Source organism: Streptomyces sp. bgisy159 (assembly GCF_057707805.1).
In genome coordinates, this window is the sequence record NZ_JBYIQX010000038.1 from 1 (window position 1) to 57,671 (window position 57,671).

At 73.7% G+C, this 57,671-nt stretch carries 32 protein-coding genes and 1 pseudogene (1 of these 33 running past the window's edge); 20 read left to right on the forward strand and 13 right to left on the reverse strand.

Going from position 1 to position 57,671, the window contains the following annotated elements; genetic code table 11:
* From AC3ET3_RS27990 to AC3ET3_RS28000, 3 genes are all read left to right on the forward strand, one after another.
* On the forward strand, positions 1-2,413 hold a 2,413-nt coding region (locus AC3ET3_RS27990; protein WP_435613089.1), incomplete at its 5' end, for an alpha/beta fold hydrolase.
* 92 nt (positions 2,414-2,505) lie between these two features.
* On the forward strand, positions 2,506-3,192 hold the full coding sequence (locus AC3ET3_RS27995; RefSeq protein ID WP_432137822.1) for a thioesterase II family protein: 687 nt from the start codon (positions 2,506-2,508) through the stop codon (positions 3,190-3,192).
* A gap of 681 nt (positions 3,193-3,873) precedes the next feature.
* Positions 3,874-4,800 carry a phytanoyl-CoA dioxygenase family protein gene (locus AC3ET3_RS28000; protein ID WP_435613090.1) on the forward strand — a complete coding sequence of 309 codons (927 nt, stop codon included), beginning with the start codon at positions 3,874-3,876 and terminating at the stop codon, positions 4,798-4,800.
* 78 nt (positions 4,801-4,878) lie between these two features.
* Here the strand turns inward: AC3ET3_RS28000 and AC3ET3_RS28005 are convergent, their stop codons facing one another.
* Complete coding sequence (locus AC3ET3_RS28005; RefSeq protein WP_435613091.1) at positions 4,879-5,715, reverse strand: putative nonproteinogenic amino acid hydroxylase; 837 nt, start codon at positions 5,713-5,715, stop codon at positions 4,879-4,881.
* A gap of 447 nt (positions 5,716-6,162) precedes the next feature.
* On the opposite strand from AC3ET3_RS28005, the gene AC3ET3_RS28010 reads away from it, so the two are divergent.
* From AC3ET3_RS28010 to AC3ET3_RS28055, 10 genes and pseudogenes are all read left to right on the forward strand, one after another.
* Positions 6,163-6,474: an acyl carrier protein gene (locus AC3ET3_RS28010; protein WP_432158432.1), complete on the forward strand. Its 312-nt coding sequence runs from the start codon at positions 6,163-6,165 to the stop codon at positions 6,472-6,474.
* Positions 6,471-7,721 (forward strand): cytochrome P450, encoded by a 1,251-nt coding sequence (locus tag AC3ET3_RS28015; protein WP_435613092.1) that lies wholly within the window; start codon positions 6,471-6,473, stop codon positions 7,719-7,721. The genes AC3ET3_RS28010 and AC3ET3_RS28015 overlap by 4 nt, the downstream gene beginning before the upstream one ends.
* Complete coding sequence (locus tag AC3ET3_RS28020; protein ID WP_435613093.1) at positions 7,718-8,452, forward strand: thioesterase II family protein; 735 nt, start codon at positions 7,718-7,720, stop codon at positions 8,450-8,452. Before AC3ET3_RS28015 ends, AC3ET3_RS28020 begins: the two co-directional genes overlap by 4 nt.
* 48 nt (positions 8,453-8,500) lie before the next feature.
* Positions 8,501-11,572: a type I polyketide synthase gene (locus AC3ET3_RS28025; protein WP_435613094.1), complete on the forward strand. Its 3,072-nt coding sequence runs from the start codon at positions 8,501-8,503 to the stop codon at positions 11,570-11,572.
* Between the two features lie 51 nt (positions 11,573-11,623).
* Positions 11,624-17,233 (forward strand): annotated as a pseudogene (locus AC3ET3_RS28030) (type I polyketide synthase); the annotation flags it as partial.
* A 107-nt stretch (positions 17,234-17,340) separates the two neighbouring features.
* Positions 17,341-23,898: a type I polyketide synthase gene (locus AC3ET3_RS28035; protein WP_435613107.1), complete on the forward strand. Its 6,558-nt coding sequence runs from the start codon at positions 17,341-17,343 to the stop codon at positions 23,896-23,898.
* A gap of 70 nt (positions 23,899-23,968) precedes the next feature.
* Positions 23,969-27,052 carry a type I polyketide synthase gene (locus tag AC3ET3_RS28040; protein ID WP_435613108.1) on the forward strand — a complete coding sequence of 1,028 codons (3,084 nt, stop codon included), beginning with the start codon at positions 23,969-23,971 and terminating at the stop codon, positions 27,050-27,052.
* 103 nt (positions 27,053-27,155) lie between these two features.
* On the forward strand, positions 27,156-30,362 hold the full coding sequence (locus AC3ET3_RS28045) for an AMP-binding protein (protein ID WP_435613095.1): 3,207 nt from the start codon (positions 27,156-27,158) through the stop codon (positions 30,360-30,362).
* A gap of 310 nt (positions 30,363-30,672) precedes the next feature.
* Complete coding sequence (locus tag AC3ET3_RS28050; RefSeq protein ID WP_435613096.1) at positions 30,673-32,022, forward strand: lysine N(6)-hydroxylase/L-ornithine N(5)-oxygenase family protein; 1,350 nt, start codon at positions 30,673-30,675, stop codon at positions 32,020-32,022.
* A 25-nt stretch (positions 32,023-32,047) separates the two neighbouring features.
* Positions 32,048-32,815, forward strand: coding sequence for a thioesterase II family protein (locus AC3ET3_RS28055; RefSeq protein ID WP_432137806.1), 768 nt, complete (start codon positions 32,048-32,050; stop codon positions 32,813-32,815).
* A 446-nt stretch (positions 32,816-33,261) separates the two neighbouring features.
* Here AC3ET3_RS28055 and AC3ET3_RS28060 read toward each other — a convergent pair whose 3' ends face one another.
* Positions 33,262-34,473 carry an IS701 family transposase gene (locus AC3ET3_RS28060; protein ID WP_432137805.1) on the reverse strand — a complete coding sequence of 404 codons (1,212 nt, stop codon included), beginning with the start codon at positions 34,471-34,473 and terminating at the stop codon, positions 33,262-33,264.
* A 770-nt stretch (positions 34,474-35,243) separates the two neighbouring features.
* On the opposite strand from AC3ET3_RS28060, the gene AC3ET3_RS28065 reads away from it, so the two are divergent.
* Together AC3ET3_RS28065 and ddaH are read left to right on the forward strand one after the other, a co-directional pair.
* Positions 35,244-35,798, forward strand: a complete 555-nt coding sequence (locus tag AC3ET3_RS28065; RefSeq protein WP_432137804.1) for an LmbU family transcriptional regulator — start codon at positions 35,244-35,246, stop codon at positions 35,796-35,798.
* Positions 35,799-36,088: 290 nt separating this feature from the next.
* Positions 36,089-36,934, forward strand: a complete 846-nt coding sequence (ddaH, locus tag AC3ET3_RS28070; RefSeq protein WP_432137803.1) for a dimethylargininase — start codon at positions 36,089-36,091, stop codon at positions 36,932-36,934.
* A gap of 105 nt (positions 36,935-37,039) precedes the next feature.
* Here ddaH and AC3ET3_RS28075 read toward each other — a convergent pair whose 3' ends face one another.
* Both AC3ET3_RS28075 and AC3ET3_RS28080 read right to left on the reverse strand, forming a co-directional pair.
* A complete protein-coding gene (locus tag AC3ET3_RS28075; RefSeq protein WP_432137802.1) occupies positions 37,040-37,696 on the reverse strand; it encodes an FMN-binding negative transcriptional regulator in 657 nt (218 codons plus the stop codon).
* A 190-nt stretch (positions 37,697-37,886) separates the two neighbouring features.
* Positions 37,887-39,050, reverse strand: coding sequence for a serine hydrolase domain-containing protein (locus AC3ET3_RS28080; protein WP_432137801.1), 1,164 nt, complete (start codon positions 39,048-39,050; stop codon positions 37,887-37,889).
* Between the two features lie 612 nt (positions 39,051-39,662).
* Between AC3ET3_RS28080 and AC3ET3_RS28085 the strand changes: the two genes are divergently transcribed.
* Positions 39,663-41,231 (forward strand): FAD-dependent monooxygenase, encoded by a 1,569-nt coding sequence (locus AC3ET3_RS28085; protein WP_432137821.1) that lies wholly within the window; start codon positions 39,663-39,665, stop codon positions 41,229-41,231.
* A 132-nt stretch (positions 41,232-41,363) separates the two neighbouring features.
* Here AC3ET3_RS28085 and AC3ET3_RS28090 read toward each other — a convergent pair whose 3' ends face one another.
* Positions 41,364-42,800: an endo-1,4-beta-xylanase gene (locus AC3ET3_RS28090; RefSeq protein ID WP_432137800.1), complete on the reverse strand. Its 1,437-nt coding sequence runs from the start codon at positions 42,798-42,800 to the stop codon at positions 41,364-41,366.
* 702 nt (positions 42,801-43,502) lie between these two features.
* Between AC3ET3_RS28090 and AC3ET3_RS28095 the strand changes: the two genes are divergently transcribed.
* The gene (locus AC3ET3_RS28095; protein ID WP_432137799.1) at positions 43,503-44,933 is read left to right on the forward strand and encodes a non-reducing end alpha-L-arabinofuranosidase family hydrolase; all 1,431 of its coding nucleotides are present in this window, start codon (positions 43,503-43,505) and stop codon (positions 44,931-44,933) included.
* A 157-nt stretch (positions 44,934-45,090) separates the two neighbouring features.
* Here the strand turns inward: AC3ET3_RS28095 and AC3ET3_RS28100 are convergent, their stop codons facing one another.
* From AC3ET3_RS28100 to AC3ET3_RS28130, 7 genes are all read right to left on the reverse strand, one after another.
* On the reverse strand, positions 45,091-46,467 hold the full coding sequence (locus tag AC3ET3_RS28100) for an MDR family MFS transporter (RefSeq protein ID WP_435613097.1): 1,377 nt from the start codon (positions 46,465-46,467) through the stop codon (positions 45,091-45,093).
* Positions 46,464-48,251 (reverse strand): ABC transporter permease subunit, encoded by a 1,788-nt coding sequence (locus tag AC3ET3_RS28105; protein ID WP_432137797.1) that lies wholly within the window; start codon positions 48,249-48,251, stop codon positions 46,464-46,466. The genes AC3ET3_RS28100 and AC3ET3_RS28105 overlap by 4 nt, the downstream gene beginning before the upstream one ends.
* A gap of 104 nt (positions 48,252-48,355) precedes the next feature.
* Entirely contained in the window at positions 48,356-49,864 is a 1,509-nt protein-coding gene (locus tag AC3ET3_RS28110) for an ABC transporter substrate-binding protein (protein ID WP_435613098.1), read from the reverse strand.
* Positions 49,865-49,940: 76 nt separating this feature from the next.
* Positions 49,941-50,480 (reverse strand): GNAT family N-acetyltransferase, encoded by a 540-nt coding sequence (locus tag AC3ET3_RS28115; protein ID WP_435613099.1) that lies wholly within the window; start codon positions 50,478-50,480, stop codon positions 49,941-49,943.
* An 80-nt stretch (positions 50,481-50,560) separates the two neighbouring features.
* Entirely contained in the window at positions 50,561-51,370 is an 810-nt protein-coding gene (locus AC3ET3_RS28120; protein WP_435613100.1) for a TlpA family protein disulfide reductase, read from the reverse strand.
* A gap of 220 nt (positions 51,371-51,590) precedes the next feature.
* Positions 51,591-52,187 carry a TetR/AcrR family transcriptional regulator gene (locus AC3ET3_RS28125; protein WP_435613101.1) on the reverse strand — a complete coding sequence of 199 codons (597 nt, stop codon included), beginning with the start codon at positions 52,185-52,187 and terminating at the stop codon, positions 51,591-51,593.
* A gap of 311 nt (positions 52,188-52,498) precedes the next feature.
* Positions 52,499-53,971 (reverse strand): SulP family inorganic anion transporter, encoded by a 1,473-nt coding sequence (locus AC3ET3_RS28130; RefSeq protein WP_432158668.1) that lies wholly within the window; start codon positions 53,969-53,971, stop codon positions 52,499-52,501.
* Positions 53,972-54,425: 454 nt separating this feature from the next.
* On the opposite strand from AC3ET3_RS28130, the gene AC3ET3_RS28135 reads away from it, so the two are divergent.
* Together AC3ET3_RS28135 and AC3ET3_RS28140 are read left to right on the forward strand one after the other, a co-directional pair.
* Entirely contained in the window at positions 54,426-54,854 is a 429-nt protein-coding gene (locus AC3ET3_RS28135) for a MerR family transcriptional regulator (RefSeq protein ID WP_435613102.1), read from the forward strand.
* A 359-nt stretch (positions 54,855-55,213) separates the two neighbouring features.
* Complete coding sequence (locus AC3ET3_RS28140; protein ID WP_432137789.1) at positions 55,214-56,050, forward strand: alpha/beta fold hydrolase; 837 nt, start codon at positions 55,214-55,216, stop codon at positions 56,048-56,050.
* Between the two features lie 89 nt (positions 56,051-56,139).
* On the opposite strand, the gene AC3ET3_RS28145 is transcribed toward AC3ET3_RS28140, so the two are convergent.
* Positions 56,140-56,379, reverse strand: coding sequence for a hypothetical protein (locus AC3ET3_RS28145; protein WP_432158666.1), 240 nt, complete (start codon positions 56,377-56,379; stop codon positions 56,140-56,142).
* Between the two features lie 265 nt (positions 56,380-56,644).
* On the opposite strand from AC3ET3_RS28145, the gene AC3ET3_RS28150 reads away from it, so the two are divergent.
* A protein-coding gene (locus tag AC3ET3_RS28150) for a cryptochrome/photolyase family protein (RefSeq protein ID WP_435613103.1) crosses the window boundary here: on the forward strand, positions 56,645-57,671 show its 5' portion. 350 nt of this gene lie beyond the right edge of the window; 1,027 of the gene's 1,377 nt are visible here — the first part of the coding sequence; it begins with the start codon at positions 56,645-56,647; the stop codon falls past the right edge of the window.

Genomic DNA, 57,671 nt, shown 5'->3' on the forward strand with positions numbered 1-57,671 from the left:
ACACGCGCTGACCGCGCACCCCGCGGTCGCCCAGGCGGCCGTCGTCGTGCGCGAGGACCAGAAGGGCGAACAGCGCCTGGTCGCCTACGTGGCACCCGATCCGGACGCCGCGGTGGCCGACGCCGACACCCTCGTGGACGAGTGGCGCCAGGTCTACGACGAGAGCTACGCCGACGCCGCCGAGAAGGCCTGGGGCGAGGACTTCCACGGCTGGAAGTCGGTCTACGACGGGGAGCCGATCCCCATCGAGCAGATGCACGAATGGCGTGAGGCGGCGGTGGCGCAGGTCCTGCGCTTCGCTCCCCGCCGGGTGCTGGAGGTCGGTGTCGGCTCCGGTCTGCTCCTGGCCGAGATCGTCGGCGAGGTCGACGAGTACTGGGGGACCGACATCTCGGCCACGGTCGTGGACCGGCTCCGGGCACAGGCCGAGCGGGCCGGCCACGCGGACCGGGTCCGGCTCGCCGCGCAGCCCGCCCACGACGTCTCCGGCCTGCCCCGCGGCGCGTTCGACACCGTCGTCCTCAACTCGGTGGTGCAGTACTTCCCGAGCGCCGCGTACCTGGACCGGGTGCTGGGCGAGCTGATGGAACTCCTCGCGCCGGGAGGCCGGCTGATCGTCGGTGACGTCCGCAACGCGGCCACGCTGCGGCTGCTGGCCACCGCGGAGAAGCGGGCCGCGCAGCCGCACGCCTCGCACGACGAGGTGCGGGCGCTGGTCGAGCAGGCGCTGCTGGCCGAGCGGGAACTGGTGGTGGCCCCGGAGTGGTTCACCGAATGGGCCGCGGACCGCTCGGCCGCGGTCGACATCCGGCTCAAGGAGGGGCGCGCCCACAACGAGCTGACCCGGCACCGCTACGAGGTCGTCCTGCACAAGCGGCCGGCCGCCGTCCTCGACCTGGCCGATGTGCCCGCCCTCGCCTGGGGCCGGGACGTGTCCGACCCGGCGGAGCTGGCCGGACGGGTGGGCGGCGGCCCGCTCCGGGTGACCGGGATACCCAACGCGCGGCTGGTCGAGGAGGCCGCCGCCGCCTCGGCGTCCGGTGTTCTGACCTCGAACGCCGCGCGGGGCGTCCCGGTGGATCCGCAGGCCCTCGTCGAGGGTGCTCGCCGGCAGGGCGGGGAGGCCGTCCTCACCTGGTCCGCCGAGGCCGCCCACTGCTTCGACGCGGTGCTGCTGCCGGAACCGAGGGCCGTCGGCGGAGGGTTCGTCCCGGGCCCTGCCACCGGGCGGACGCGGATCAACGCCCCCGCCCTGGCCAAGTCGATCGGTCCGCTCCTGGCCGAGCTGCCCGAGTACCTGCGTGGGCGCCTTCCCGGCTACATGGTCCCGGCCGCCGTGGTGCCGCTCGCGGAGATCCCGCTGAACCCCGCCGGCAAGCTCGACCGGCGCGCGCTGCCCGCGGAGCACACCACCGCCGGGGGCGGCGGCGCGCCGCGCAACTCCCACGAGGAGAAGCTGTGCGCCATGTTCGGCGAGCTGCTGGGCCTGGAGAGGGTCGGCATCGACGACGACTTCTTCGTGCTCGGCGGGCACTCGCTGCTGGCCACCCGGCTCAGCGCCCGCATCCGCAAGCAGTTCGGCCTCGACGTGCCGCTGCGGACGATCATCCAGTACCCGACCGTGGCCGAGCTGGCGGCGCTGATGCTCATCGGCGGCATCCCCGACGACCACACCGGCTCGTTCGACGTCGTGCTGCCACTCAACAGGGACCCCGGCACGGGCAAGCCGCCGGTGTGGTTCCTGCACGGCGGAGGCGGCCTCGGCTGGGCGTACTTCACCTTCGGCCCCCACATTCCGGACCGTCCGGCCTACGCGCTGCAGTCCCGTGGCTCCAACGGCACCGACCCGCTCGCCGGTTCCGTCCAGGAGATGATCGACGACTACCTCGCCGAGATGCTCCGCGTCCAGCCGGAGGGCCCCTTCCACCTCGTCGGCTGGTCCTACGGCGGCCCGCTCGCGCACGCCCTCGCGGTGGAACTGGACCGGCTCGGGCACCGGGTCGGCCTCGTCGCCGTTCTGGACTCCCAGCCCGCCACCACCCGTCCGGAGAGCGGGTTCAAGCAGGTCTCCGGCCGGACTCCGGACCTGTACCGGGCGGACGTCGAGGAGATCTTCGGCCAGTTCATGAACACCCGCGGCATGGACAGCTTCCTGGACACCATGTCGAAGGTGGGTGCCAACAACCTCAACAAGATGGGTGACTTCGAATCGCCGGTCTACCGCGGCGACCTGCTGTACTTCAACGCCAAGCTGGACAAGACCGAGGAGGTCTCCTCCTGGGGGCCGGACTGGCGGCCGCACGTCCTCGGCACCATCGAGGAGCACCCGGTGGACGCCACCCACCACGACCTGCACATGCCCGGCCCAGCGGGCCAGATCATGCGGGTCATCGCCGAGAAGCTGGCGCGGTGACCGGCCCGGCGAACCGCCCCGGGGGGCGAGGGGAGAAGACCGTGAGCACAGGACACGGGACGACCGCGGCCGAACGGGACCGGACCGTCCTGATGTGCGCACCGTTCGCCGGAGCGGGGCCGTCGTTCTTCCATCCGTGGCGGGCGCTGTCCGCCGGCCGGTGGCGCGTGGTCCCGGTCGAACTGCCCGGTCGTGAACGGCTGATCCTGCACACGCCGTACCGCAACGTCGTGGAGGCGGCCCGCAACGTGGTCGACGCCCTCGTCGCGGAGGCGGGCGAGGGCGCGCGGGTCGTGCTGTTCGGGCACAGCCTGGGCGCGGTGCTCGCCTACGAGCTGACGCATCTGCTGACCGCGCGCGGAGTCGCCGTCGAGCGGCTCGTCGTGAGCGGCTCGCCGGGGCCCTGGACCCAGCGGGCCAGACGCGCTACCGGGCTTCCGGACGACGAGTTCCTCGCCCGTGTCGAGGAGTTCGCGGGCTTCCGGCACGAGGCCCTCGACCACCCGGAGATGCGGGAACTGATCCTGCCCGTCCTCCAGGCCGACTGCGAGATGCACGAGAACTACGTGCCGAGCACCGACGAACCGGTCGCCGTGCCGATCTGCTCGGTCCGGGGCGCCGGCGACGGCCTGGTCAGCGCGGACCAGGCACACCAGTGGCAGAAGGCGACCACGGCCGGTTTCAGCTACGTGGAACTCCCCGGCGACCACATGTACCTGGTGGACCGGGGACGCGAGGTGCTGGACCTGATCGAGGCCGAGTCGGCCGCGGGCCGCTAGGTGTATCGGTCAGGAGCGTTGTCGACGGTCCTTCCTTGCGGCAGCGGCCCCGCCAGGGCCGCACCGGAACCCGGCGGACATGTCGTACGCGCGGGGCCGGGGACAGCGGGCCGGGCCCCGGCTCGTCCGGGGCCCCGTTTCCAGGCGCACCCGTGCCTGTCCCGTCAGCGGGACAAACGCTTCGTGCCCGGGGACCGGCATCCCGCGCGGACCACGCGCGAGACCGGTTTCCCCGGCACCGCGAAGAAGGAAGAACCCGGCATTCGTGCCGGCGCCTCGCCGAACGCCCCGGACGGGCCCGGGAACATTGACACCCTCCCGCACGGCGGACAGAGTGTTGAACGGCCGGGGAACCGGCGTAAAGGGCGCGGGGAACGCCGCTGCGACCGGCCGGCGAATGCCGGTCCGACGGACCGCCGCCCGACCCGAGAACCGCTCCCGCACGCCGTGAAAGCGCCACGGGAGCCGCGTCCGCCGTCAAGAGGGCCCTGTCGCCCGGCGGTCGCCCCGTCGACCACGCCCGAGCTGCCGGCGACGATTTCCGGCATCCCGGCCCCACCACCTTTTCCACGTCCGGAGCCGCGCTACCCCGAAGCCCGCGAGCGGGAACGCTCGACGGTTCCGAGCACGTGTCCCGCAAGTCAGGCAGGCAGGACCTCACACCCGAGAAGGAATCGACGCATGAACACACTGGGCGAGGGCGTTCTTGAGAAAGCCAGGGCGGAATACGCCGAACAGGGCTTCTCCATCATCCGCGGTGTCGTGCCGCGGGATCTGCTGGACGAGGTGCGTGCCCACGTCGACTGGCTCACCGGCAAGTACCCGGATCTGCGCCCCGAGCACCTGCACCACCCGTTGATCCGCAACGACGCCTTCTGGGCCCGGCTGGTCTCCGACTCCCGTCTGGTGGACATCGCGGAGTTCTTCCTCGGGCCGAACCTCGCGTGCTTCACCGCCCACTACATCTGCAAGCCCCCGTACGACGGCCAGCCCGTGCTGTGGCACCAGGACGGCGCGTACTGGACGCTGAGCCCGATGGAGGCGCTGACGGTGTGGCTGGCCGTCGACGAGAGCACCACGGAGAACGGCTGCCTGCGGATGATCCCCGGGAGCCACGAACTGCCGCTGCACAAGCCGCAGGTGCGCACCGACGAGCCCAACATGCTGTTCTCCAGCTCCGACGAGGCCCTGGTGCGGGAGTGGGTGGACAAGCGCGGTGTGGTGGACATCGAGCTCCAGCCGGGCGACGTGTCGATCCACCACCCCCACCTGCTGCACTACTCGGAGGCGAACACCTCCGCCAAGCGGCGCTGCGGTCTGGACATCGGCTACATCTCGACGACCACGCGGATCCACAGCGAGGGCATCTACCTCGACCCGCTGCTGGTGCGCGGGGCCGACGCCGCCGGCCTCAACCGGTACCGTCCGTTCCCCGCCTACCAGGAGGGCGAGACGGTCCCCTTCGCCGGGCAGGAGGAGTGGGACGAGAGGGCGGCCGCACTCAACGGGGCGCTGCCGTCGGGCTCCTGGGACCTGTCGCAGGAGAGCCCGATCGAGACGACCCGGCACATGATCGACCGGCTGCGCGAAGGCACCGTGAAGAGCTGATCGCACACCGGCCGATGGCCCACCGCACAGGCGCGGTGGGCCATCGGCCGGTCGGCGGCGGCTGCGGCGCCGCGTTGCTCACCAGTCGAACTTCTCCCCGTCGCCCCGCTTCTCGACGCAGTACGTGCGGAAGGCCCGGGCCTTCGCCACCATGTCCTCGTCACCGGTCAGGCGGGCGGCCTCCACGTACCAGTCGAACGCCGCCGTGGCGTGGGCGCGCCGCTCGAAGTGCAGCTCGGCGAACCTGCGGAAGGCCGGCCGCATGGTCGCCGGGGTGAAGTCCCGCCCCGACTCGATGAGGTCGCGCAGCTCCGCGTCCGTCGGCTCGGGCCGCTCGACGATGCGGATCGGCTCGGTCGCGGGGACCTGGTTGCGGATCTCGATCGGCTCCTCGGCGTCCGCGAAGTCCAGGCACAGGGAGAGCCGGGCGGTCCGGGAGGTGCTGCGGGCGGAGTGCGGATCGGTCGAATGGATCTTCCAGACCTCACCGCGGCGGATGTGGTAGACGGACTCGTTCTCGGAATGGAGGGATTCCTCGCTGGTGCGCAGCGGGACCTGGAGCCGGGTTCCCGGCTCGGAGAACTCGAGGAAGTCCACGTGCGGGGAGATCAGCCCGTCGCGGAGGCTGAAGACCCGCACCCACTGCAGCCGTTCCAGGGGGAAGTTGTCGGTCACCAGCGCCATGATGTTCGGCAGCCGCTTGCCCAGGTCCGTCAGGGTCAGCCGGCCGTCGTGCGGGCGGAAGGCGGTGTCGGAGTCGGCGCCCGTGCCGTTGGCCAGGACGTGCGACGACCACGAGCCGAAGGTGAAGGCGTCATAGTCGCCGCCGTACTCGTGCTGGTCCACGACGGACAACTCGGAATCCAGGTCGTACGCGTCGATCGGCAGCACCGCAAGCCGTTGCGACTTGAGCAAGGAAATCCCCTCCCGTAGCTGGTTGTGTGATGCACGCGGAGGCTCCTGGACGCCCTCCGGGGCGTCACAGTAATTCTTGGAAAATGTGATGGCAATGACGTGGCCGCCGACGCTGCCGGGCAGGACCGGGGTCGGCCGAAAGCGTCGATTTCCCTGGCCAGGACGCGTCACGGATGGCACGATGGGGGCGCCGTGAACTCCCCCTGGGAGCCGCTGTCCAGGGGGTCGGGAAGGGTGTGGCCGGGCGCACGCGCGGGTGTCCCGTCGACGGGACACCCGGCCGCCGCCCGAAGATTCACGGCACTCGCTCCGCGCCTTCCGTAATTCAATTCCGCGCTTTAGCCTCGTCCCGTGGCCGCCATTCAGTGAACAACCCCGCCGGCGCGGCACGTAAATGTCCCCCCCGAAAAGGGTCCTTGTGTCCCTCGGAGAAAGGAAAAGGTGGCGATGGAATCGCGACCGCGGGCTCACGGGCAAGGTGGAGAACCCGAGGCTCCCGAGGCGTGCGCGGCCCCCGGCGACGTGCCGGCGCCGCTCGTACGGGAGGTCTGCGCGCTGTGGGCGGAACACCTCGCCGGCCGCGAGGTCGGGGCGGACGACGACTTCTTCTCCCTCGGCGGCAACTCGCTCATCGGGATCGCGATCATCGACCGGGTGAAGCGCGACCACGGCGTAGAACTGTCGGTGCGCGACTTCTACCTGGCCCAGACCCCGGCCCGGGTCGCCGCGCTGATCGAGCGGGCGAGGGCGCTGACATGAGGCTGACGCCCGGCTCGGCGCGCGACGTCGACCTCGACCGCGTCGACCTGTTCGACCTGGACCTCTACACCACCGGCGACCCGCACCCCGTCTGGGACGTCATGCGCGCCGAGGCCCCGCTGCACCACCAGGTCCTGGCCGACGGCCGTGAGTTCTGGTCCGTGACGCGCTACGAGGACGTCTGCCGGGTGCTCGGCTCCCACCAGGAGTTCACCTCCGAACGCGGCACGGTCGTCACCCACCTCGGCGTCGACGACGTCGCGGCGGGCAAGCTGATGACCTCCACCGACCCGCCCCGGCACACCGAGGTCCGCAGGGCGATCGGCTCCCGGCTCACCGCGCGCGCCGTGGCGCCCTGGGAGGACCGGATCCGGCAGGCGGTCGTGCGGTTCCTCGAACCCGCGCTCGACGGCGCGGCCTTCGACCTGGCCGAGCAGGCACTGCGCCTGCCGGCCATCGTCACCGGACCACTGCTCGGCATCCCGGAGCGCGACTGGGACGACCTCGTGCGGCTGACCGCGATGGTGACGGCCCCCTCGGACCCGCACTTCCGGCTCGGCGGCGAAGCCGCGACCCTGGCCATCTCGCACCACGAGCTGGTCGCCTACGTCACCGCGTGGGTCAAGGGACGCCGGGCGGCCGGAGGCGAGGACGGCAGCCTGCTCGACCACCTGATGAGCGTCCACGCGGGCGACGCCCCGCTGACCGACGAGGAGATCGCCCTCAACGGCTACAGCATCCTGCTCGGCGCCAACGTGACGACCCCCCACACCGTCTCGGGCACGGTGCTCGCCCTCGTCGAGCGGCCCGAACAGTACGAGAAGGCGCAGGCCGACCCGTCCCTCGTGCCGAACCTGGTGGAGGAGGGGCTGCGCTGGACCTCGGCCGCCTGCAACTTCATGCGGTACGCGGTCGGCGACACCCGGATCGGCGGCGGCACCGTCCCGGCCGGCGCAGCCGTCGTCGCGTGGATCGGGTCGGCCAACCGGGACGCCGCCCGGTTCACCGACCCCCACACCTTCGACATCACCCGCACCGGCGCCAAGCGCCAGGTCGCGTTCGGCTTCGGTTCGCACTTCTGCATCGGCGCCCCGCTGGCACGGATGACCCTGCGCGTCTTCTTCGAGGAACTGCTCCGGCGATGCGGATCGATCGAACTCGCCGGCGAACCCGAGCACCTGCGGTCCTGCTTCATCGCCGGGATGACCCACCTCCCCGTCGTCGTCCGGAAACGAAGGGCACCATGACCTCCGGCTCCACCACCTCACCGTGGTTCGTCCGGCCGCCGTCCGCGACCGACCACCCCGCCCGGATCTTCTGCTTCCCCTTCTCCGGGGCCGGCGCCTCGGCCTTCAGCGCCTGGCCGCCCGCGATCGACGGCGCCGAGGTCTGCCCGGTGCAGTTCCCCGGCCGGGAGAGCCGGATGGCCGAACCCCACTACGGCACCTACGAGGAACTCGCCGCCGGGCTCGCCGAGGCGCTGGTGCCGCTGCTCGACCGGCCGTTCGCGTTCTTCGGGCACTGCGCCGGGGCGCTGCCCGCCTTCGAGACCGTGCTCCGCCTCGCCGACCGGGGCCTGCCCGTGCCGGAGCGCCTGTTCGTGTCGGGACAGCCGGCACCGCACCACGCCTCGCGCGACCGCATGCTCGCCATGACCGAGGCCGAACTCCGCACCGAGCTGGAGTCCTTCCTGCGCGGCCGGGGACTCCAGCCGCGGCCGGACATGGTCGACATGGGCCTGACCGTGCTGCTCGGCGACCACGCCGCCGCGGGCGCCTACCGGCGCACACGCCCGGTGAGGCTCCCGTGCCCGGTCGTCGTCCTGCACTGGCGGGACGACCCCGACGTGACCCGGGACGACCTTCAGGGCTGGCTGCCGTACGCGGAGTCGGTCGACGTCCGGGTCGTCGACGGCGGCCACTACGACTTCATGCACGCGCCCCCCGCACTTCTGACGTCGCTGACCGACTGGCGCTGAGGGCGGCCCCGTGCGCCCCGCGGGGCTGAGGAACCGGAAGGGAATCGTATGAGTGGCCGAGCCACCGGTATCGCCGTCGTCGGGATGTCGTGCCGCTTCCCCGGAGTGAGCGGCCCTGAGGAGTTCTGGCGCCTGCTGCTCGACGGGCGGTCGACCGTCGGAACGTTCCCCGAGCAGCGGCCGGCCGGCCCCGCGCGTCCGGACCACCCGGACGCCGCCACCCTGCGGACGGGGTCGTTCTTCGACGCCGTCGACGGGTTCGACGCGGAGTTCTTCGGCCTCGGCGCGGCGGAGGCGGCCGCCATGGACCCCGTGCAGCGGCTGGGGCTGGAACTCGCCTGGGAGGCCGTCGAGGACGCCCGCATCCCCGCGGGCGCGCTCGCGGGCCGTGAGATCGACGTCGTGGTCGGCAGCGCGCCCTCCGGATACGACCGGCTGCGCACCCTGGCCGGCAGCGACCGGGACGACCACCACGCCGCGCTCGGCTCCGCCGGCGCGCTGATCGCCAACCGGGTCTCCGCCCTGTTCGACCTCCGCGGCATGAGCTACTGCGCGGACTCCGGCCAGTCCTCCTCCCTCGTCGCCCTGGCGCTGAGCTGCGACCGGATCCTCGACGGCGCGGTCGACACGGCCCTGGTGGGCGGCGTCGAGCTGATCGCCGACCCGGAGACGGGACTGGGCCTGGCCAACCTGGGCGCGCTGTCGCCCGACGGCCGCTGCTTCGCCTTCGACTCCCGCGCCAGCGGCTTCGTGCGCGGGGAGGGCGGGGCGTTCGTCCTGCTGAAGCGGCTCGACCTGGCCGTCGCCGACGGCGACCACGTCTACGCGGTGGTGCGGGGCTGGAGCGTGGGCAGCGGGGGCGCCTCCACGCGGATGCCCGACCCCAGCCCCGGCGCGCAGGCGGCGACCGTGCTGTCCGCCCTGGCACGCGCGGGCGTCCCCTTCGACAGCGTCGACTACGTGGAGGCCCACGGCACCGGCACGCGCCTCGGCGACCCCGCCGAGGCGTCCGGCCTGCGCGAGGTGTTCCGCGCGACCGGCCGCGGCCGCCCCCTGACGATCGGCTCGGTGAAGACCAACGTCGGGCACCTGGAGCCCGCCGCGGGGCTCGCCGGCCTCGTGAAGACGGCCCTGTGCCTGGACCGCGGCCTGCTGGTGCCGAGCCTGAACTTCGCGTCGCCGAACCCCGCCATCCCCGACTTCCACCGCGACTTCGAGGTCCTGCGAGCGCCCCGGCCCTGGCCGGGCACGCCCGGGCGGCCGCGACGGGCGGGCGTGTCGGCGTTCGGCATGGGCGGGACCAACGCCCACGCCGTCCTCGAACAGGCCCCCCGGACACCGGCGACCCGTGCCGCGGACCCGGAGCCGGACCCGGGCGGCTCCGGGGTGCTGCCGTGGCCGCTGTCGGCCCGGTCGGAGGCGGCGCTGCGCGAACAGGCGCTGCGGCTGCGGGACTTCGTCGCCGCGGACCCGACCCTGACCGCAGCCGACGTGGGCCACTCACTGGTGGCGACCCGGACCCTCTTCGAGCACCGGGCCGTACTGCTCGCCGGCGACCGCGACGAGGCGCTGGCCGGTCTCGAACGGGTGGCGGCCGGCGCGGACACGGCGCGGGCGGTGCGCGGAACGGCCCCCGGTCCGGCCGGACCGGTCGTCTTCGTCTTCCCCGGGCAGGGCTCCCAGTGGCTCGGCATGGGCCGCCGGCTGTACACGGAGTCGCGGGAGTTCGCGCGCGGCATCGACGCCTGCGCGCGGGCGCTGGCGCCGTGGGTGGACTGGTCGCTGGTGGACGTGGTGACCGGCGCCGAGCCGGCCGCGACGCTGGACCGGGTCGACGTGGTCCAGCCCGCGCTGTTCGCGATGATGGTGTCGCTGGCCCGGGTGTGGCGCTCGCTCGGAGTGGTCCCCGACGCGGTGGTGGGGCACTCTCAGGGCGAGATCGCCGCCGCCTGCGTGGCGGGCGCGCTGTCCCTGGAGGACGCGGCGAGGCTCGTCGCCCTGCGCAGCCGCGAACTGACCGCGCTGGCCGGCACCGGCGGGATGAGCGCGGTCGCCGCGTCCCCGCAGTGGGTGCGCGAACGGCTGCGGCAGTGGCCCGGCCGGCTGTCCACGGCCGCGGTCAACGGACCGGCGTCGGTGGTGGTCTCCGGGGACGACGAGGCGCTGGACCGGTTCGCCGCCCGGGCCGCGGCGGAGGGCGTGCGGGTGCGGCGCGTCAAGGTGGACTACGCCTCGCACTCGCACCACGTCGAACGCATCCGGGAGCGGCTCCTGTCGGCCGCCTCGGGCCTCTCGCCGGCCCGGCCGGACGTGGAGTTCCGGTCCACGGTCACCGGGCGGCCGCTCGGCGACCGGCCGCTGGACGGCGCGTACTGGTACGACAACCTGCGCTCGACGGTGCGCTTCGGCGCGGTCGTCGAAGCCCTGATGCGCGAGGGCGCCGGGGCGTTCGTGGAGGTCAGCCCCCATCCGGTCCTGGAGGTGGCGATGGCGGAGACCGCCGACGCGCTCGCCGCCTCCCCGGCCGTGGTCGGCACCCTGCACAAGGACGACGGCGGCGAGGCCGGGCTGCTGGCCTCGCTGGGCGAACTCCACGTGCGCGGCGTACCGGTGGACCTCACGGCGCTGTTCGCCCCGCACCGGCCACGCCGGGTCGCCCTGCCGACCTACGCGTTCCAGCGGCGGTCGTACTGGCTGACGGCGTCCGACGACCCGGGCCCCGCCGGCCCGGACGGCGCCGCGGACACCCGGGCGGCGGTGCCGGACTCGGAACCGGCGGCCCTCGGCCTCGTGTGCGCCGAGGCGGCGGCCGCGTGGGGCGCCGGCGGCCCGCGCCCGACGCCCGGCGAGCTAGCGGCCCGCCCGGACAGCACCTTCAAGGACCTGGGATTCGAATCCTCGACGGCGGTGCGGCTGCGCAACCGGCTCACCGCGGCGACCGGAGTACGGCTGCCGGCCACCGTCGCCTTCAGCCACCCCACGCCGCGGCGGCTGGCCCGCCACCTCCTCTCACTCCTCGCGCCCCCGGAAGCCGCGCAACCGGCCCGGCGGGAGGAGACGAGCCAGCAGGACCGCAGCGACGACGAGCTGTACGCGCTCATCGAGCGCGGCTACGTGTAGCACCCGCCCGTTCACCCCGTCATCGGTGAAGGAGACCCAGTGGACGATGTCGACAAGCTCCGGTCCTACCTGCGGCGCGCCGTCGGCGACGCACAGGAGCTGCGCGAGCGGGTGCGCGCGTGGGAGGAGTCGGCTCGTGAGCCCGTCGCCGTCGTGGGCGCCGGATGCCGCTTCCCGGGCGGGGCGGTGTCCCCCGAGCACCTGTGGGACCTGGTGTCCGCCGGAGTGGACGCGACGGGGGAGTTCCCGCGGGACCGCGGCTGGGACGTGGAGGCGCTCTACGATCCCGACCCCGAGGCGGCCGGGAGGACGTACACGCGCCGGGGCGCGTTCCTCGACTCGCTCGCGGAGTTCGACGCGCCGTTCTTCGGCATCAGCCCGCGCGAGGCACTGGCGATGGACCCCCAGCAGCGCCTGATGCTGGAGATCACGTGGGAGGCGCTGGAGCGGGCCGGAATCGACCCCGCGGGGCTGCGGGGCTCGGCCACCGGCGTGTTCACCGGGATCTACGGGGTGGACTACGGGCCCCGGATCGGCGGCGGGACGGCCGCCGGGGTGGAGGGCTTCGGGATCGCCGGGACGTACACCAGCGTGGCCTCGGGCCGGGTGGCGTACGTACTGGGCCTGGAAGGACCGGCGGTGTCCGTCGACACGGCCTGCTCGTCGTCACTGGTCGCCGTCCACCAGGCCGTGCGCTCCCTGCGGTCCGGCGAGTGCGCACTGGCGCTGGCCGGCGGGGTGTCGGTGCTGCCGAGCCCGGGTCTGTTCGTGGAGGTCTCCCGGCAAAGGGGCCTGTCCGCCGACGGGCGGTGCAAGTCGTTCGCGGAAGCGGCCGACGGAACCGCCTGGGGCGAGGGCGCGGGCGTGCTGGTCCTGGAGCGGCTGTCGGACGCGCTGCGCAACGGGCGGCGGATCCGGGCGGTGATCAGGGGCTCGGCCGTCAACCAGGACGGCGCGTCCAACGGGCTGACCGCGCCGAACGGAAGCGCCCAGCAGCGGGTCGTGCGAGCGGCCCTGGCCGACGCGGGCCTCGCCCCCGGCGAGGTGGACGCGGTGGAGGCCCACGGCACCGGCACCCGCCTGGGCGACCCGATCGAGGCGGAGGCGCTGCTGGCCGCCTACGGGCAGGACCGGGAGCCCGGCCGGCCGCTCTGGCTGGGCTCGCTGAAGTCGAACGTCGGCCACACGCAGGCGGCGGCGGGCGTCGGCGGCATCATCAAGATGATCATGGCGATGCGGCACGGGACCCTGCCCCGGACCCTGCACGTGAACCGCCCCACCCCGCACGTCGACTGGGCGGCCGGCTCGGTCGAGCTGCTGACCGAGGCCAGGGACTGGCCCGTCACTCCGGGGCGGCCCCGGCGCGCGGGCGTGTCGTCCTTCGGCGTCAGCGGCACCAACGCCCACCTCGTACTCGAAGAGGCTCCCGAGGCCGCGAACGGCACGGCCCGCCCGCCCGCGGCCCCCGGCCCCGGCCGGGTGTCCACCGGGGCGGCGCCGGTGCCCTGGATACTCTCCGCGAGGTCCCCCGAGGCGCTGCGGGAACAGGCCCTGCGGCTGCGGGACCACGTCGCGGCGGATGCCGGGCGGTCCGCGGCGGCGGTGGGGCACGCCCTGGTGGCGACCCGCTCGCTGTTCGAGCACCGCCAGGTGGTCATCGGTGCGGACCGCGACGAGCTGCTCGCCGGCCTGACCGCCGTGGCCGCGGGAGACAGGCACCCCCGCCACGTGGTGTCCGGCGCCGCGCGACCCGTGGGCGGGACGGTCTTCGTCTTCCCCGGCCAGGGCTGCCAGTGGGCCGGCATGGGACGCGAGCTGTGGGAGACGAGCCCGGTCTTCGCCGAACAGCTGCGGGCCTGCGCACAGGCGCTGCGGCCGTGGATCTCCTGGTCGCTGGTCGACACCGTGTGCGGCGGCCCCGAGGCCGCCGACCTGGACCGGATCGACGTCGTACAGCCCGCGCTCTTCGCGACGATGGTGTCCCTGGCCCGGGTCTGGCGCGCGCTGGGCGTCGCCCCGGACGCCGTGATCGGCCACTCGCAGGGCGAGATCGCCGCCGCCTGCGTCGCGGGGGCCCTCTGTCTGCCGGACGCGGCCAGGATCGTCGCCGTGCGCTCCCGGCTCCTGGCCACCGCCGCCCAGGACGGCGGCATGGCCGGCATCGTCGCGACCGAGGACCGGGTACGGCGGCTGATGGAGCCGTGGGGCTCCCGCGTCGCGGTCGCCGCGGTCAACGGGCCCTATTCGACGACCGTGTCGGGCGAGGCCGACGCGGTCGGGGAACTGGTGGCGGCCTGCGAGGCGCAGGGCGTGCGCGCCCGCCCCATCCCGGCCGGTGTCCCCGGGCACTCGCCGCTGATGGACCGGTTCGAGCGGCCGCTGCTGGACGAGCTGGGAGCGATCCGGCCCGTGTCCTCGCCGGTGGCGTTCTACTCGACCGTGACCGGCGGCCCGGTCGACGGCGCGGACCTCGACGCGGCCTACTGGTTCCGCAACATGCGGGAACCGGTCCGCTTCGACGCCACCACGAAGAGCCTGCTCGAAGCCGGCCACGGCGCGTTCATCGAGGTCAGCCCGCATCCGCTGCTCATGGTCAACATCCAGCAGATGCTCGACGACCTGCCGGGAACCGCCCGGGTGGCGACCGGTACGCTGCGCCGCGGCCAGGGCGGCCTCGCGCGGCTGTACCGCTCGGCGGCCGAGGCCTTCGTGGCGGGCACGGCGGTGTCCTGGCGGACGGCGTTGCCCGAACCGGACGGCGCCTGGGCGGAGTTGCCCACCTACCCGTTCCAGCGGCAGCGCTACTGGCTGGACACCCCGCGCGAGACCACCACCGGGCCCCGGTCGGGCCATCCGCTCCTCGACACCGTGCTCGACCTGCCGGACGACGCGGGCGGCGGCGTGGCGGCCCGGGGCTTCCTGTCCGCCGAGCGCCATCCGTGGCTCGCCGGGCGCCTCGTCGACGGCGCCGCCCTGGTGCCGGGCACGGTGCTGCTGGAGATGGCGGTGTGGGCGGCGCACCGGACGGGCCGCGACGTCGTCGACGAACTCGTCCTGGACGCACCGCTGGTGCTGACCGGCGGCGCGGAACGTGAGGTCCGCGTGGTCGTGGACGGCAACGGCGTCATCGGTGTGCACTCGCGGGGCGACGGCGACGCCGGATGGACCCGCAACGCCTCGGGCTTCGCCGGGTCCGACACCGGCGGGAGCCCACGGGCGGACGGCCTCGCCGTCTGGCCCCCCGCGGACGCGGCCGGCGTGCCCGGCGAGGAGGCGTACGCCCGGCTGTCCGCCCTCGGCCTCACGCCGGGGCCCCCGCTCCGGGGCCTCAAGGAGGTGTGGCACCTGGACGGCACGCTCCTCGCGCGGGCGGAGCTGCCCGCGGGCGGCGGAGCGGAGCAGGACGGCGGGTTCCTGGTCCACCCGGCGCTGCTCGATGCCGCGTTGCAGGCCACCGGCCTGGGGCCGGTCGCCGGCGACTCCCCGCAGGGGCGGCTGCCCTACCGGTTCCGGGGCGTCCGCCTGCGGCCCGCCCGTCCGGGCGAACTGCGCGTCCGCCTCACGCCCGCCGGGCCCGACGCGGTGTCCGTGACCCTCGCGGACCGGACCGGAGCACCGGCCGGCGGGATCGAGTCGCTGACCCTGCGGCCCGTGGACACCGCGCGGCTGACCGAACTCGCCTCCGGCCACCACGACGCCCTGTTCCGGGTGGACTGGGTGCCCGCGCCGGTCCCGTCGCGCGACGCCGCCGCCCGGTACGCGGTGCTGGGCGAGCCGGACGCGCTCACCGCCTTCCTGGCAGAGGGCGGTCCGGTCTTCCCCGGCCCGGCCGAACTCGCCGCATCCGGCGCAAAGACCCCGCCCGTGGTCCTCGCCGTCCTGGACGGCGGGACGGCCGACGGCGACGCTCCGGCCGACGGCAGCGCTCCGGCCGAGGCGGCCGAGCGCAACCTCCACCGCGTGCTGCGGTGGGCGCGCGAGTGGCTCCTGGACGACCGGTTCGCCGCCTCCCGCCTGGTCGTCGTCACCCGCGGGGCGACGGGGGACCGCCAGGCGCCCCGCACCGACCCGGCGGCCGCCGCGGTCTGGGGCTTCCTGCGCAGCGCCCAGACGGAGCACCCGGGCCGGTTCACACTCCTCGACACCGACGACCGGACCGAGTCCTGGGCCCGCGTCCCGGCCGCGGCGGCAGCCGGGGAGGACCAGCTCAGGATCAGCGCGGGCACGCTGACCACACCCCGGCTCACCCGCCTCCCCACCCCCACCGGCGCTGCCCGGTCCCGCGCCGCCGAACAGGGCCGTCCCGCCCTCGGCTCCGGCACGGTGCTGATCACCGGTGGCGTCGGCGGCCTGGGAGCCATGCTGGCCCGTCACCTCGTGGAGCGGCACGGGGTGCGCCGTCTGCTGCTCACCAGCAGACGGGGACCGGCGGCCCCGGCGGCGGCCGGCCTGCGCGCCGCGCTGACCGGGGCGGGCGCCCACGTCGAGATCACCGGCTGCGACGTCACCGACCGGGCGTCGGTGACCGCGCTGGTCGACGCCGTCCCCGAGGAGCACCCGCTGACCGCGGTGATCCACTGCGCGGCCGTCCTGGACGACGGCGTCGTCGAGTCGCTCACCGGCGACCGCGTCGACGCGGTGCTCGCGCCGAAGACGCACGGGGCCTGGAACCTGCACGAGGCCACCCGCCACCTGGACCTGTCCGCGTTCGTCCTGTTCTCCTCCGTCGCCGGCGTGCTCGGGACGGCCGGACAGGCCGGTTACGCGGCTGCCAACGCCTTCCTCGACGCCCTCGCCGAGACCCGCAGGGCCCAGGGTCTGCCCGCCACCGCCCTGTGCTGGGGCTACTGGGCGGAGCGCAGCGAACTGGGCGCCGCTCTGAACGAGACGGACCTCGTGCGCCTGCGACGGCAGGGCGTGCTGCCGCTGCCCACCCACGAGGGCCTCGCGCTCTTCGACGCGGCGGTCGCACGGGACGAGCCGGTGCTGGTGCCCGCCCGGCTCCACCTGCCCCGAGACGGCGCGCCCACCGGCCGAGCGGCCTCGCCGCTCCTGCGCGAGCTGCTCGCACCCCCCGCCGGACCCGGCCGTCCGGGCCGGGAGGAGCCCGCCGGCGTCGAACTCGCCGACCTCGTGCTGTCGAAGCCGGCGGCCGAGGCGGAGGCCGTGGTCCGCGACCTCGTGCGGGCGCAGACCGCCCTGGTCCTCGGCCACGACGACGGCGAACGGATCGGCCCCGCCGTCGCGTTCCGGGACCTGGGCATCGACTCGCTCACCGCGCTGGAACTGCGCAACAAGCTGTCGGCCGTGACCGGCCTGAAGCTGCCCGCCACGCTCGCCTTCGACCACCCGAACCCCGACGCCCTCACCCGGTTCCTGATCGACACCGTCACGCCGGCCCCCGGCGGCCCGGGGCAGACACCGGCCGACCGGCTGGCCGAGGAGATCGAGCAGCTGGGCGCCCGGCTGGAGGAAGCGTTCCCCGCCCTCGCGGACGAGGACAAGGTCGCCCTGTCCGCCCTGGTCGGCCACGTGCGGGGCCGGGTCCGCTCGATGGCGGGCGAGAAACCGGCGGCCGTCATCACCGACCGGATCAGTACCGCCTCAGCCGGCGAGCTTCTCTCGCTGCTGGACCAAGAACTCGGCCAGGGAGAGCGATGAGTGACGACAACAACGCCGAGGTCCTCGACTACCTCAAGCGGACCTCGATCGAGCTGATCGAGACCCGCCGGCGGCTGGAGGAACTGACGGAGGCCGCCGCCGAGCCCATCGCGGTCGTCGGCGCCGCCTGCCGCTTCCCGGGCGGGGCGGCGTCCCCGGAGGAACTGTGGGACCTGGTGCGCTCGGGCCGCGACGCGGTGGCCGGCCTCCCCGAGGACCGCGGCTGGGACCTGGAGGCCCTGTACGACCCCGACCCGGACCGGCCCAACACGTCCTACGCGCGCTCCGGCGGGTTCCTGCCCGACGCGGGCGACTTCGACGCCGAGTTCTTCGGCATCAACCCCCGCGAGGCGCTGGCCGCCGACCCCCAGCAGCGGCTGCTCCTGGAGACCTCCTGGGAGTCCCTGGAACGCGCCGGCATCGACCCCGGGACCCTGCGCGGCAGCGCCACGGGAGTCTTCGCGGGACTCGCCTACTTCGGCTACGGCGACCACCACACCACACCCGAGGTCATCTCCGGCTACGGCCAGACCGGCTCCCTGCTGAGCGTGGCGTCCGGACGCGTCGCCTACGTCCTGGGCCTGGAGGGACCGGCCGTGTCGACCGACACCGCGTGCTCGTCGTCCCTGGTGGCGATCCACCAGGCGGTGCGGTCGCTGCGGCAGGGCGAGTGCGGGCTCGCCCTGGCCGGGGGAGTGACCGTCATGGCGACGACGCAGGTCCTGCGCGAGATGTCCCGGCAGCGGGGCCTGGCGGCCGACGGCCGGTGCAAGGCGTTCTCCGACACGGCCGACGGCGCCGGGTTCTCCGAGGGCGCCGGGGTCCTGGTCCTGGAGCGGCTGTCGGACGCGCGGCGCAACGGACACCGCGTCTGGGCGCTGATCCGCGGCTCGGCGATCAACCAGGACGGCGCGTCCAACGGACTGACCGCGCCGAACGGCCCGGCGCAGCAGCGGGTGATCCGGGCCGCGCTCGCCGACGCCCGGGTGCGGGCGTGCGACGTGGACGTGGTGGAGGCGCACGGCACCGGGACGAAGCTGGGCGACCCGATCGAGGCGCAGGCGCTGCTCGCCACCTACGGGCAGGACCGGGACGGCGACCGTCCGCTGTGGCTGGGATCGCTGAAGTCCAACATCGGTCACGCGCAGGCGGCCGCGGGCGTCGGCGGGGTCATCAAAATGATCATGGCGCTGCGGCACCGGACGATGCCCAAGACCCTGCACGTGGACCGCCCCACGACGCACGTCGACTGGTCGGCCGGGGCGGTGGAACTGCTGACCGGCACGATGCGGTGGCCCAGCGCCCCGGGCCGGCCCCGGCGGGCGGGTGTGTCGGCCTTCGGGGCCAGCGGCACCAACGCGCACCTGATCCTGGAGGAGGCCCCTGCCGAGGACCCGCCCGCCGCGGACCTCCCCGCGGCGGGCCGCCCGGCGGGCGGGGCCGCGCGGGTGATGCCGTGGATCGTCTCCGCCCGGTCCGCCCGCGCGCTGCGGGCGCAGGCGCGCAAGCTGCACGGCTTCACCGCCGCCGACCCGCGGGCCGACCTCGCGGCTGCCGGGCGGTCGCTGGCGTCGACCCGGACCCGGTTCGAGCACCGCGCGGTGGTGCTCGGCCGCGATCGGGACGAACTGCTGCGCGGCCTGGAGGCGCTGGGCGAGGGCGCCGAGTCCGCCGCAGTGGTGCACGGGATCGCCGCGGAGCCCGGCGGCACCGTCTTCCTGTTCCCCGGGCAGGGCTCCCGGTGGGCCGGCGCGGCGGCACCGCTGTACGACGCCTTCCCGGTCTTCGCACGGAGCCTGGACGAGGTCTGCGCCCGCTTCGACGCGCACCTGCCTTTCGCCCTCAAGCCCCTGCTGCTGTCCGGCCGGCCCGCGGACGACCTCGCCGACCGCACGGACATCGCCCAGCCGGCCCTGTTCGCCCTCCAGATCGCCCTCTACCGGCTGATCACCCGGTACTGTCCGCCGCCGGGCCGGCTGATCGGGCACTCGGTCGGCGAGATCGCCGCGGCCCACGTCTGCGGCACCCTCGCCCTGGACGACGCCACCCGCCTCGTGGCCGCCCGCGGCCGGATCATGCAGACCGTCGAGGAGCCCGGCGCCATGCTGGCCGTACGGGCCCCGGAGGACGAGGTGCGCGCCCTGCTCGCCGGGTACGGCCGCGTCGGCGTCGCCGCCGTCAACGGTCCCGCGTCGGTCGTCGTCTCCGGCGCACGCGACCAGGTCCACGCGCTCCGCGACCGCCTGGTCGCCGACGGGATCTCCGCGAAACCGCTCGCCGTCGGGCACGCGTTCCACTCCCCGCTCATGGCCCCCGTCCTGGACGAGTTCGCCGCGTCCCTCGGCGAACTCGGCGGCGGCGCCGCCCAGATCCCCGTCGTGTCGTCCCTGTTGGGCCGCGAGGCCACGGCCCGCGAGCTGACGTCCGTCGCGCACTGGGTGCGCCACCTGCGCGAACCCGTCCGCTTCCACGACGCCGTGCGGCGCGCCCGCGAGTCCGGCGCGGACGTCTTCCTCGACGTGGGCCCCGGCTCGACCCTCACGGGCCTCACCAAGGAGGCCTTCGCCCACGAGGGTGTCGACGACGCGCTGGTCGTCCCCGTGTCACGGCGGGACCGCGAGCCCGAGGAGGCGCTCGTCGGCGCGCTGGCCCGGCTGCACGTGCGCGGCGTGAGCGTGGACCTGGGCGCCCTGTTCCCGCCGGGGCCGCCGGTGGACCTCCCGACCTACGCGTTCCAGCGGCAGCGGTACTGGCTGGACTTCCGGGCGGCCACGGGACGGGCGGACGTGGCCCGCGCCGGGCTCACCACCGCGGACCATCCGCTGCTCGGCGCCGTGGTCGACCACCCCGGCACCGGCGAGGCCGTCCTCACCGGCCTGTGGTCGCTGCGCACCCACCCCTGGCTGGCCGATCACACCGTGTTCGGCACGGTCGTCGTACCGGCGACGGCCCACCTGGACCTCGCCCTGTCCGCGGGCCGCCACGTCGGAGCCACCGCCGTCGAGGAACTGTCCCTGGAAGTACCCCTGGTCCTTCCCGAGTCCGGGGAGGTGCGGGTGCGGGTCGTCGCCGGCGCCGCCGACGGGACGGGACGCCGCCGTCTGGAGGTGTTCTCGCACTCCGGCGAGGACGACCGGACGGACAGCGGCTGGACCCGGCATGTGACGGGCCGTCTGGCACCCGGCGCCCCGCTGACGCCCGTGCTCCCCGCGACCGCGCCGCCGCTCGCCGTGTGGCCGCCGACCGGGGCCCGGCAGCTCGACATCACGGATCTGTACGACTCCTTCGCGGACGGGGGCTTCGACTACGGCCCCGCCTTCCGCGGGCTGCGCGAGGTGTGGCGACGGGGCGCGGACCTCTTCGCGAGCGCCGTGCTGCCGGAGACCGCCGGCACGTCGGACGGCGGCGGTTTCACCCTGCACCCCGCGTTGCTCGACTCCGTGCTGCACGCGGTGGTGGCCGGCGGGGTCATCGAGGTGGACGGCGGCCGGGGCTGGATGCCCTTCTCGTGGTCCGGTGTCGACCCGGTCGGGCAGTGCGGTCCGGCCGTGCGGGTGCGGATCACCCCGGCCGGCGACGGGGTCGTGTCCGTGGAGGTCGCCGACGAGCAGGGGCGGCCGGTCGCCCGCATCGGGGCGCTGACGTTCCGGCCGGCCTCCCCCGAGCAGGTGCGCGCGACGCGCGGCGGGCACGAGCCTGCCCTGTTCGAGGTGGAGTGGCGGCCGGTCCCGCTCGGCGCGGGCACGGCCGCGGGCGGGACGCGGATCGTCGTCGGGGCGCGCGACGGCCTGGCCGCCAGGGCCGCCGGTGCGGGCGGCTCGTCCGCCGTCCACGTCACGTCCCTGGAGGAAGCCCTGACGGACGGCGTCCTGCGGGACGCGGACCCCGCGCAGATCGTCCTCTGCCTGGACGACGCCGACGCTGACGCCACCGCCACCGCCACCGCCACCGACGGCACCGGTACGCTCGCCGCGGTCCGCGGCGCCGGCCTGCGCGTCCTCGGCTGGGTCCAGCGCTTCCTCGCGGAGGAGCGTCGCACCGGGGCCACCCTGGTCCTGCTCACCCGCCTGGCGCAGGACACCGGCGGCGGGCAGACCCCCGAGAGCCTCCCGGGAGCGTCGGCATGGGGCCTGCTGCGCTCCGCCCAGACCGAGCACCCCGGCCGGCTGCGCCTGCTGGACATCGACGACGCGGAGGCCTCCTTCGAACGCCTCCCGCACGCGCTCGCCCTCGACGCCGACCAACTGGCCCTGCGCGACGGCGAATGCCTCACCCCCCGCCTGGCACCGGCGTCCCCCGCACACCGGCAGATCGAGCCGCCCCCCGCCGGACCGTACCGCCTCGGTATCCCCGACAAGGGAACGCTGGAGAACCTGACGTGGGTCCCCTGCCCCGAGGTCGAGGAGCCCCTCACCAGCGGACAGGTCCGGGTCGCCGTGCACACGGCGGGGCTCAACTTCCGCGACGTCACCATCGCCCTCGGCCTGGTGGAACGGACCGCGATCGACGCGGGGCTCGGCAGCGAGGGCTCCGGCACCGTCCTGGAGGTGGCGGACGACGTGACACGCCTGGCCCCGGGCGACCGGGTGACCGGCATCTTCACCGGTGCCTTCGGCCGCGTGGCCGTGGCCGACCACCGTCTGCTCACGCCCGTCCCCGACGGCTGGAGCCACGCGCAGGCGGCGTCCGTACCGGGCGCCTTCCTCACCGCCTACTACGCGCTCGTCCACCTGAGCCGGCTGGAGAAGGGACAGCGCATCCTCATCCACTCCGCGGCCGGCGGCGTCGGCATGGCCGCCGTCCAGCTGGCACGGCACATCGGCGCCGAGACGTACGCCACCGCGAGCCCCGCCAAATGGCCCGCCCTGCGCGCCATGGGACTGGACGACGAGCACCTCGCCTCCTCACGCGACCACGCGTTCGCGACCACGTTCCTGGACGCCACCGGCGGCCGCGGCGTGGACGTCGTGCTCAACTCCCTGGCGCACGGCTTCGTCGACAGCTCGCTGACCCTGCTCCCCGGCGGCGGCAGCTTCATCGAGATGGGCAAGACCGACATCCGCGATCCCCGCCGGGTGGCGGCCGATCACCCAGGCGTCGACTACCGGGCCTTCGACCTCTACGAGGCGGGACCGGACCTGCTGCACGACATGTTCCGGGCCGTCATGGACCTGTTCGCCGAGGACCGGCTCCGTCCGAACCCGGTCTCCGTCCGGCCCGTCCGCGAGGCGCGCGCCGCGTTCCGCGAGATGAGCCAGGGACGGCACACCGGCAAGCTCGTCCTCGACCTGGAGGACGACTTCGGCGGCGGGACCGTCCTGGTGACCGGCGGGACCGGGGGAGTGGGATCGCTGGTGGCACGGCACCTCGTCCGGGAGCACGGGGTGCGCGGCCTGGTGCTGGCGAGCCGGCGGGGCCCGTCCGCCGACGGAGCCGCCGAGCTGGTGTCGGAGCTGGCCGACGCGGGCGCGACGGTCACGGTCGTGGAGTGCGACGTCGCGGACCGCGCCGCCGTCGCGGACCTGCTCGCCGACCTCCCCGGACCGCACCCGCTGACGGCGGTCGTGCACGCGGCGGGAGAGCTCGCCGACGGCACCGTGGCCGCGCTCACCGCCGACGACCTCGACCGGGCCCTGCGTGCCAAGGCGGGCGGCGCGGTCCATCTCGACGAACTGACCCGCGGGCACACCCTGAGCGCGTTCGTCCTGTTCTCCGCCCTCGCCGGAACGCTCGGCACCGCGGGACAGGCCGCCTACGCCGCGGCCAACGGCTTCCTGGACGCCCTGGCGGTGCGCCGCCGGGCGTCCGGACTGCCCGGCACCTCACTGTGCTGGGGCTGGTGGGAGCAGCGCAGCGGCATGACCGGGCACCTGGACGGCGCCGACCTGGCGCGGGTACGGCGGATGGGAGTCGCCGCGATGCCGACCGCCGAGGCACTGGATCTGTTCGACACGGCGTGCGCGCTCGGCAGACCGGTCCTCGCCCCGGCCCGGCTGGACCTCACCGCGTTGCGCGCCACGCCGCGCGGGGAGCGGCCGCCGCTCCTGCGCGACCTGGCCGACGGCGACCGCGCCCGCCGCACGCGGACGGCCGCCCCCGAGCGGGCCGCCGCCTCCGGCCTGCCCGCCGGCCTGGCCGCGCTCCCGGCCCACGAGGCGGAAGCCGCCGTGCTCGACTTCGTCCGCGACCAGGTCGCCCTGGTGCTGGGACACCCGTCCGGCACGGCCGTCGACGCGGACCAGGCGTTCACGCCCATGGGCTTCGACTCGCTGACGTCGGTCGAGCTGTGCAACCGCCTGGGCTCCGCGACCGGACTGCGCCTGCCGTCCACCCTGGTCTTCAGCTACCCCACGCCCCGCGAACTGGGACGGCACCTGTCCGGCCTGGTGCGCCCGGCGGAACGGACGGAGCCGGACGACGACGCCGGGATCCGGGAGCTGCTGCGGACCGTGTCGATCGAGCGGCTGCGCGAGGCCGGGCTGTTGGATCCGGTGCTGGCCTGCGCCGCCTCCGCCCCGCCCGACACCGCCGTGCCGGACGCCGCCGTGCCGGACGCCGCCGTGCCGGACGCCGCCGGCGCGAAGGACGGCCCGGCCACGCCGGAACTGGCGGGCCTGGACCTCGACGCACTGGTCGACCTGGCCCTGGACGAGAGGGGGAAGTGACATGGAGGACTCCGCGGACCGCGCCGCGACCGCCGCGACCGGCGTGGCGGGACCGGACGGCGCCGACCGGGTGCAGCGCGCGCTGCGCTCGCTGCTGGAGGAACGCGACCGCCTCCGCCAGGAGAACGAGGCGCTGAAGGCCCGGCACGCCGAGCCGATCGCCGTGGTCGCGATGGCGTGCCGTTACCCGGGAGGCGTCTCCTCGCCCGAAGACCTGTGGGACCTGGTGCGGAACGGTGTCGACGCCGTGGACGAGTTCCCGGACGACCGGGGCTGGCGCGACGTCTACGACCCGGACCCCGCCGCCGTCGGCCGCTCCTGCACGCGCCAGGGGGGATTCCTCGACGACGTGGCGGACTTCGACGCGGGGTTCTTCGGCATCAGCCCGCGCGAGGCGCTGACCGTCGACCCGCACCACCGGCTGCTGCTGCAGACCTCCTGGGAGGCCTTCGAACGGGCCGGTATCGTCCCCGCCGACGTGCGCGGCACCGACGTCGGCGTCTTCACCGGCGTCAGCTCCTCCGAGTACGGATGGCGCTTCCTGGAGGCGCACCACGGCGAGCTGGAGGGCCACCTGCTGTACGGCAGCGCGCTGAGCGTCGCCTCCGGCCGGGTCGCGTACCAGCTGGGCCTGACCGGCCCGGCGGTGTCCCTCGACACGGCGTGCTCCTCGTCGCTGGTGGCCCTGCACATGGCCGCGCAGTCGCTGCGTTCGGGGGAGTGCTCGCTCGCGCTGGCGGGCGGGGCGTCCATGATGCCGACCCCGGCGCTGTTCGTGGAGTTCTCCCGACAGCGGGCGCTGTCCCCCACCGGGCGGTGCCGGGCCTTCGCGGACGGGGCCGACGGCACCGGCTGGGCGGAGGGGGCCGGCGTGCTGCTGCTGGAGCGGCTGTCCGACGCCCGGCGCAACGGCCGTACCGTGCTGGCCGTCCTGCGCGGCAGCGCGGTGAACCAGGACGGTGCCAGCAACGGGCTGACCGCCCCCAACGGCCGCGCCCAGGAGCAGGTGATCCGCACGGCCCTGGCGAACGCGCGGGTCTCCGCCGCGCAGGTCGACCTGGTCGAGGCGCACGGCACCGGGACCGTCCTGGGCGACCCCATCGAGGCGGGCGCCCTGCTGGCGACCTACGGGCAGGACCGGGAGGACGACCGGCCGCTGTGGCTCGGCTCCCTGAAGTCCAACATCGGGCACGCCCAGGCGGCCGCCGGGGTCGGCGGCGTCATCAAGGCCGTGCTGGCCATGCGGCACGGCTGGCTGCCCAAGACCCTGCACGTGGACACGCCCTCGCGGCACGTGGACTGGTCGTCCGGGGCGGTCCGGCTGTTGGAGGAGGGACGCGCGTGGCCCCGGCCGGACGGCCCGCGGCGGGCCGGCGTGTCGTCGTTCGGCGTCAGCGGCACCAACGCCCACGTCGTGCTGGAGGAGCCGCAGGAGCTCTCGCCGGAGCCGCCGCGGCGAGGCGGTCCGGTCCCGGTCGTGGCCGGCGGCCTCGTGCCGTGGATCGTCTCCGGCCGGGACGCGGCCGCCCTGGCACGGCAGGCGGGCCGGCTGCACGACTTCGCCGCCGCCCGTCCGGACCCGGACCTCGCCGACACCGCCTGGTCGCTGGCGACCGGCAGGTCGCGCTTCGGGCACCGCGCGGTCGTCCTCGGCCGCGACCGGGAGGAGCTGCTGAGCGGCCTGGCCTCGCTGCGCGACGGCACGGACCGCGCCGGCGTGGTGCGCGGTGTGGCCGCGGCGGACCTCGGCGGCATCGCCTTCATGTTCCCCGGCCAGGGCTCGCAGTGGGCCGGGATGGGCCGTCAGCTGTACGGCACCTTCCCGGCGTTCGCGCACGCCCTCGACGCGTGCGCCGGCGCCCTGGCCGAATGGACCGACTGGTCGCTGCTCGACGTGGTGCACGGCGCCGAAGGGGCGCCCACGCTGGACCGGGTGGACGTGGTGCAGCCGGCGCTGTTCTCGGTGATGGTGTCCCTGGCCGCCCTGTGGCGGTCCTGGGGCGTCGAACCGGCCGCGGTGGTCGGACACAGCCAGGGCGAGATCGCCGCCGCCCACGTCTGCGGTGCGCTGTCGCTGCGCGACGCCGCCCGGGTCGTGGCCCTGCGCAGCCGCGCCCTGACCGGTCTCGTGGGCCACGGCGGCATGGCGTCCGTCACGGAGTCCGCGGAGCTCGTCCAGGCACGCCTGGCCCCCTGGGGCGACCGGGTGAGCGTCGCCGTCGTCAACGGGCCCCGCTCGGTGGTGGTCTCCGGCGAACCGGACGCCCTCGACGAATTCGTCGAGAAGATGACCGCCGAAGGCGTCCAGGCCCGGCGCATAGCGGTGGACTACGCCTCCCACTCGCCCCAGGTGGCCCGGGTCCGCGACCAGGTGCTCGGCCGGCTCGCCGGCGTGCGCCCGAAGTCGTCGGCGCTGCCCTTCTACTCCACCCTGCACGGCCGGAGGACCGACACCGCGGAGCTGAACGCCGCCTACTGGTACGCCAACCTGCGCGAGCGCGTCCGCTTCGAGACGTCCGTGCGGCAGCTGGCCGAGGACGGGTTCCGGGTGTTCGTCGAGATGAGCCCGCACCCCGTGCTGACGTATCCGGTGCAGGAGATGGTCGAGGACCTGGACGGCGCGGTGGTCCTGTCCTCCTCCCGGCGGGACCGGTCGGAGACCGACGCGGTCCTGGACTCGCTGGCCCAACTGCACACCCGCGGCGGCTCCGTGGACTGGGAGGCCCTGCTCGGAACGCGGCAGCGTGTGGACCTCCCGACCTACGCCTTCGAGCGGCAGCGGTACTGGCTGAGCTCCTCGCACACGGCCGTGGCGGTGGAGCTGCCGACGGATCCCGCCCCCGACGACGGCAGTCCGGTCTCCCTGCCGGACCTGCTCGCCGGCCGGCCCGGGGCCGAAGCGGAGGCGATCGTCCTCGGGCACGTCCTCGACCGGGCCGCCGCCGTCCTCGGGCACGCCTCGGCCGACGCCCTGGACCCCGACGCGGAGTTCCGGCAGGTCGGGTTCGACTCGCTGCTCTCGGTCGAACTGAGCAAGCGCCTCGCCGCGACGACGGGGCTCAGACTGAGGGCGAACCTGCTGCTGCGGTACCCGTCCCCGAGACTCGTCGCCCGGCACATCGTGTCCGCGATGGCCGAAGGCGGCCCCGCGTGAATCCGGCCGGGCGGCGGGCGCGTCGCCCGCCCGCGGACCACCGCGAGCCCGGCCGCGTCCCCGTTCCATCCGTTCCAGGGCAGTAGCCGAGGGGTTGATCCGAGTGCGTTCGTTCGGTGCGTCTTCCGCGCACAAAGGCATGTGGCTGGCGCAGAAGATGTCGCCCGACATGCTCAATCACGCGCTGTCCATGTGGGAGGTGGACGGTGAACTCGACGCCGCGGTCATGGAAGCGGCGATGCTGCGCGTGCTGGACGAGGCGGAGGTCCTGCGCGTCACCTTCGTGGACGACGACGGCGGCGGCCTGCGCATGGTGCCCCGGGAGCTGGGCGACTGGCGCCCGTTCCACCTCGACCTGAGCGGCGAGCCCGACCCCGAGCAGGCCGCGCGCGAAGCACTGGCCCGGATGGTGAGCCGGCCCTACGACCTGGAGCGGGACCTGCTGCTCCGCCTGGGCGTGGTCGTCCTCGCCCCGGCCCGCTCCCTGGTGGTGATCTCCTACCACCACCTCGTCTCGGACGGCTACGGCGCCGGCGGCCTGCTGTCGCGCCGCATCGCCGAGGTGTACACCGCGCTGCTGGCCGGCGCGCCGGTGCCGCAGCCCCCGCAGCCGTGGGACGCCGCCTCCTACGCGGCCCTGGCCGAGGAGTACACCGCCTCCGGCAAGGCCGCCGAGGACGCCGAGTTCTGGCGCGACCACCTGGCGGACGCGCCCCCACCCGCACAGGTGCCCGGCGTGGCCCTGTCCGACGCGCGGCGCGCCCTGCTCTCCGAGCCGCTGAGCGGGGCCGACCGCTGGTCGGAGGTGGCCGGGGCCATCGGCATGGTGAGCCGGACCCTGACCGTCCCGCGGGCCGAGGCGGACACATGGACGCAGACCGCCAAGTCCCTGGGCGTATGGATGTCCTCGCTGCTGACCGCGGCCGCCGCGGTCTACCTCCGCCACCGCTGCGAGCGCCCCGAGTTCCTGCTGTCGCTGGCCGTGGGCAACCGGACCGGGGCGGCGGGCCGGACGCCCGGTCTGGCGGTCAACGTGGTGCCGTTGCGGATGAGCGTCCCGCTGGGCGCGCCGTTCGCCCGCGTCGCCGACGCGGTGGTCGACGAGACGTACGAGGTCTTCGGGCAGACCGGCTGCCACTACTCCGACATCCAGCGCGCGTGCGGCACCGTCCTGACCGGACGGGGCAGCTTCGGGGCGGTGCTGAACGTCGTCGACTTCGTGGAGCGGCTGCGCTTCGGCGGCCACCCGGCGCGGTACTTCTCCGCGACCACCGGGACCTTCGACGAACTGTCGATCGGCTTCTGCACCGACGGCACCCCCGACGGCGACCTGTTCCTGCGGCTCGACGCCCCGGCGGGCCTGTACTCCCGCGCCGAGCTGCGCGCCGTCGGCGAGGACCTGCTCGACCACGTCCGGGCCGTGCTGGCCGCCCCCGCGCAGACGCCGGTCGGCGCCCTGGACCTGTTGCGCGGCGCCGAACGGCACCGGGCGGCGGCGACGGAGGACACCGGCGCGCCGCTGCCGGGCCTGACGGTTCCCGAACTGTTCGCCCGCCGGGCCGCCGACGCCCCCGACGCCGTCGCGCTGGTGTCCGGGGAGACCGCGGTGTCGTACGGCGAACTCGCCGAACGGTCCGGCCGTCTGGCCCGGGCGCTGCGCCGCCGGCACGTCGGACCCGAGACGGTCGTGGCGGTGGCGGTCCCTCGGTCGGTGGAGCTGGTGGTCGCCCTGCTCGGCGTGGTGCGGGCCGGCGGCGCCTACCTGCCGACCGGCCCTGCGACCCCGCTCCGGGGGAGCACCGGGGCCGTGCCGGGCTTCCTGCTCACCGACGCCGCGACCGCCGCGGCCCTGCCCGCGGACCCGGACGTTCCGGTCCTGATCGTGGAGGAGCTGTGCGCCGAGGCGGACGACGCCGGGACGGACACTCCTTCGCCGCCGCCGCGTGCGGACCAGCTGCTGGCCGTGCTGCCCGGCCCGGGGCCCGACGGTGCGGTGACCGACGTCGCCGTGACGCACCGGAACATGGAGCGGTTCGTCATGGACCGCCACTGGCGCGAGGGCGCCGACGGGACCGTGCTGTGGCACGCCCCGCCCACCGCCGGCGCGCTCGCCCTCGACGTCTGGGTGCCGCTGCTGGGCGGAGGCCGGATCGTCCTGGCCCCGCCGGGGGACCTGGACGCCGACACCCTGCCCGCGCTGCGGGAGACCTTCGGGATCACCACCGTCCGTCTGAGTGCCGACGAGTTCTCGGCGGTCGCGGCCGACCGTCCCGAACGTCTCGCCGGGCTGCGCGAGGTGTGGACCGGAGGGGAGCGCGTCTTCCCCGCCGCGGTGCGGCGCGTGCGGGAGGCCTGCCCCGGGCTGACGGTCGTCGACGTGCACGGGCCGACGGAGGCGACCGCGTTCGCCGTGCGCCACCGCCCGGCCGGGGACGCCTCCGACGGCCCGGCGGGCCTCCTCGGCCGTCCGGTGGACCACACCGCACTGCACGTCCTCGGACCGGGGCTGGTGCCGGTTCCGCCCGGCGTCACGGGGGAGCTGTACCTGGCCGGACCCGGTGTGGCGCGCGGCCGTCCGGGACGGCCGGGGCTCACGGCCACGCAGTTCGTGCCCTGCCCGTTCGGCCCGCCCGGCACGCGCATGTACCGGACGGGGGCGCGGGTGCGCCGGGACGAGGAGGGGCGGGTGGGATACGTCGGACGGGCCGGCGCCCCGGCGGACGTGCGCGGTTTCCGGATCGAACCGGCCGAGGTCGAGGAGGCCCTGTCCGAGTACCCCGGGGTCGCCGCGGTCGTCGCGCAGGTCACGCGGGACGAGGCGGGGCAGCAAAGGCTGGTGGCGTACGTCGCCCCTGGCGGTTCGGCCGTACTGTCGGTCGGGGAGCTCCGGGCGTTCGCCACCGGGCGGCTGCCGGAGGCGATGGTGCCGTCGGTGTTCGTGGTGCTGGATCGCCTGCCGGTCACGGCGGACGGGCGACCGGACCGGGCGGCCCTGCCGGACCCGGTGCCCGACGACGACTCCTACCGGGCGCCGCGCAACGACACCGAGCGGATCCTGGCCGGCGCGTTCGCCGACGTGCTGGAGGTGGAACGGGTCGGGATCGACGACGACTTCTTCGACATCGGCGGCAACTCGCTGCGGGCGATCCGGCTGGTCGGCCTGATCCGTGCCGAGCTGAACCAGGAGGTGTCGATCCGCAAGCTGTTCGCGGCCCGCACCATCGCCGGCCTGTCGGACCTGTGGGGGGACGTGGCTCCGTCGAGCCGGCCCGCACTGCGCAGGCGGACCCGGGACGGCCGGGTCCTGTGAGTGCGCGGGTGGTTCGCCGGCGGCCCGGCCGCCCGCCGCGGCGGTGGGCGCACGGGTGCGGCGGGCCGCCGGCCATTCCCCATCCCCGTCCGGCCCGGGACAATGGGGGCGGACGACCTCGGTGTCCCGCCGACGGGACACACGCCGGCCGAGTCCGGCGCACGTGAAGGACCCCTCATGCCGTTTCGGGTCGGCGGCGCGACCGAGGGACACCACAGCCCGCCCCCGTGCCGGTCCTTCTGGGGCGGAAGATCACCCGTCGACGATGCGGACGGCGCATCGCGCAGCCATGCCAGCGGGAGAATCCTCTATGAGTCAGCGTGAACCGGATATCTACGACGTGGTCGGCATCGGGTTCGGCCCGTCCAACCTGTCGCTCGCCATCGCCCTGCGGGAACACTGGACGAGTGGTCGGGAGGGGGAGGTCAGCGCCCTGTTCCTGGAGCGGCAGTCCTCCTTCGGCTGGCACCGCAACATGCTGCTGCCGTCGGCGACCATGCAGATCTCCTTCCTGAAGGACCTGGTCACCTTCCGCAACCCGACGTCGAGTTACTCCTTCATCGCGTTCCTGCACGCGTCGGGGCGGCTTCCGCAGTTCGTCAACAACCAGGACTTCTTCCCCACCCGGGAGGAGTTCCACCAGTACCTGGAGTGGGCGCAGGCCCGGGTCGCCGACCGTGTCCTGTACGGCTCGGAGGTGACGTCGCTGCGGCTCGTCACGGGTGACGTCCCGGAGGGGGACCGCCTGCGGCTGGAGATCGCGGGCGGGGCTCACCGGGGCGGGCGCGTGGTCGAGGCACGGAACGTGGTGGTCTCCACCGGCCTGGTCCCGAGCATGCCCGAGGGCACCGAGCGCGACGAACGGGTATGGCACAGCTCCGAGTTCCTGGAGAAGTACCGCCGGATGGACCCGTCGGCGCTGCGGCGGGTGGCGGTTGTCGGGGCGGGGCAGAGCGCCGCCGAGATCACCCGGTTCCTCTACGACGAGCTGCCGCAGGCCGAGGTGTACTCGGTGATCCCCTCCTACGGGTACTCCGTCGCGGACGACACGCCCTTCGCCAACCAGATCTTCGACCCCGGCGCCGTCGACGACTACTACTTCGGCACCGACCAGACCCGCGAGGCGTTCTGGCGCTACCACCGCAACACCAACTACTCGGTCGTCGACGACGAGGTGATCCGGGACCTGTACCGCAGGGCCTACGACGACGAGGTCCGCGGCACCAGGCGGCTGCAGTTCATGAACCTGACGCGCGTCACCGGCGTCAAGCGGGTGGGTGCCGAGACCCGCGTCTCGCTCCAGGTGGGCCCCGACGCCGAGGTGCGCGAACTCGACTGCGACGCGCTGGTCTGCGCGACGGGCTACAACGGCATGGAACCCACCGGCCTGCTGGGCGAACTCGACCGGTACTGCCTGCGCGACGGCGCGGGCCGCTACCGCGTCGAGCGGGACTACCGTGTCGTGACCGGGCCGGAGCTGCGCTGCGGGATCTATCTCCAGGGCGGCACCGAGCACAGCCACGGTCTGACCTCCTCGCTGTTGTCGAACATCGCCGTCCGCAGCGGGGAGATCGCCGATTCGATCGTCGCCGGCAGGGCCGGGCGGATCACCGGAAGGCCGGTCGCCGTCCCCGCCGAGGTCGGTGGCGACCTCCACTGAACGCCCGTCCGACGAGGGGAACACGATGAGCGGCCTGGCCGAAGAGCGGTGGATACGCCGCTTCCACGACGACGACGGGTGTGCGACGAAGCTCGTCTGCTTCCCGCACGCCGGCGGGTGGGCGAGTGCGTACGGCGGCTGGCCCGCCCGGTTGCCGTCGGACGTCGGTGTGCTGGCCGTCCGGTACCCGGGCCGTGAGGACCGGCTCGGCGATCCCTTCCCGCCGGGGCTGGAAGCCCTCGCGGACGAGATCGCCGAGGCACTCGACGGCCTGTCGCGGCATCGGCTGGTGCTGTTCGGCCACAGCATGGGCGCCTCGGTGGCCCACGAGGTGGCGGTGCGCCTCGACAAGCGGGGGCGCCCGCCGGCCGCCCTGTGCGTGTCCGGCCGGCGCCCGCCGCACCTGCTGGACGGCAGACGCCGCTTGTCCGGCACGGACGAGGAGATCATCGAAGGGATCGTGCGCTTCGACGAGAGCCGGGCCGCGATCTTCGCGGAGCCGGAGCTGCGGGAGATCCTGCTCCCCGCGGTCCGCGCGGACTACCGGATGGTGGACGAGTACGCCGGCGGCCACCGCCCCGCGCTGGACTGCCCGGTGTACGCCTACACCGGCGACGCCGACTCCGAAGTGACCCCGCGGCAGATGCGCGGCTGGGCGGACGTCACCGACGGCGCGTTCCGGCTCCAGGTGCTGCCCGGCGGGCACTTCTATCTCCGGGCCCAGGAGCCCGCGCTGCTGGCGGGTCTGAGAGACGCGCTGCGGCCTGTCAGGAACGTCGTGGAGGACGCCTGAGACGCGGGCCCCGGAGACCGGGGGATTTTCTCCCCGGGGCCCGCGAGCGGGGCGCCACCGGCCGTGCGTACGACGATGGCGATGGCGTCATAGTGGCATCTGTTTGGCTCCACGGCAAGCCGCGCCGACGTGCACGAGGGCGCTCTGCCGGGTGTCGGCCTGTCGGAGGTGTCGAGGTCCCCCGTTCTTCCGGCGGTCGTAGCCGTGCTACCGGCACATCCTGCTGGCGTCTCGATACTGCCTGACGGGTGTCATGATGGCGCAATATGGCGCTGGAAACGGCGGCACATGACGTCATCATGGTGTTGGTCGCCGCCACCGCCTCTCCGTTCATCTCGTACGACGCCGGCGAGGACGGCACCACCGGCGGCTCGGTCGTCAAGACGAGGGGTGGCGCCGCACCCGGGACCGGCGCCCGGGGTGACCGGGCGACGGCCCAGGTGCCGCTACGGCAGCCGCAGCGCCGGGCCGCGGTGCTGCGGTGCGACGGCACCGTGCAGACTGCGGAAGGTGTAGGCGGCGGAGATCAGGGCCATGTGGTGGTACCAGCCGGGAAAGGAGCGCCCCGCGAAGTCCAGCAGCCCGAAGTCCTCTCGCAGCGCGTCGACCACGGCCGTCGTGCCACCGGTCAGCGCGGTCATGGCGGCGACCGCGCCCGGGGAGTCGTGCACGAGACTGGTGAGCCACAGCCGGCCCGGCGCACCGGCGGCGCCCCCGTCCGTGAAGAGCCGGTAGGGAGGGCCGGGCGAGTGTCCCGGGAAGCTGCCCGGCAGGTGGACCAGCGCGCAGTGCGGGACGGCCGAGCGCTGCTGCCCGTCGGCCTGTGCGGTGACGTCGCCCTCCGCCTGCTGCGCGTGGACCAGGCTCCGCGCACTGACCGGTGCCGGGGAGGCCTCCCCGACGGGGAGCACGGCCAGCTGCGGCGGCACCGCGACGACGACGTCCCGGCGCCGCATGGCCAGCCCGCGCACCAGGTACCCCACGTCGGGATCGTGGCTCATGTCGGCGAGGACGACGGAGGACGGGGAGCCCAGGCGGGCCGACAGCCGGTCGACCAGCCGGAGCGCGTGCGCCCACATCGGCAGGTACTGCTCGGAGTCCGGGATGCGCGCGTCCCTGCGCCGGGCGGAGTCCTGCGTCCAGGCCCTCGGCAGGTACAGGCACCAGTCGACGGGGACCTGCGCCGCGTCCACGTGGAGGAAGGAGCCGAGCCCCAGCTGGCAGTTGAGCGTACGGCTGGAATGCAGGTCGAAGCGGCGATGGACGCCCACCGACTTGTCACCCCGTTTGGGCAGCACCACCCGGCCGATGGACCACACGGTCCTGGGGCGCCGGTGCGCCACCCAGCGGGTGATCTCCTCCATCACGTCGTCGAAGCCCCATGGGCTGAGGCTGACGAACTGGCGCAGCGACTGCACCACGGACGGATCGCGGGAAATTCCGGCGGCAATCCTGCGTAACGTCTTCTTGCCCGGTGTGGCGAGTAATCCGCTCAGATACGCGTGGGCGCACTTGCGTTGATCGATCCGGCGTAAGCTCTTGAAGATCGTCCCGCTGAAGTGCTCCAACGCTGAAGGTGAATCCAACGCTGAATGTGAATCGGCGGTGTCCGTCGCGTGGCGCGAAAGCGACGACGACTGCGGTGGGGCCGTTTCCATTCCGCGACAACTCCCCCCGAGTTCTCCTGACCGTGTGGAGGTTGAGTGTAGGACGCGCTTCACAGTGACGCCACTGTTGAGTCAGGTGGCTTGATCTGGCGCCTCGGGTGGCGCAGAGTGCCGTCACCGAGGTGGCGTGAACCGGTGCGTCCGCGCGTCGTGCGGTCGGTCCCGCGCCGGCACACCCGCCCACGGCCCGCCGGGCACAGGCGGCGGGGAGCGGACGCGGAGCACCCGGCCCGTGGCCCCCGAATCAGACGATTTACGATGAAACTCCTTTGTAAACCAGGGTGTTGGCCGCCCCTCGGCGTGCCGCCTGTCCCGGTACCACCCATCGCAGGCCCGCGCTGCGGTGTCAAGTGAGCGTTCGAACTCCGCAAAGTAGTACTCGATGGCGCCAAGATCCTTGAAGTGGTGCCGCCGCTGGGATCTACTCAAGGCCGCAGCAGGTGGCCCACCCGCCGGCACTGAATACCGGTCAATTCTCGATTTGTTCAGGTCGTCACCGTTCAATGGCGGGACGCGGGCCGAGGTTCTTCGTAAACGTGCCACGAACCACGTGATTGCCTCTGTGCCGAGGAGGCAATGGCGCGAGATCAGTCTGTGTACCAGCACGTCGACACGGGGGCATCATGACCAATCAAGTCGAAGAATGCTCAGAACCCAAGACGGTTATCTTCGGTAGACCCGCGGGACCCGCGGGACCCGCGCCGCGCGCCCGCAGAAGCAGGGGGACGGAGAACCGGCGCGAGCAGGTACTCACCACGAAGGTGGGGCTGCACATCCCCGTCGGACTCGCCTTCGAGGAGTGGGAACACGCCGGACGCCAGCTCTCCGGGCTGCTCAACTCCTCGTCCTGGTGGCTCGGTGACTGGCTCGTGTACGGGAAGGCCCACTACGCCGACCGCTACGAGCGCGGCATCCGCGCCGCCGGCCTCCAGTACCAGACGCTGCGCAACTACGCCTGGGTCTCCCGGCGGTTCGAGCTGGACCGGCGGCGCCCCGCCCTCAGTTTCCAGCACCACGCGGAGCTGGCCTCGCTGCCCGTAGAGGAGCAGGAGTCCTGGCTGGACCGCGCCGAGCGAATGCGGTGGAGCACCAAGCAGCTCCGCAACGCCATCCGCAGCGAACGCGAGAGCGGCTCGGCGCAGCCGGACGTCGCGGCGGCGACACGTCGGCTCGCCGTGCCCGACAACCGGCTCCAGTGGTGGCACAGGGCGGCGGCGCAGGCGGGCACCGAGCTGGAGGAATGGGTGATGGCCACGCTCGACGCCGCCGCCAGCCGTCTCCTGGAGGACCCCGGCCGGAGCCTGTCCCTGGACTGAGCGGACCCGGGCCCCCGGACCGGACCCCCGCGCTGTCCCGTCGGCGGGACAGCGGAATTCCCGCCCGGTGCGCCTGCCGTCCCGCGATGTGCGCGACCCCGCCCCGTCCTCCCGCGGACGGGGCGGAGGTGTTTCCCGGAGAAAGGGACACACACGGAGAACACAGAAGTGAGTGGCACGTCCGAGCGTGTTCATCAGGCGTCACCGCATTCGATGGCGATCGTGCACCTCACGCCCGTCCGGTACTGCTTCACTATGTCAGCCATTGCTGCAGGAAAGACGGGAGCGAAATGTCGCACAGGCCTCCGAAGATCTCCGCCGGCAGCGTCCCTGCCGCGTCGCCGCGCCGTTATCTGATGTGCCGCCCCACGCACTTCGACGTCACGTACTCGATCAATCCGTGGATGGATCCCGGCAGACCCACGTCGACCGAGACCGGCCTCGGTCAGTGGAAACGGCTGCACGACACGTTCGTCGGCCTCGGCCACCAGGTGGAACTCATCGACCCGGTGCCCGGACTGCCCGACATGGTGTTCGCGGCGAACGGCGCCACGGTCGTCGACGGCAAGGTCCTCGTCGCCCGGTTCCGGCACCCGCAGCGCACCGACGAGGCCCAGGCGTACCTGGACTGGTTCGGCCGCGGCGACTGGTCCGAGGTCCGTCAGGCCGAGCACGTCAACGAGGGGGAAGGGGACTTCCTCTTCGCAGGGGACGAGATCCTGGCGGGGACCGGCTTCCGGTCCGACCCCCGGGCGCACGACGAGGTGCGCGAGTTCTTCGGCCGTCCCGTGGTGAGCCTGACCCTGGTCGACCCCCGCTGGTATCACCTCGACACGGCACTCGCCGTGCTCGGCGACGGGCAGGTCATGTACTACCCGGCGGCGTTCTCCGCCGAGAGCCGTGCACTGCTGGCCGAGCGCTTCCCCGACGCGGTCCTGGCCGGCGAGGCCGACGCCGCCGTGTTCGGCCTCAACGCGCTGTCGGACGGCCGCAACGTCGTGCTGCCGCGCCAGGCCGCCGGGCTCGCGGCGCAGTTGCGCGAGCGCGGCTACACGCCGGTCGGAGCCGACCTGAGCGAGATGCTGAAGGCGGGCGGCAGCGTCAAGTGCTGCACGCTCGAGCTGCGCACCCGCTAGCGCGGCGGAAGCGGCCGGGGGGGGCGGGCTCCGACCGGAGCGGCCCCCGGGCGCGGCGGGACGCGGGGCACCCGCCGGGTGTCCCGCGTCCCCGCCCGGGGTGCCTCAGGTCGCGGAGCGGGGCAGCCTGCTCATCAGCTCGGCCGTCTCCCGGTGCCGGGTGCACGCGCGTCCGCCGAAGGACTCCCGTACGCGCTCCCGCACCTCGGCGGGCTGCTCCTGACTCAGTTTGAACATGCCCTGGGCGCCCGTCACCGAGATCCGGAACGCGCCGACCCCGGAGACGATGCTCCGGAAGTAGTCGATCGACTCCGACTGGTCCCAGCCGGCCCCGAAGCGCTCCTCGAAGGACAGCGCCGTGGCGCGCACGACGCCGAGCGTCTCCTCCACGGAGCCGATCTTCTCCACCACGCCCCGCACATGGGCCGAGGTGAAGTTCCAGGTCGGCGCGGCCGGTGACGTCCCGTACACCGTCGGGGAGACGTACGCGTGCGGACCCGTGAAGGCCAGCAGCACGACGTCCCCGGTGTTCAGCGCCCGCCAGTGCGGGTTGGCCCGGTTCATGTGTCCGAGCAGCGTGGCGCCCACCAGGTCGTCGGGCCACTCGCCGGTGGTCCCGGGGTCCGGGATCACGGGGAGGTGCGTGGCGAAGGGGCCCTCCTGCGGACTCCCGTTGGTCACCGCCAGTGCCAGGGGGTTCCGGCGGATCAGGTCGGCTATCCAGGAACCGTCCGGTTCGCGATAGTGACTGGGAACGAACACCCGGACATCACACTCCTCCGTGTCGGTTTTCCGAAACAGGTCCGCTGCTTACGGATATGCGCGCACATGACGCGGGCGGCGCATTTCCGAGGTCGTCTTCGATGAGTCCCACCGGAGAAAGGCGAGACGGAACCGCAATTCCCGCCGCTCACGGGAGCGGCGGGAACGGCCCGGTGCGGTCGCGGAGGTCCTAGCAGTACTCGGCCTCCAGGATCGGCAGCACCGTCTCGGCTCCCCAACTGCTGTTGTAGTTGACGGTGATCTGGTGGCTGCCGTCCTGGGTGGTGGCCGCCAGGGTGATCCACCCCGGCATGCCGCCGTCGTGGTACCAGAACGGGGTGCCGCAGCTCGTCGTGAACCGTTCGATGCCGAGCCCGTAGGACGAGCCGGGGAAGTCCGGGTTGTCGACGGTGGTCCGCATCTCCTTCAGCTGCCGCGGCGGCAGCAGCCTGCCGCTCATCAGGGCCCGGAAGAACCGGTTCACGTCACGGGCACTGGAGATGATGTCGCCGTCGCCCCAGCCCTGGGAGCCGTTCATCTCGGTGACGTCGTCGACCCGGTCCGGAGCCGAGGGGAAGAGCCGGGCGTAGCCGCGGCTGCTCGGCCGTGGCAGGCCCACACCGTCGCCGGCGTGGGACGTCGCCCTCAGACCCAGCGGACGGATGATCCGCGCGCGCACCTCCTCCTCGTACGGCCTGCCGCCGACCTTCTCGACGATCAGCGCGGCCAGGACGTCGTTGGTGTGCGAGAACCAGTGCCGCTCACCGGGCTGGAACGGCGGCCGGTGGGCGAGCGCCACCCGCACCCGCTGCTCAGGGGTCACGGTGTCGTAGCGGTGCCGGAGGAACCCCTCACCCGTCATGTACGTCGCGACGTACTCCTCGTCGGCGAGGTAGTCGAACAGCCCGCTGGTGTGGTTGAGGAGCTGCCGCACGGTGATGCGGCGGCCGTCGTTGCCGTTGCCCCGCACCAGACCGGGCAGGTGGCGCTCGACGGCGTCGTCGAGACGGAGCCGTTTCTCCGCCTCCATCTGCAGCAGGACGGTCGCCACGAACGTGTCGGTGATGCTGCCGACGCGGAACCGGTCGTTCCTCCTGCGCGGGGCACCTGTGCGCAGGTCGCCGACGCCCGCTGCCGAGGACCACACGCGGCCGTCGCGCCGCGCCTGGGCGGTGACGCCGGGGACACCGGCCGCCACAGCCGCGTCCATCGCTCGTTGCGTGGCCTCGTGGCCCGCCACCGGAGCGGGGGTCTTCTGCGAGGCCCCGGCGGGCGCCGTGAAGGCGGTGGCCAGCAGCGCGGTGGCCGCCGCCAGAGCGACCGCGCCGGTCTTCAGGCGGTTGCGGATCGTCATGCGTGCTCCTGGGAGTCGTTCGTGATCGGCTGTGCGGTGCTCGTGCGCCGCATCCCCGGGCGGGCTCCGGACGGGGCAGGCGCCGCGGGCGGGGTGGGGAAACGAGCGGTGTGCGCCGGCGTCCGGCCGGCCTCGGCGGCGTCGGGCCCCGTGCTCGCCGTCCCGTCCGGAGGGGACTGGACGCTGTCCCGGGTGTGGCCGGAAGGCGGTGGGGCGCCGGGTGACGCGGTGCGCGGCCGGGACGCGTCGGCCGACGGCCAAGCAGCCCTGTGCGCTCGGACCTGGCCGCGGGCCCGGTGCTTCCGGCGGCGCGGACGCCCGACGGCGGAGGGGATACGGGTGGTTCGGCCGACCGTGGCGACCTTCCCTCCCGGTGAACGGCACCACGAGAACACACCTCACCCCACCCCGGCAACGCTCCCGCGGTCACCCCGGCCGTCGCGGTCCCGTCCCGCCGACGGGACAGCGGACGAGCCGGAGGCCGGGTCCGTGACGCGCAGCGGAAGGGGGAGGCGAACGTCCGGTGGCCGCGCACCCCGCGCGGCCCGGCATCGTCTTGACCGCCTGATCGGCTTCCGTGACCGTGGTGGTGCTCCGCGGACGTCGGAGGGCATGCGAGCGGCAGGGGGAGGCGGCGTGGGACACACCGGCAGGGACACGGACGTGGTGATCGCGGGCGCCGGGCCGACGGGCCTGATGCTCGCCTGCGAACTGCGCCTGGCGGGCGTCGACGTGACGGTGGTCGACCGGCTCGCGCGGCGCACCGGGGAGTCCCGGGCCGGCGGGATGCACTGCCGCACCCTGGAAGTGCTGGACCAGCGCGGCGTCCTGGACCGCTTCGAAGCGGCCGGCGACCTGACACCCGTCGGCCACTTCTCCGGGCTCATGCTGGACTTCGACGGCCTGGAATCCCGGCATCCGCTTCCGCTGATGATCCTTCAGTCCGCGGTCGAGCGGCTGCTGGAGGAGTGGGCCGCAGACCTCGGCGCACGGGTGCGCTGGTCGGCGGAGGTGGCCGAGATGCGCCAGGACGAGGACGGCGTCTCCGTCGGGCTGCGCACCCCCGGGGCGGATTCCGTACCGCTGCGCGCCCGCTATCTGGTGGGCTGCGACGGCGGCCGCAGCGCGGTGCGCAAGCTCGCGGGCATCGCCTTCCCCGGCACCCCGGCGACGATGACCGCGCTGATCGGCGACGTCGAACTCCCGGACCTGCCCGAGGAGTACGTGTGGGCGCGGCGCTGCGAGACGGGCGAGTACTCGGCGATCCCCTTCGAGCCGGGTTGGCACCGGGTCATCACGTCCGACTACGACCGTGTCGCGGACCGCGACGAACCCGCCACCTTCGAGCAGCTCCGGCAGTCCCTGATCAAGCTGGCGGGCACCGACTACGGGATGCGCAACCCGCGGTGGGTCTCCCGGTTCGGGGACGCCGCGCGGCAGGCGGCCCGCTACCGGGAAGGCCGGGTGCTGCTCGCGGGCGACGCGGCGCACATCCACTTCCCGGCCGGCGGGCAGGGCCTGAACACCGGGGTGCAGGACGCGGTCAACCTCGGCTGGAAACTCGCCTCGGTGGTGCACGGCCGGGCCCCGGCCGGCCTGCTGGACACCTACCACGCCGAGCGTCATCCCGTGGGGGAGCGGGTCCTGCAGAACACCCGGGCGCAGGCGGCCCTGACCCGCCCCGGCGCCCAGACCGACGCGCTGCGCGAGGTGTTCGCCTCGCTGCTGGTGTTCGACGACGTCAACCGGCGGCTGCGGAACATGCTCACCGCCCTGGACATCCGGTACCCGGTCGGTGGCCGTCACCCCCTGTCGGGCCGCCGGGTACCGGACGCCGGCCTCAAAGCCCTCGGCGGTGCCACCAGGGTGTACGAGCTGCTGCACGCCGCCCGTCCCGTCCTGCTCGACCTGCGCGGCGGCGGCGCCGGCCTGGCCGCTGCCGCCCAGGACTGGACCGACCGCGTCGACGTCGTCGAGGCGTGGTGCGAGGAGGAGCACTGGGCCGTCGCCTCCCACGGGGAGATCCCCGCACCCGCCGCCGTGCTCGTTCGCCCCGACGGCCATGTGGCCTGGGCGGCCGACGCGGACCGCGCGCCCGACACCGCCGCCCTCCGGACCGCCCTCACCACGTGGTTCGGCCCGCCCCGGCCCGGAGCGGGCGGGGGCGGACCCGAGGAGTGAGCCGGTCGCCGCGGCCTGTCCCGCGCACCTGAGCACTGGACGGCGCGGAACGCTCGGCCGGGACACCCCGGCCGAGCGCTGCACGGACCTACGGACGAACGACTCCGGCCGTCCTCGGCCGGCGACGGCGCGTCAGGTGCGGGTCCAGTGCTGGTTGCTGCCGTTCCAGCAGGAGTAGAGCTGGATCAGGGTGCCGTTGGCGGTGCCGGCCCCGGCGGCGTCGAGGCAGAGGCCCGACTGGACGCCGACGATGGAACCGTCGGAGTTGAGGCGCCACTTCTGGTTGTCGCCGCCCCAGCAGCTGTAGATCTGGACCTTGGCGCCGTTGCCGGTGCCGGCGGCGTCCAGGCACTTGTTGCCGTAGACCCTGAGCTCGCCCGCGTCGGTGTAGGTCCACTGCTGGTTGGTGCCGCTGTTGCAGTCCCACAGCTGGACCTGGGTGCCGTCGGCGGTGGAGGTCCCGGGGACGTCCAGGCAGCGGCCGGAACCGACCCCCTTGATCTGTCCGCCGTCCCCGGAGGGCGGGGGCGTGGTGGAGCCGCCGTTGAGAGCGTTGAGGACGGAGGTGTAGGCGGGCTTCTTGCTGCCGTTGCCGTTGAACAGCAGCGGGGTGTCCCCCGAGCGCCACGAGTCGGTGTCGCGCACGCCCCAGACGGTGATGCCCAGGCAGCGCGAGACGGCCAGGCAGTCGTTGGTCACGTTGGCGTAGGTCGTGGGCGAGGCGCCCTGGATGTCGAGTTCGGTGATGGCCACGTCGACGCCGAGGGCGGCGAAGTTCTGCAGGGTGGTGCGGAAGTTGCTGTTGTAGGGGCTGCCGCTGTTGAAGTGCGACTGGAAGCCGACGCAGTCGATCGGCACGCCGCGCTGCTTGAAGTCCCGGACCATGGAGTAGACGCCCTGCGTCTTGGCCCAGGTCCAGTTCTCGATGTTGTAGTCGTTGTAGCAGAGTTTGGCGGCCGGGTCGGCGGCGCGCGCGGTGCGGAAGGCGACCTCGATCCAGTCGTTGCCGGTGCGCTGCAGGTTGGAGTCGCGCCGGCCTCCCGAACCGCCGTCGGCGAAGGCCTCGTTCACGACGTCCCACTGGACGATCTTGCCGCGGTAGTGGGCCATCACGCCGTTGATGTGGTCGATCATCGCCTGGCGCAGCTGGCTGCCGCTGAGGTTCTGCATCCAGCCGGGCTGCTGGGAGTGCCAGGCCAGGGTGTGGCCGCGCACCTGCTTGCCGTTCTGCACCGCCCAGTTGTAGACGCGATCGGCGGAGCTGAAGTTGAACTGGCCCCGCTGGGGTTCGGTGGCGTCGATCTTCATCTCGTTCTCGGCCGTCACCATGTTGAACTCACGGGCCGCGATCGTCGTGTACGCCGAGTCGCCCAGCCTGCCCGAGGCGATGGCGGTGCCGAAGTAGCGGCCGCTCTGCGCCGCTGCTGCGCCGAGTGTGCTCTCCGCGGCGTGTGCTCTCGGCGGCGCCACCAGTACGGTGACCACGCCGAGGGCGCCGACGACCAGCGCCAGCAGCAGGCCGCGGATCTTCCGCCGGACAACGGGTCTGGCGAGGGCATACGAGCCCATCACTGTGCCTCCAAGGTAGAAATCACGGACGGACTCCGGCGCAGTGGACGGCGCAGGGGAGTGCGGCGTCCCACGGAATCCGCCGGGGGGCCGGGGTGCCGTGCAGTGCGGATTTCTCAGAGCCGAGGGGTTCGGAGTCTCGAACCACGGCCGGTTCCTCAGGCAGGAATGATTGAGGTGTTGATGATGCATCGTCAATACTTCCGCAGAAAAAGTTTCTGCCGATTGGTCGAAACATTCGGAGCCGCGAGGGCTTGTCGGGCTGGCCCTCGTGCCCTCAGTGGATGGTGTCGTCGCGCCGACCGGGAATCCTCGCCATATACCATGAGTTGGCGGACCGTTGCGGGTCGCATTGTCGAATGTTTCGAATTCACCGGCGACGCATGCGAGAGGTATTGACGCTGTCCACCCGTTCCCTATCATTCAGCTTGCTCGACACTTCGACTGTCGTTCGATATCCAGAACACGTCGAGTCGCCTCAGTGCCCCACGGGCGACCGTCGCACCGCCGGGACGCGGAGCCGTGAGGGGGTCGTGGCAGAGGTGAATGTCATGTTCTCGCCAATGTTGCCGTCGCGCTCTCGGGCCGCGCCGGTCCGGTGCGCGGGGCTCGCGGGCCGTCGCACGCCGCACCGCACCGACCGTCCGGACGACCTCTGACCAGGCCGGCCGGAACCGCCCACTCAAGGTTGAGGAAGTGCCCATGCACAGAGGAAGTTTCATCCGCAGGCGTCCGTCTGCGGTGCTCGCCGCCGCGGTCGCGGTCCTGTCCGCGCTGGCGGCGCTGCTCGCCGCCGCCCCGGCTCAGGCGGCGACCACCGGCGCCTTGCGCGCCGCCGGTTCGAACCGGTGTCTCGACGTGGTGGGTGCCGGCCAGAGCGACGGCACCCTCCTGCAGATCTACGACTGCTGGGGCGGCACCAACCAGCAGTGGACACTGACGGACGGCAACCAGCTCAGCGTGTACGGCAACAAGTGCCTGGATGTCCCGGGTCACACCACCACCCCGGGAACCCGGGTGCAGATCTGGACCTGCCACAGCGGCGCCAACCAGCAGTGGCGGGTCAACTCCGACGGCACGGTCGTCGGCGTGGAGTCCGGACTGTGCCTGGAGGTCGCGGGCGGCGGTACGGCCAACGGCACAGCGGTGCAGATCGGGACGTGCAACGGCGGCACCGGCCAGAAGTGGAGTGGCCTGTCCGCGGACCCGACCCCGCCGGACGGCACGTGCACCCTTCCTTCGACCTACCGGTGGACGTCCACGGGCGTGCTGGCGCGGCCGGCGAACGGGTGGGCCGCGGTGAAGGACTTCACCACCGTGACGCACAACGGCAAGCACCTGGTCTACGCGTCGAACGTCTCGGGCTCCTCGTACGGCTCGATGATGTTCAGCCCCTTCACGAACTGGTCGGACATGGCGTCGGCCGGCCAGACCGGGATGAACCAGGCCGCGGTGGCGCCCACGCTGTTCTACTTCGCCCCCAAGAACATCTGGGTGCTGGCGTACCAGTGGGGCGCGTGGCCCTTCATCTACCGCACGTCGAGCGACCCCACCAACCCCAACGGCTGGTCCTCCCCCCAGCCCCTGTTCACCGGGAGCATCTCCGGCTCCGGCACCGGCCCGATCGACCAGACCCTGATCGCCGACGGCCAGAACATGTACCTGTTCTTCGCCGGTGACAACGGCAAGATCTACCGGGCGAGCATGCCGATCGGGAACTTCCCGGGCAACTTCGGCTCCTCGTACACGACGGTCATGAGCGACACGACGAAGAACCTGTTCGAGGCGCCGCAGGTCTACAAGGTGAAGGGCCAGAACCAGTACCTCATGATCGTCGAGGCTCGGGGCGCGAACGAGCAACGCTACTTCCGCTCGTTCACGGCCTCCAGCCTGAGCGGTTCCTGGACCCCCCAGGCCGCCAGTGAGAACAACCCCTTCGCGGGCAAGGCCAACAGCGGTGCCACCTGGACCAACGACATCAGCCACGGTGACCTGGTCCGCGACAATCCCGACCAGACGATGACCATCGACCCCTGCAACCTGCAGCTCCTCTACCAGGGCAAGGACCCCAACGCGGGCGGCGACTACAACCAGCTGCCGTGGCGGCCGGGCGTCCTCACCCTGCGACGCTGACCCTTCCGGTGAGCGGTTGCGGCCGCTGACCGACAGGGACCGCTTCGGGGAACCCCGGCCGTGCGACCGCCGGGGTTCCCCGTACGTCCGGCGGCAGGCCGTTCGCTCGGCTGGTCCGCCCGGGCAGACCGACGCCGGCCGCCCGGCCGGCGGATCGTCAGCCCGGTCGGCCCGTGCCCCCGGTCCGTCTCGGACGCCGCGGAACCAACGCCACCGCCAGCGCCGGAACCATGGCGAGCACAAGCCAGGGAACGGCGGGCGGGAGGCCGAGGTCGAGCAGAGAGCCGGTGGCCGAGCCGCCGATGAGGACGATCAGGCCGGAGACGGAGGACAGCGCACCGGTGTACAGGCCGAGCCGGCCCTCGGGGGCCAGGTCGGGCACCCAGGCGCGGGCCGCGGGCACGACGAGCATCTGGCCGAGGGTGAGCAGGACGACGAAGCCGGCGGCGGGCAGCAGCCCGGCGACTCCGGTCCCGTCGGCCCGGCGTGCGACGGCCACGACCGCGAAGCCGGCGGCGACGAGCAGCAGCCCGGCCGTCATGGAACGTCGCGGGCCGAGCCGGTCGCCCGCCCAGCGGCTGACCGGAAGCTGCGCGAACACGACCAGCAGGGAGGAGAGGGCGAACAGCCAGGACACGGGCGCCTGGGAGCCCGCCGCGCGCTGCACCTCGTCCGGCAGGGCGAGGTACAGCTGGTTGTAGGCCAGCAAGTAGCCGCCGTAGGCGCCGCAGAGGGCGAGGAAGCGGCGGTCGCGCAGCAGCACCCGCGCACCGCCGCGCTCCTGGGCGGGAAGCCGGCCGGGGATGTGGCGCGGCAGCAACCGGACGTGCCCGGCCAGCACCACGACGAAGACCCCGGCTCCGGCGAGGCAGGCGGCGCGGAAGTCCACGGCGAGCAGCAGCCCGCCGAGCAGCGGGCCGACGAAGGCGCCCGCCTGGCCCGCCACGCTGAACAGGGCCAGGACCCGGGTCCGGGAGCCGTGCCCCTCCTTCTCCCGTGCGACGGCCTGGCGGGCCGCCTCGGACTCCACGGCCGGGGAGAACAGCGCGGCGGCGAAACCGATCACCAGCACCGCCCCGATCACCGCCCAGGTGGCCTGCGCGTACCCCAGCCAGGCGAACCCGGCGACGCGCAGGGCACAGCCGACGAGGACGACGGGGCGTACGCCGTACCGGTCGACGAGCCGGCCGCCGACCACGAACAGCCCCTGCTGGCTGAAGGTGCGCAGCCCGAGGACGAGACCGACCAGCCAGCCCGCCATGCCGAGCGCGGTGCCGAGGTGCCCGGCGAGGAACGGCAGGACGGCGTAGAAGCCGACGTTGAAGGCGAGCTGGCTCAGGATCAGCAGCCGCAGCAGCGGTGTGAGGTCCCTCCACAGCGTCCGGACGCGCTCGCGTGGGGCCTCGGGCGGCGCCCCGCCTTCGGGTGTCCTGCCGGCGGGTGCCCCCTCGTCGGGTGTCCCGCCGCCGGGTGTCTCGTCACCGAGGGAGTGGCCCGCCCGGCGGGCCGGGGGGCGGGGGGCGGGATCCGTCATGAGGTCACCCGGTGTGAGGCCGGAGCGGGGGCAGGGAGTGCGTCCGGGCGGTTCGGCGGCCGCAGCTGGGCGGGCACGGCCTCGCCGGCTGTGCCGGAGGGGCTCTGCCGCCGATTGGGCCGCCGGGGCAGCCGTATGCCGCCCGCGGCGGTCACCGCGAGAGCGCCCAGCAGGGCGAGCACCGCGGCCGGGAAGAGGACCGCCCAGGGGGCGCGTTCGGCGTACGGCTGGTTCTCGGCGAGCAGCAGCCCCCACTCGGGGGACGGCGGCTGCGCGCCCAGGCCGAGGAAGCCGAGCGCGGCCAGGGACAGGGCGACACCCGGCAGTCGCAGCAGGGCGTGCCGGGTGACCGGGGGCAGCACGGCGGGCAGCAGCTCGTGCCGGAGGAGGTACCGGCGTCCGGCGCCGAGCGCCCGGGTGGCGGCCAGGTGGGAGGTGGCTCGCTCCTGCCGCAGCAGGGCGGAGGTGTGGGTGGCCAGCGGGGTCCAGGCGACGACGGCCACGGCGAGCGCCGGGGTCCAGGGCCCCCTGCCCGTGATGCCGGTGACGAGGAGACCGGCCGTCACCGCCGGTACGGCGTTGACCGTGTCGGCCAGCGGGGCGGACAGCCGGGGCAGCAGGCCCAGCAGCACCCCGGCCACGAGTGCGGCCACACTCACCGCGAGGGCCAGGGCCAGGGTGTTCAGAGCCCCGTGCGCGACGCGGGCCAGCAGGTCCCGGCCGAGCGCGTCGGTGCCGAAGGGGTGGGCGGCGGACGGAGCCCGCAGCCTGTCGCCGGGGTGCAGGGCGAGCGGGTCGCGCGGCAGGCCGAGGCCGATGACCGCGAGGAGCAGCGCCCCGTACAGCAGGGGGAGGGGCCGGGCGGTGGGCGGGCCGGACCGGTGCAGGGAGTGCAGGGCGCCGCCGCGCAGCGCGGGCCCGATCAGCCACCGTGCCGTGAGCCGGGCGAGGAGTCCGGCGGCTGCCGCGAGGAGCACCAGGGCGAGCGTGCCGGTCTGGAGCACGGGCAGGTCCTGGGCGAGGGCGGCCCGCAGGGTGAGCCTGCCCAGGCCCGGGATGTCGAAGATCTGCTCGACGGCGACCGATCCGCCGGTCAGGCCGACCACGAACAGCCCCAGGTTGGGCAGCAGTCCGGGCACACACCGCCGGAGCGCCTGCCGGGCCACGGACGCCGGGCCGACCCCCCGTGCGGCGGCCGCCGGCGCCCACGGCTCGGCGAACGCGCCGGGCAGCAGATCGGCCAGCAGCCGCCCGAGGACCGCCCCGGCGGGCAGCCCGAGGGCGAGCGCGGGCAGTACCGTCCACCGCGGCCCGTACCAGCCGAGCGCCGGCAGCCAGCCCAACCGCACTCCGATCACCGAGGCCAGTACGGACGCGAGGAGGAACTCGGGCAGCGCGGCGAGCACGGCCGTCGCGGTTCCACCGGGCGCACGGTCGCCGAGGCGGCGCCGCGAGCCGAGCCACAGTGTGCGGGCGCTCACCGCGGCGGCCGTGGCCAGGGCGACGGCGAGGGCCCCGGCCATCAGCAGCAGGGAGACACCGAGGGCCTGCGCCGCGGCGGGCAGCACCTCGGTGCCGGAGACCCACGACGTGCCCGCGTCCGCGTGCAGCAGCCCGTCGAGCCACCGCCGCAGCAGCGGCAGCGGGCCGTCGTCCAGCCCGAGCTGGTCCCGGACGGCCCGCAGCGTCTCGGGCGTCGGGTCGCGTTCGGCCGACCGGGCCTTGAGTACGGTCAGCGCGGGGTCGGTGCGCGACAGCCACGGCAGCAGGCCGATCCCGCACACCAGGGCGGCCGTGAGGGCGGCCCGCCACAGCAGCGTGGGACCGCCGCCCCGCGCGAGGGCGCGCAGGGCGGCGGCGCCCCTGGTCAGGGGTGCGTCCGAGGTGTTCAGCGCCGGGTCCCCGTTCCCACGAGGGTCCGCTCGTACGGGTCGAGCGGCACGCCCCGCACGGACGTCCCGATGCCGGTGGCGACCTTCAGGTGCACCAGCGGAACGACCGCGTCGGTGCCGAGGACGGCGGCCTCCACCGCCATCGAGGCGTCCTGCCGTTCGGCGGTGTCGCTCTCGGTCCGGGCGGCGGCGACGAGCTCGCCGATGTCCTTGTCGCACAGGAACGACATGTTGTAGGAGCCGCCGCAGGTGTAGTCGCTGCCGAGGACGGTGACCGGGTCTCCGGTGTCGAGCAGCATGTTGCGCGAGACGATCGAAGCGTCGAACTTCCCGGCGAGCAGGTCGCTTTCGAGGCGCGCGTACGTGCGCACCTCCAGTTCCACCGTGAATCCGGCCTTCTGCAGCTGCTGCTGGAGCACCTGGGCGGCCTCCGGCAGCTCGGGCCGGTCGTTGTAGGTGGCGAGGGTGATGCTCCTGCCGCCGGGTGCGGTGGCCTTCGCCCGTCCGGGCGGCGCGACGCGCTTGTCCGACGCCCAGTTGAGGGCGGGGCCGTAGAGTCCCTCGGCCGGTTCGGCGTGTCCCTCGTACACGTCCTCGGCGATGACGGAGGTGTCGATCGCCTCGCGGGCGGCGGCCCGCAGGCCCGCGTCGGTGAAGGCGCCGGACGCGGTGTTCAGGTGCAGGCTGAGGTTGCGGGCGGTGTCGGCCTCCTTGACGGTGTCCTTGTCCAGGGAGGCGAGCTGGGCGACGGGCAGCGCCTCGGCGATGTCGACGTCTCCGGTACGCAGGGCGTTGGCGCGGGCGGTGCCGTCGGAGACGAACCTCGCGTCGATGCCGGATGCCTGGGCGCGTCCACCCCAGTAGGCGTCGAAGCGGTCGAGGCTCGCCGCTGTGTCCCCGGTGGTGCTGGTGAGTTCGAAGGGGCCGGTGGCGGTACCGACCACATCCACCGTGCCCTTCTTCGCGTACGCCTTCGGGGAGAACACCGCGAGGGACGGGTTGGACAGCCGCAGCGGCAGCGCGGGATCGGGTGCACCGGTGCTGACGCGGACCCGGTCAGTGCCCACGGCCTCGGCGGTGATCCGCACGCCGGATATCGCGGAGGGGGCCGGGTCGGCCCGGCCGGCGGCGTCGAGGGCGGTCGCGACGGCCTGCGCGGTGACGGCCCCGCCGTCCTGGAACTCCGCGTCCCGCAGGGTGAACACCCAGCTCCTGCCGTGGTTCTCACTGCTCCATGACTCCGCGAGCGCGGGGGCCGCGGTGCCGTTGGCGTCGAGTCGGGTCAGTCCCTCGGAGACGCCCAGCCGGGACAGGGTGAAGGCGTCCTGGCCGTACGGTGAGTAGTTCTCCGTCGGAGCGAAGGCGAGAGCGACTCGCAGACGTGCGCCGTCGGCGGAGCCTGCGGCGTCGGAGGACGACGCGTCGCCGCCGGAGGAGGCGAAGCAGCCGGACAGCAGAGGCGTGAGCAGCAGGCCGGCTGTCAGCCGACGGCGGAGAGTTCGCATGTTCCTCGTCGTTCCGTGTTCTGGTTCCGTGTGCGGCGTTCCGGGGTCCGCGACCCGGAGTATATGAACATGATTATCATTTAGGCAATGGGATCTCGAAGTGCACGACGCCGCTCCCGCCGCCCGGCACCTCCTCCCGCTCGTCGCAGACCACCTCGCCCAGTGCCCGCCACAGCCCCATCGCGCCGGGCGAGTGCGGATACGCGTGCAGGTACACGGACCGGTAGCCGCCGTCCGCCTCGGCGAAGTCCACCAGCCCCGCCACCAGCCGCCGGGCCAGGCCCCGCCGCCGGAACTCGGGGCGCACGTACACCCGCCGCAACTGCGCCGTCTCGCCCGAGGGATACCGCTCGGCCAGTCGCCGCGGGTTCGGCGGATGCGCGGGGCCCCGCGCATCCAGTGCCGCCGTGGCCGCCACCGTCCCGTCCCGCTCGTCGACGGCGACCAGCAGGGTGTGCCGCGGCGGTGCGAGATAGAAGGCGACCGGGTCGATGATGTCGGCGTGCCAGCGCGGCACGTACCCCGTGCCGAAGTCGCGGTACACGGCGTCGAGCATCACCGCCCGCGCCCCACCGAGGTCTGCCGCCGAGGCCTCCTTTATGCATACATCTTGCATTTGCACATCATATGCAAGAGGTGGCTCTTGTGGGTGTGGGTGCGGGTGTGGAGGTGCCTGGAAGGGCTGGTGATGTCACGTCAGGGTGGCGAGCAGGGCCGCGGCGGCCGCGCAGGCGAGCAGGGCGGCGGCCGCGGCGGGGCCCGCCGGTCGGCCGGCAGGCGGGTGAAGAGCCGGGAGAGCGTGCCGAGCACGGCGAGTGGGGGTGCGGCACGCCAGATGTCGCGCCCGGTCCTGCTGCCGGCGGCGGTGACGATGCCCGGGAGGTGCCCGACGGCACGGAGCAGGGGGCCCGCCATGGCGCGGCTGCGGCCGTGGACGCGAGACCCGGCCGCCGCCTGCTCGAGTGCCCGGCGCAGGGCCGGTTCGTCGTTCGCCCAGTGCGAGCGGAAGCGGATCGTGCCGTCCGTGTCGATGAGGTAGGCGGAGTTCGGCTTGGGCGTGAAGGCGCGGTGCAGGGTGCCGTCGATGTCGTCGACCGCGACCTCGAACGGGACGCCGTGGTGGTGACGCAGCCGTTCGGCGTGCCGGTGTTTCTCCTCGGCGGTGGTGGGCTGGCCGATCGTCTGACCCGGGTGCGCCTCGCGGGTGTTGACCAGTACGAAGCGGACGCGGTCACCGAACCGGGCGTGCAGGCGCTTGAGCACCGGCACGGCGCTCTCGGTGACGGGGCAGGTCCGTGACCCGAAGACCATGAGCACCGGCCGGCCGCCCAGCGTCCGGGAGGCGAACCGGTCTCCGTCGAGGGTGGGTAGGTCGAACTCCGGCAGTGGGCTGCCGGGGCCGAGGGCATTCCGGCCGAAGGTCATGTCCTCGATCAGGAGCCGTGTGCGGAAGCGTTCGAAGCGGTAGTCCGAGCCGGCGTCGCGGGTGGTCGGGCGGAGGTCCATGCGTGCTCCTCGGGGCGGGGGCGGAATCTGTTGACCGTTCGGTCAAGTGAAGGGGCAGGGGAAAGACAGGGAAGGGGGCGGTGTCGGGTGACGGGGCTGTGGGGCGGAGGCCGGGTGACGGGGTCGGGGATGGGGCCGGAGTGGCGGCAGGGGGTGGGCGCGGGCGGAGCGGGCCGGGGTTGAGTGGCCGGGTCCGAGGGCTGGGGTCAGGTGGCCGGGATCAGGTGACGGGGGTCTCCACCAGCGCGCGAACGGCGGTCCTGGCCTCCGCGACAAGGGCCGGCCGGTCGTACGCCTTGGCCATGAGGGTGATGCCCTGGAGGTACGCCAGTGCGCGCAGGGCGGCCGTGTCGGGGTCCACTCCTGCCGGGACGTCGCCCCGGAGCACGGCCTCCCTCATCGCCTCGCGGAAGTACCGCTGCCACGTGGTCAGGATCTCGGCGATCCTGTGCCGGGCCGCCCCCGGCCGTCCGGCGAGTTCGAGCGTGAGGTTGCCGATGGGGCAGCCGGGCACGGCGCCCATCGAGTCCCGCGCGGCGGTCAGCATGCCGGCGAATCCGACGACGAAGGCGTCGATGCGTTCCAGCGGCGGTGCCTCGCTCCCGAACGCCTCGTCCAGGAGGGCCTTGAGCAGTTCCCAGTTGGCGTCGATCACGGCCAGGCCGACGGCCTCCTTCGACGGGAAGAAGTGGTAGAGGCTGCCGCGGTGCACTCCCGCCTCGCGGCACAGGTCGCCGATGCCGACCTCGGCGAAGGACGAGCCGTGGATCAGCGCACGCGCCGTCTGTACGAGGCGGGTGCGGGTGTCGTCCGTCATCGGGCCTCCAGTTGACCGTTCGGTCAACCGTAAAGCCGCTTGACCGAACGGTCAAGTGAGCGTCCTGGCCGGTGCGCCCGGTACCAGCTGTGCGGCCCTTGGGCGGAAAGCCGTCGCAGTGTCGATCTCCCTGGCGAACGCGGGCGGTCGCCGTCCAACAGGCTGTGCCCTGCCCAGGCGCACGAGGAAGGGAGATGTACGCCTCCACTGGCCGGTCCGGCGGGGCCGGACCGTAGGGTCGGCCGGCGCTGCGGACCGCGCGGTGGAGGCGTACGGCCCCGCCCCCACGCGTACGTGGTCCGCGGCGGGGGTCAGTGACCGGCCGTGAGTTCGCCGCTTAGCTTGCCGTGGAGGTCGGCGCTCGGGTCGTTCAGCCCGATGATCTCGACGGTCTTGCCGCGCTGGGCGTACTTCGTCTCGATGGCGTCGAGGGCGGCCACGGAGGACGCGTCCCAGACGTGTGCCGCGCTGAGGTCGACGACGACCCTGTCCGGGTCGCCCGCGTAGTCGAACCTCCCGACCAGGTCGTTGGAGGAGGCGAAGAACAGCTCACCGCTGACCCGGTAGACCACCGCGGAGCCGTCGGGGTCGGTGACGGCGGTGACCTCGGCGAAGTGGGCGACCCGCTTGGCGAAGATCGCCATCGCGGTGACCGAGCCGACGACGACGCCGATCGCGAGGTTGTGGGTGGCGACCACGCAGACCACGGTCACGACCATGACGGTGATCTCGCCGACGGGCATCCGCCGCAGGGTCTTCGGGGCCACGGAGTGCCAGTCGAAGGTCGCGACCGAGACCATGATCATGACGGCGACGAGCGCGGCCATCGGGATGTCGGAGACGACCGGCCCGAAGACGATGCACAACACCATCAGGAACGCGCCGGCGAGGAAGGTGGACAGGCGGGTGCGGGCGCCGGAGACCTTCACGTTGATCATCGTCTGGCCGATCATGGCGCAGCCGCCCATGCCGCCGAAGAAGCCGGTGACGATGTTGGCGACACCCTGGCCGATGGACTCGCGGGTCTTGTCGGAACGGGTGTCGGTGATGTCGTCGACCAGCTTGGCGGTCATCAGCGACTCCATCAGGCCGACCAGCGCCATGGCGAAGGCGTACGGGGCGATGATCTTCAGCGTGTCCAGGGTGAAGGGCACGTCGGGCAGGCCCGGCACCGGCAGCGAGGACGGCAGGTCGCCCTTGTCACCCACCGTGGGAACGGCGATCGACGCGCCCACGGTGATCACGGTCAGGATGACGATGGACACGAGCGGCGCCGGAATCACGGTGGTGACCTTCGGGAAGAACACCATCAGCGCCAGGCCGGCGGCGATCAGCGGATAGACCGCCCACGGCACGTGCGTCATCTCCGGGACCTGGGCCATGAAGATCAGGATCGCGAGGGAGTTCACGAAGCCGACCATCACCGAGCGCGGTACGAACCGCATCAGCCTCGCCACCCCGAGCGCTCCGAGGATCACCTGGAAGACACCGGCGAGGATGACCGCGGCGACCAGGTACCCGAGGCCGTGTTCGCGGTTGAGCGGGGCGATGACCAGGGCCACCGCTCCGGTGGCGGCGGAGATCATCGCCCGCCGGCCGCCGACGATCGCGATCGTCACGGCCATGGTGAACGACGCGAACAGGCCGAGTGCCGGGTCGACACCGGCGATGACCGAGAACGAGATCGCCTCGGGGATCAGAGCCAGGGCGACGACCAGGCCGGCCAGCACCTCGGTGCGCCATACCTTCGGGTCGCCCAGCCAGTCGGGCTTCACACGGCGCAGGAGCGTGATCGGGGAGTCGGGGGAAGCACCGTTCGGGGAGTCAGGGGAAGCAACAGAGGACAAGGGGAAGGAAGACCTGTCGTGCTCGGGCACGCCCCACTTCGGCGGGCAGGGGCGGGCGGGAGGACGCGGAGCGGCCGGGGCGGCACCCCGCGGGCGGCTCCGTACGCACGGAACCGGAGGACGAACGGGAACGAGGCGCGCCGCCCGTGCGGGCGACGGACTCACATGCGGTGGCGACGCGTCACGGTGGGCAGGCGGCGGTGCCGGGCGTCATGGGCTCGCGCACACTTCTCTCCTGCGACGATCGTGGCTTCGCCGGGGGCGCCATCGGCCCCGACACGGCAACGGCGGCGCGGCGGAACGCCACGCGCCACCGGCAACTCTACCCTGACGTTAGGGTAGAGGCCGGCGGGCTGTCCGCCGCACCGAGACGGGTCGGAGAGCGACGGACGTGGACGGCGAGCACATGCAGATCGGCGAGGTCGCCGCGCGGACCGAGTTGTCCCTGCGCACCATCCGGCACTACGAGGACGCCGGCCTCGTCGTGCCCTCGGCCCGCTCGCAGGGTGGCTTCCGCCTCTACACCGAGCGGGATGTCGAGCGGCTGATGGTGATCCGCCGCATGAAGCCGCTCGGCTTCACCCTGGACCAGATGCGGGACCTCCTCGACGCGACCGACCGCCTCGACGGCGGCCCGCTGACGCACGGTGAACGAGCGGCACTCCTGGAGCGCGTCAGGGGATACGAGCGGGAGGCCGCCGAGCAGGTGGCCAGGTTGCGTGTCCAGCTCGCGCGGGCCGAGGAGTTCGCGCGCGCCCTGCGCGAGAGGGGGGGAGCGGAACACCGACGACGGCCACGAGCGGCTGGAGCCGACCGCTGACCGCTGACCGCTGACCGCTGAGCGCCGATTGCCGACCGCTGGCTGCCGATCGACGACCGCTTGCACCCGGGCGCCGCGCTCACGAGGGACGGGACGAAACCCAGTCCTCGTTGCTTCGATGGCGGTCGAGACCCACGGCCTCGAACTCGTCCTGGCCCAGGCTTCTGCCGGCGCCCAGCTGCCGAAGCGCCTGAATAGGGGGGCGGCGGCGGGGGTACGTCGTCCGGCGCCGGGGTCGCGGTTGTGAGGTCTGCGCTCGTGGGCAAGGATCGGTGCGCCGGGCGACTCGTCGTACTGCCGGGAGCGCCCCGGCGTGTGACCGCGTCCCTGACAGCCGAGCCGAAACGAGGAATCAGCTCATGCCGTTCATCACAGTGGGCCGGGAGAACTCCACCGACATCGACCTGTACTACGAGGACCACGGGTCCGGGCAGCCGGTCGTGCTCATCCACGGCTTCCCGCTCGACGGTCACTCGTGGGAGCGCCAGAGCGCCGCGCTGCTCGACGCCGGGTACCGGGTGATCACCTACGACCGCCGTGGTTTCGGGCAGTCCGGCCAGCCGACCACCGGCTACGACTACGACACCTTCGCGGACGACCTGAACACCGTGATGGAGCGGCTCGACCTGCGCGACGCCGTGCTCGTCGGCTTCTCGATGGGCACGGGCGAGGTCGCCCGGTACGTGTCCCGCCACGGCTCCGGACGGGTCGCGAAAGCGGCGTTCCTCGCCTCACTGGAGCCGTGCCTGCTGCAGAGCGACGACAACCCGGGCGGGGCCGCGCCCAAGGAGTTCTTCGACGGGATCGTCGCAGCCGTCAAGGCGGACCGGTACGCGTACTACACCAGCTTCTACCAGGACTTCTACAACCTGGACGAGAACCTCGGCAGCAGGATCAGCGAGGAGGCCGTGCGCAACAGCTGGAACGTCGCCGCGCGCGGCGGCTTCTACGCTGCGGCTGCCGCGCCCTCGACCTGGTACACCGACTTCCGTGACGACATCCCGGCCGTCGACGTGCCCGCGCTGATCCTGCACGGCACCGGCGACCGCATCCTGCCCATCGACAGCACGGGCCGGCTGTTCCACAAGGCCCTCCCGTCCGCCGACTACGTGGAGATCGAGGGCGCCCCGCACGGCCTGCTCTGGACCCACGCGGAGGAGGTCAACAAGGCGCTGCTCGCCTTCCTGGCGAAGTGACCCGCCAGTGACCCGCCAGTGACCCGCGGCAGCGGGTGGGCCGACCGCCCGTCCGGCCGCCCCCGGGAGCCTGCGCGCGGGCGCCCCGCTCACCCGCCCGCCGGTGAGCCGCGCCCGAGGCGGCGGTTCCGGTCGCTCCGGCGGCCACGGCGTCCCGTACGTGAGCCCCGGTACGCGGCGCTGCGGGCCCCGGCCAGTGCGGCGCCGGGAGCCAGGCGGGGCAGGCTGTGCGCGTACGGGTCGAAGCCGGGGCTCGCGGTCCGCTCCGCGGGCAGCGCGGTCCGCACCGTGAGCACGGCGAACGTGCGCCACGGCCGGGTGTGCCTCACGGCTGCTCCGTTCCGGAGCGCGCCGGGTACCCGGCCGGGTGCCGGGAGAACCGCACGCCCGCGCGATGGGCGGAGGGGCGAGACGGGCTCGGGGACATGACGCACGGGGCGTACGGCCCTGCTGGTGCCCGGGTGCCCGGGTGCCCGGGTGCCCGGGAGCCCGCCGGACACGGCCTCCGCGGCGCATCCGTATCCGCCGCACCGCCCGAAGACAGGGCGAGCCACACCGGCAGCGCCAGGCAACCGGAGAGAGAAGCTGAAGCCCATGTCCGTCTCGGTCGTCCTGTTCACCTCCGATCTGCGGGTGCACGACCACCCCCCGCTGCGTGCCGCCCTCGACTCGGCCGACTCGGTCGTCCCGCTGTTCGTGCGGGACGACGCCGTGGCGGCGGCCGGGTTCGCCACGCCCAACCGCAACGCGTTCCTCGCCGACTGCCTCGCCGACCTGGACGCCTCCTTGCGCGAGCGCGGCGGACGGCTGGTGGTCCGCTCCGGGGACCTGGCGACGGAGGTGTGCCGGGCGGTGACCGAGGCGGACGCCGACGAGGTGCACATGGCGGCGGCGCACAGCCGGTTCGCCGTCCGCCGGGAGGACCGGCTGCGCCGCGCCCTGGAGGGCGACGGCCGCCGGCTGTTCGTCCACGACGCGGTCACCGTCGCCGTCCCGCCCGGTGAGCTGACTCCCGCCTCGTCGGACCACTTCGCCGTCTTCACGCCGTACTACCGCCGCTGGGCGCAGACCCGGCTGCGGGGTGTCGCCGGTGCCCCGCGCCGGGTGGGCGTGCCCGAGCACGTCAAGGGGGAGCCGCTGCCCGCGCGGGCCGACGTCCCCGGCGTCTCGCCCGGTCTCCCGGCCGGCGGCGAGAGCGAGGGGCGCAAGCGGGTGACCGCCTACTGGGGGCGCGGTCTGGCCGCCTACGACGACACCCGCGACGACCTGGCCGCCGACGCCACCTCCCGGCTCTCCGCGCACCTGCACTTCGGCACGCTCTCCCCCGTGGAGCTGGTGCACCGGGCGCGCCGCCAGGACACCCCCGGTGCGGAGGCCTTCGTGCGGCAGGTCGCCTGGCGGGACTTCCACCGCCAGGTGCTGGCCGCCCGCCCCGCCGCCGCCCGCGACGACTACCGCACCAAGCGCGACCGCTGGCGCTCGGAGCGCACCGCGAGCGCCGACATCGAGGCCTGGCGGGAGGGCCGCACCGGATACCCGGTGATCGACGCGGCGATGCGGCAACTGCGCGAGGAGGGCTGGATGCACAACCGTGCCCGCCTCCTCACCGCGAGCTTCCTCG

Excerpts from the sequence above, each read along its gene's own strand:
- AC3ET3_RS28100 (WP_435613097.1), bottom strand. The coding sequence starts at position 46,467 with ATGACGGATCCCGCCCCCCGCCCCCCGGCCCGCCGGGCGGGCCACTCC.
- ddaH (WP_432137803.1), top strand. The coding sequence starts at position 36,089 with ATGTCGCACAGGCCTCCGAAGATCTCCGCCGGCAGCGTCCCTGCCGCG.
- AC3ET3_RS28085 (WP_432137821.1), top strand. The coding sequence starts at position 39,663 with ATGCGAGCGGCAGGGGGAGGCGGCGTGGGACACACCGGCAGGGACACG.
- AC3ET3_RS28125 (WP_435613101.1), bottom strand. The coding sequence starts at position 52,187 with ATGACGGACGACACCCGCACCCGCCTCGTACAGACGGCGCGTGCGCTG.
- AC3ET3_RS28000 (WP_435613090.1), top strand. The coding sequence starts at position 3,874 with ATGAACACACTGGGCGAGGGCGTTCTTGAGAAAGCCAGGGCGGAATAC.
- AC3ET3_RS28095 (WP_432137799.1), top strand. The coding sequence starts at position 43,503 with ATGCACAGAGGAAGTTTCATCCGCAGGCGTCCGTCTGCGGTGCTCGCC.
- AC3ET3_RS28050 (WP_435613096.1), top strand. The coding sequence starts at position 30,673 with ATGAGTCAGCGTGAACCGGATATCTACGACGTGGTCGGCATCGGGTTC.
- AC3ET3_RS28080 (WP_432137801.1), bottom strand. The coding sequence starts at position 39,050 with ATGACGATCCGCAACCGCCTGAAGACCGGCGCGGTCGCTCTGGCGGCG.
- AC3ET3_RS27995 (WP_432137822.1), top strand. The coding sequence starts at position 2,506 with ATGTGCGCACCGTTCGCCGGAGCGGGGCCGTCGTTCTTCCATCCGTGG.
- AC3ET3_RS28020 (WP_435613093.1), top strand. The coding sequence starts at position 7,718 with ATGACCTCCGGCTCCACCACCTCACCGTGGTTCGTCCGGCCGCCGTCC.
- AC3ET3_RS28110 (WP_435613098.1), bottom strand. The coding sequence starts at position 49,864 with ATGCGAACTCTCCGCCGTCGGCTGACAGCCGGCCTGCTGCTCACGCCT.
- AC3ET3_RS28010 (WP_432158432.1), top strand. The coding sequence starts at position 6,163 with ATGGAATCGCGACCGCGGGCTCACGGGCAAGGTGGAGAACCCGAGGCT.
- AC3ET3_RS28055 (WP_432137806.1), top strand. The coding sequence starts at position 32,048 with ATGAGCGGCCTGGCCGAAGAGCGGTGGATACGCCGCTTCCACGACGAC.
- AC3ET3_RS28015 (WP_435613092.1), top strand. The coding sequence starts at position 6,471 with ATGAGGCTGACGCCCGGCTCGGCGCGCGACGTCGACCTCGACCGCGTC.
- AC3ET3_RS28090 (WP_432137800.1), bottom strand. The coding sequence starts at position 42,800 with ATGGGCTCGTATGCCCTCGCCAGACCCGTTGTCCGGCGGAAGATCCGC.
- AC3ET3_RS28120 (WP_435613100.1), bottom strand. The coding sequence starts at position 51,370 with ATGGACCTCCGCCCGACCACCCGCGACGCCGGCTCGGACTACCGCTTC.
- AC3ET3_RS28115 (WP_435613099.1), bottom strand. The coding sequence starts at position 50,480 with ATGCAAGATGTATGCATAAAGGAGGCCTCGGCGGCAGACCTCGGTGGG.
- AC3ET3_RS28025 (WP_435613094.1), top strand. The coding sequence starts at position 8,501 with ATGAGTGGCCGAGCCACCGGTATCGCCGTCGTCGGGATGTCGTGCCGC.
- AC3ET3_RS28060 (WP_432137805.1), bottom strand. The coding sequence starts at position 34,473 with ATGGAAACGGCCCCACCGCAGTCGTCGTCGCTTTCGCGCCACGCGACG.
- AC3ET3_RS28140 (WP_432137789.1), top strand. The coding sequence starts at position 55,214 with ATGCCGTTCATCACAGTGGGCCGGGAGAACTCCACCGACATCGACCTG.